Annotated in this window: 52 protein-coding genes, 1 tRNA gene and 1 pseudogene (1 of these 54 cut by a window edge); 29 read left to right on the forward strand and 25 right to left on the reverse strand. The window is 67.5% G+C overall.

What is annotated here, in order from left to right:
• Together nirB and CAL12_RS06770 are read right to left on the reverse strand one after the other, a co-directional pair.
• A protein-coding gene (gene nirB / locus CAL12_RS06765; protein WP_086063786.1) for a nitrite reductase large subunit NirB crosses the window boundary here: on the reverse strand, positions 1-1,571 show its 5' portion. 982 nt of this gene lie to the left of the window's left edge; the window shows 1,571 of its 2,553 coding nt (coding positions 1-1,571); it begins with the start codon at positions 1,569-1,571; its stop codon lies beyond the left edge, outside the window.
• A 270-nt stretch (positions 1,572-1,841) separates the two neighbouring features.
• Positions 1,842-2,396: a GNAT family N-acetyltransferase gene (locus CAL12_RS06770; protein ID WP_086063787.1), complete on the reverse strand. Its 555-nt coding sequence runs from the start codon at positions 2,394-2,396 to the stop codon at positions 1,842-1,844.
• Positions 2,397-2,662: 266 nt separating this feature from the next.
• On the opposite strand from CAL12_RS06770, the gene CAL12_RS06775 reads away from it, so the two are divergent.
• From CAL12_RS06775 to CAL12_RS06810, 8 genes are all read left to right on the forward strand, one after another.
• Positions 2,663-3,625 (forward strand): Bug family tripartite tricarboxylate transporter substrate binding protein, encoded by a 963-nt coding sequence (locus CAL12_RS06775; RefSeq protein ID WP_157792908.1) that lies wholly within the window; start codon positions 2,663-2,665, stop codon positions 3,623-3,625.
• A 17-nt stretch (positions 3,626-3,642) separates the two neighbouring features.
• Positions 3,643-4,503, forward strand: coding sequence for an alpha/beta fold hydrolase (locus CAL12_RS06780; protein WP_157792909.1), 861 nt, complete (start codon positions 3,643-3,645; stop codon positions 4,501-4,503).
• Positions 4,500-5,243: a maleate cis-trans isomerase family protein gene (locus CAL12_RS06785; RefSeq protein ID WP_086063790.1), complete on the forward strand. Its 744-nt coding sequence runs from the start codon at positions 4,500-4,502 to the stop codon at positions 5,241-5,243. Before CAL12_RS06780 ends, CAL12_RS06785 begins: the two co-directional genes overlap by 4 nt.
• An 84-nt stretch (positions 5,244-5,327) precedes the next feature.
• Positions 5,328-6,296 (forward strand): ornithine cyclodeaminase family protein, encoded by a 969-nt coding sequence (locus tag CAL12_RS06790; RefSeq protein ID WP_086063791.1) that lies wholly within the window; start codon positions 5,328-5,330, stop codon positions 6,294-6,296.
• Positions 6,297-6,419: 123 nt separating this feature from the next.
• Positions 6,420-7,472 carry an Ldh family oxidoreductase gene (locus CAL12_RS06795; protein WP_086063792.1) on the forward strand — a complete coding sequence of 351 codons (1,053 nt, stop codon included), beginning with the start codon at positions 6,420-6,422 and terminating at the stop codon, positions 7,470-7,472.
• Between the two features lie 99 nt (positions 7,473-7,571).
• Positions 7,572-8,561 (forward strand): Bug family tripartite tricarboxylate transporter substrate binding protein, encoded by a 990-nt coding sequence (locus CAL12_RS06800; RefSeq protein WP_232464725.1) that lies wholly within the window; start codon positions 7,572-7,574, stop codon positions 8,559-8,561.
• A gap of 52 nt (positions 8,562-8,613) precedes the next feature.
• Entirely contained in the window at positions 8,614-9,384 is a 771-nt protein-coding gene (locus tag CAL12_RS06805; protein ID WP_086063793.1) for an MBL fold metallo-hydrolase, read from the forward strand.
• Between the two features lie 74 nt (positions 9,385-9,458).
• Positions 9,459-10,196: an ABC transporter substrate-binding protein gene (locus tag CAL12_RS06810; RefSeq protein ID WP_086063794.1), complete on the forward strand. Its 738-nt coding sequence runs from the start codon at positions 9,459-9,461 to the stop codon at positions 10,194-10,196.
• A gap of 44 nt (positions 10,197-10,240) precedes the next feature.
• On the opposite strand, the gene CAL12_RS06815 is transcribed toward CAL12_RS06810, so the two are convergent.
• Positions 10,241-11,131 carry a LysR family transcriptional regulator gene (locus tag CAL12_RS06815; protein WP_086063795.1) on the reverse strand — a complete coding sequence of 297 codons (891 nt, stop codon included), beginning with the start codon at positions 11,129-11,131 and terminating at the stop codon, positions 10,241-10,243.
• A gap of 114 nt (positions 11,132-11,245) precedes the next feature.
• Here CAL12_RS06815 and CAL12_RS06820 point away from each other — a divergent pair, with 114 nt between their 5' ends.
• Together CAL12_RS06820 and CAL12_RS06825 are read left to right on the forward strand one after the other, a co-directional pair.
• Positions 11,246-12,241, forward strand: a complete 996-nt coding sequence (locus tag CAL12_RS06820) for a Bug family tripartite tricarboxylate transporter substrate binding protein (RefSeq protein WP_086063796.1) — start codon at positions 11,246-11,248, stop codon at positions 12,239-12,241.
• A gap of 35 nt (positions 12,242-12,276) precedes the next feature.
• Positions 12,277-13,284 (forward strand): 2-hydroxyacid dehydrogenase, encoded by a 1,008-nt coding sequence (locus tag CAL12_RS06825; RefSeq protein WP_086063797.1) that lies wholly within the window; start codon positions 12,277-12,279, stop codon positions 13,282-13,284.
• 74 nt (positions 13,285-13,358) lie between these two features.
• Here the strand turns inward: CAL12_RS06825 and CAL12_RS06830 are convergent, their stop codons facing one another.
• The 5 genes from CAL12_RS06830 to CAL12_RS06850 form a co-directional block, all read right to left on the reverse strand.
• The gene (locus CAL12_RS06830) at positions 13,359-13,820 is read right to left on the reverse strand and encodes a GNAT family N-acetyltransferase (protein WP_086063798.1); all 462 of its coding nucleotides are present in this window, start codon (positions 13,818-13,820) and stop codon (positions 13,359-13,361) included.
• Between the two features lie 54 nt (positions 13,821-13,874).
• A complete protein-coding gene (locus tag CAL12_RS06835; protein ID WP_086063799.1) occupies positions 13,875-14,705 on the reverse strand; it encodes an anti-sigma factor family protein in 831 nt (276 codons plus the stop codon).
• Positions 14,702-15,220 carry an RNA polymerase sigma factor gene (locus CAL12_RS06840; RefSeq protein WP_086063800.1) on the reverse strand — a complete coding sequence of 173 codons (519 nt, stop codon included), beginning with the start codon at positions 15,218-15,220 and terminating at the stop codon, positions 14,702-14,704. Before CAL12_RS06840 ends, CAL12_RS06835 begins: the two co-directional genes overlap by 4 nt.
• Positions 15,221-15,227: 7 nt before the next feature.
• Positions 15,228-15,605, reverse strand: a complete 378-nt coding sequence (locus CAL12_RS06845; RefSeq protein WP_086063801.1) for a COG4315 family predicted lipoprotein — start codon at positions 15,603-15,605, stop codon at positions 15,228-15,230.
• A gap of 131 nt (positions 15,606-15,736) precedes the next feature.
• Positions 15,737-16,426: a GntR family transcriptional regulator gene (locus tag CAL12_RS06850; protein ID WP_232464726.1), complete on the reverse strand. Its 690-nt coding sequence runs from the start codon at positions 16,424-16,426 to the stop codon at positions 15,737-15,739.
• 197 nt (positions 16,427-16,623) lie between these two features.
• On the opposite strand from CAL12_RS06850, the gene CAL12_RS06855 reads away from it, so the two are divergent.
• The 8 genes from CAL12_RS06855 (at position 16,624) to CAL12_RS06890 (ending at position 24,580) form a co-directional block, all read left to right on the forward strand.
• Positions 16,624-17,835, forward strand: coding sequence for an ABC transporter substrate-binding protein (locus tag CAL12_RS06855; protein ID WP_086063803.1), 1,212 nt, complete (start codon positions 16,624-16,626; stop codon positions 17,833-17,835).
• Between the two features lie 9 nt (positions 17,836-17,844).
• Positions 17,845-18,717 (forward strand): branched-chain amino acid ABC transporter permease, encoded by an 873-nt coding sequence (locus CAL12_RS06860; RefSeq protein WP_086063804.1) that lies wholly within the window; start codon positions 17,845-17,847, stop codon positions 18,715-18,717.
• Positions 18,717-19,607, forward strand: coding sequence for a branched-chain amino acid ABC transporter permease (locus CAL12_RS06865; RefSeq protein ID WP_086063805.1), 891 nt, complete (start codon positions 18,717-18,719; stop codon positions 19,605-19,607). The genes CAL12_RS06860 and CAL12_RS06865 overlap by 1 nt, the downstream gene beginning before the upstream one ends.
• A complete protein-coding gene (locus CAL12_RS06870; protein ID WP_086063806.1) occupies positions 19,604-20,410 on the forward strand; it encodes an ABC transporter ATP-binding protein in 807 nt (268 codons plus the stop codon). The genes CAL12_RS06865 and CAL12_RS06870 overlap by 4 nt, the downstream gene beginning before the upstream one ends.
• The gene (locus tag CAL12_RS06875; protein ID WP_086063807.1) at positions 20,407-21,120 is read left to right on the forward strand and encodes an ABC transporter ATP-binding protein; all 714 of its coding nucleotides are present in this window, start codon (positions 20,407-20,409) and stop codon (positions 21,118-21,120) included. The genes CAL12_RS06870 and CAL12_RS06875 overlap by 4 nt, the downstream gene beginning before the upstream one ends.
• 12 nt (positions 21,121-21,132) lie before the next feature.
• On the forward strand, positions 21,133-22,392 hold the full coding sequence (locus CAL12_RS06880) for an NAD(P)/FAD-dependent oxidoreductase (RefSeq protein WP_086063808.1): 1,260 nt from the start codon (positions 21,133-21,135) through the stop codon (positions 22,390-22,392).
• Complete coding sequence (locus tag CAL12_RS06885) at positions 22,386-23,618, forward strand: metal-dependent hydrolase family protein (RefSeq protein WP_086063809.1); 1,233 nt, start codon at positions 22,386-22,388, stop codon at positions 23,616-23,618. The genes CAL12_RS06880 and CAL12_RS06885 overlap by 7 nt, the downstream gene beginning before the upstream one ends.
• Positions 23,619-23,683: 65 nt before the next feature.
• A complete protein-coding gene (locus CAL12_RS06890) occupies positions 23,684-24,580 on the forward strand; it encodes a dihydrodipicolinate synthase family protein (protein ID WP_086067721.1) in 897 nt (298 codons plus the stop codon).
• Here CAL12_RS06890 and CAL12_RS06895 read toward each other — a convergent pair.
• Positions 24,543-25,163, reverse strand: coding sequence for a hypothetical protein (locus CAL12_RS06895; RefSeq protein ID WP_086063810.1), 621 nt, complete (start codon positions 25,161-25,163; stop codon positions 24,543-24,545). The two genes, CAL12_RS06890 and CAL12_RS06895, sit on opposite strands and share 38 nt — an antisense overlap.
• Positions 25,164-25,585: 422 nt before the next feature.
• On the opposite strand from CAL12_RS06895, the gene CAL12_RS06900 reads away from it, so the two are divergent.
• Entirely contained in the window at positions 25,586-27,070 is a 1,485-nt protein-coding gene (locus CAL12_RS06900; RefSeq protein ID WP_086067722.1) for an MDR family MFS transporter, read from the forward strand.
• A gap of 186 nt (positions 27,071-27,256) precedes the next feature.
• Complete coding sequence (locus CAL12_RS06905; protein WP_198298396.1) at positions 27,257-29,113, forward strand: DUF3857 domain-containing transglutaminase family protein; 1,857 nt, start codon at positions 27,257-27,259, stop codon at positions 29,111-29,113.
• Between the two features lie 36 nt (positions 29,114-29,149).
• Here the strand turns inward: CAL12_RS06905 and CAL12_RS06910 are convergent, their stop codons facing one another.
• Positions 29,150-30,445 (reverse strand): phospholipase A, encoded by a 1,296-nt coding sequence (locus CAL12_RS06910; RefSeq protein WP_086063812.1) that lies wholly within the window; start codon positions 30,443-30,445, stop codon positions 29,150-29,152.
• A 342-nt stretch (positions 30,446-30,787) separates the two neighbouring features.
• Between CAL12_RS06910 and CAL12_RS06915 the strand changes: the two genes are divergently transcribed.
• The 4 genes from CAL12_RS06915 to CAL12_RS06930 all read left to right on the forward strand — a co-directional run bounded on the left by CAL12_RS06915 (position 30,788) and on the right by CAL12_RS06930 (position 34,520).
• Positions 30,788-30,864, forward strand: a tRNA-Arg gene (locus tag CAL12_RS06915).
• A gap of 132 nt (positions 30,865-30,996) precedes the next feature.
• Positions 30,997-33,603: a ligase-associated DNA damage response DEXH box helicase gene (locus CAL12_RS06920; protein ID WP_086063813.1), complete on the forward strand. Its 2,607-nt coding sequence runs from the start codon at positions 30,997-30,999 to the stop codon at positions 33,601-33,603.
• Positions 33,572-34,291 carry a ligase-associated DNA damage response endonuclease PdeM gene (gene pdeM, locus CAL12_RS06925; RefSeq protein WP_086063814.1) on the forward strand — a complete coding sequence of 240 codons (720 nt, stop codon included), beginning with the start codon at positions 33,572-33,574 and terminating at the stop codon, positions 34,289-34,291. The genes CAL12_RS06920 and pdeM overlap by 32 nt, the downstream gene beginning before the upstream one ends.
• Before the next feature lie 46 nt (positions 34,292-34,337).
• Positions 34,338-34,520 (forward strand): CsbD family protein, encoded by a 183-nt coding sequence (locus CAL12_RS06930; RefSeq protein ID WP_086063815.1) that lies wholly within the window; start codon positions 34,338-34,340, stop codon positions 34,518-34,520.
• A 97-nt stretch (positions 34,521-34,617) separates the two neighbouring features.
• Here CAL12_RS06930 and glgX read toward each other — a convergent pair whose 3' ends face one another.
• A complete protein-coding gene (gene glgX, locus CAL12_RS06935; protein WP_086063816.1) occupies positions 34,618-36,807 on the reverse strand; it encodes a glycogen debranching protein GlgX in 2,190 nt (729 codons plus the stop codon).
• A 125-nt stretch (positions 36,808-36,932) separates the two neighbouring features.
• On the opposite strand from glgX, the gene CAL12_RS06940 reads away from it, so the two are divergent.
• The gene (locus CAL12_RS06940) at positions 36,933-37,373 is read left to right on the forward strand and encodes a hypothetical protein (protein WP_086063817.1); all 441 of its coding nucleotides are present in this window, start codon (positions 36,933-36,935) and stop codon (positions 37,371-37,373) included.
• Between the two features lie 31 nt (positions 37,374-37,404).
• Here the strand turns inward: CAL12_RS06940 and CAL12_RS06945 are convergent, their stop codons facing one another.
• The 3 genes from CAL12_RS06945 to CAL12_RS06955 are packed head-to-tail and all read right to left on the reverse strand — an operon-like array spanning position 37,405 to position 39,617.
• Positions 37,405-38,178: a TetR/AcrR family transcriptional regulator gene (locus CAL12_RS06945; protein ID WP_086063818.1), complete on the reverse strand. Its 774-nt coding sequence runs from the start codon at positions 38,176-38,178 to the stop codon at positions 37,405-37,407.
• 2 nt (positions 38,179-38,180) lie between these two features.
• Positions 38,181-38,621: a GlcG/HbpS family heme-binding protein gene (locus CAL12_RS06950; RefSeq protein WP_086063819.1), complete on the reverse strand. Its 441-nt coding sequence runs from the start codon at positions 38,619-38,621 to the stop codon at positions 38,181-38,183.
• A gap of 27 nt (positions 38,622-38,648) precedes the next feature.
• Positions 38,649-39,617: a Bug family tripartite tricarboxylate transporter substrate binding protein gene (locus tag CAL12_RS06955; RefSeq protein WP_157792910.1), complete on the reverse strand. Its 969-nt coding sequence runs from the start codon at positions 39,615-39,617 to the stop codon at positions 38,649-38,651.
• Positions 39,618-39,729: 112 nt separating this feature from the next.
• On the opposite strand from CAL12_RS06955, the gene CAL12_RS06960 reads away from it, so the two are divergent.
• Positions 39,730-40,983, forward strand: coding sequence for an LVIVD repeat-containing protein (locus CAL12_RS06960; protein WP_198298397.1), 1,254 nt, complete (start codon positions 39,730-39,732; stop codon positions 40,981-40,983).
• Between the two features lie 13 nt (positions 40,984-40,996).
• Complete coding sequence (locus tag CAL12_RS06965; protein ID WP_086063822.1) at positions 40,997-42,043, forward strand: CobW family GTP-binding protein; 1,047 nt, start codon at positions 40,997-40,999, stop codon at positions 42,041-42,043.
• Between the two features lie 75 nt (positions 42,044-42,118).
• Here CAL12_RS06965 and CAL12_RS06970 read toward each other — a convergent pair whose 3' ends face one another.
• The 5 genes from CAL12_RS06970 to CAL12_RS06990 form a co-directional block, all read right to left on the reverse strand.
• On the reverse strand, positions 42,119-43,036 hold the full coding sequence (locus CAL12_RS06970; protein WP_157792911.1) for an NAD(P)-dependent oxidoreductase: 918 nt from the start codon (positions 43,034-43,036) through the stop codon (positions 42,119-42,121).
• A gap of 145 nt (positions 43,037-43,181) precedes the next feature.
• Positions 43,182-44,129, reverse strand: coding sequence for an SMP-30/gluconolactonase/LRE family protein (locus CAL12_RS06975; RefSeq protein WP_086063824.1), 948 nt, complete (start codon positions 44,127-44,129; stop codon positions 43,182-43,184).
• A gap of 96 nt (positions 44,130-44,225) precedes the next feature.
• Positions 44,226-45,095 (reverse strand): amidohydrolase family protein, encoded by an 870-nt coding sequence (locus CAL12_RS06980; protein ID WP_157792912.1) that lies wholly within the window; start codon positions 45,093-45,095, stop codon positions 44,226-44,228.
• 26 nt (positions 45,096-45,121) lie between these two features.
• Positions 45,122-45,922: an SDR family NAD(P)-dependent oxidoreductase gene (locus CAL12_RS06985; RefSeq protein ID WP_086063826.1), complete on the reverse strand. Its 801-nt coding sequence runs from the start codon at positions 45,920-45,922 to the stop codon at positions 45,122-45,124.
• A 22-nt stretch (positions 45,923-45,944) separates the two neighbouring features.
• On the reverse strand, positions 45,945-46,517 hold the full coding sequence (locus CAL12_RS06990) for a carboxymuconolactone decarboxylase family protein (protein WP_086063827.1): 573 nt from the start codon (positions 46,515-46,517) through the stop codon (positions 45,945-45,947).
• A gap of 343 nt (positions 46,518-46,860) precedes the next feature.
• On the opposite strand from CAL12_RS06990, the gene CAL12_RS06995 reads away from it, so the two are divergent.
• Both CAL12_RS06995 and CAL12_RS07000 read left to right on the forward strand, forming a co-directional pair.
• Positions 46,861-47,493, forward strand: coding sequence for a hypothetical protein (locus CAL12_RS06995; RefSeq protein WP_086063828.1), 633 nt, complete (start codon positions 46,861-46,863; stop codon positions 47,491-47,493).
• A gap of 41 nt (positions 47,494-47,534) precedes the next feature.
• Positions 47,535-47,774: a hypothetical protein gene (locus CAL12_RS07000; protein WP_086063829.1), complete on the forward strand. Its 240-nt coding sequence runs from the start codon at positions 47,535-47,537 to the stop codon at positions 47,772-47,774.
• Between the two features lie 35 nt (positions 47,775-47,809).
• On the opposite strand, the gene CAL12_RS07005 is transcribed toward CAL12_RS07000, so the two are convergent.
• The 6 genes and pseudogenes from CAL12_RS07005 to CAL12_RS07030 all read right to left on the reverse strand — a co-directional run.
• The gene (locus tag CAL12_RS07005; RefSeq protein WP_086063830.1) at positions 47,810-48,349 is read right to left on the reverse strand and encodes a DUF934 domain-containing protein; all 540 of its coding nucleotides are present in this window, start codon (positions 48,347-48,349) and stop codon (positions 47,810-47,812) included.
• Positions 48,342-50,075, reverse strand: a complete 1,734-nt coding sequence (locus tag CAL12_RS07010) for a nitrite/sulfite reductase (RefSeq protein ID WP_086063831.1) — start codon at positions 50,073-50,075, stop codon at positions 48,342-48,344. The genes CAL12_RS07005 and CAL12_RS07010 overlap by 8 nt, the downstream gene beginning before the upstream one ends.
• A 348-nt stretch (positions 50,076-50,423) precedes the next feature.
• A complete protein-coding gene (locus CAL12_RS07015; RefSeq protein WP_086063832.1) occupies positions 50,424-50,873 on the reverse strand; it encodes an HU family DNA-binding protein in 450 nt (149 codons plus the stop codon).
• A 218-nt stretch (positions 50,874-51,091) separates the two neighbouring features.
• Complete coding sequence (cobA, locus tag CAL12_RS07020; RefSeq protein WP_086063833.1) at positions 51,092-51,967, reverse strand: uroporphyrinogen-III C-methyltransferase; 876 nt, start codon at positions 51,965-51,967, stop codon at positions 51,092-51,094.
• Positions 51,968-51,969: 2 nt separating this feature from the next.
• On the reverse strand, positions 51,970-54,720 hold the full coding sequence (locus CAL12_RS07025; protein ID WP_086063834.1) for a nitrate reductase: 2,751 nt from the start codon (positions 54,718-54,720) through the stop codon (positions 51,970-51,972).
• Positions 54,721-54,746: 26 nt separating this feature from the next.
• Positions 54,747-55,946: pseudogene (locus CAL12_RS07030) on the reverse strand (NAD(P)/FAD-dependent oxidoreductase); the annotation flags it as partial.
• Positions 55,947-55,967 lie beyond the last annotated feature (21 nt).

Raw genomic sequence — 55,967 nt, forward strand, 5'->3', positions numbered from 1 at the left:
ATCCGGCCGCGGCCATGCCGGGCCAGCAGTTCTTCGAACGTTTCCACGCCTTCGACGCGGACGATGCCGTACAGCTCCTGGCGCGTGTAGGCGAAGTGTTCGCACAGGCTTTTATCCACGACGACGCCGCGGCGCGAGAGTTCGTGTTCGAAGACCTGCTTGAGCAGCGCGGCACAGCCGCCGCATCCCGTGGATGCCTTGGTGCAGGACTTGATGGCCGGCAGGTCGGTGCAGCCTTCGTCGATGGCTGCGCAGACGGCGCCCTTGCTGACGTTGTGGCACGAGCAGATGGTGGCCGTGGCGGGCAGGGCATCGGGTCCGAGCGCGGGCGCGCCCGCGCCGGACGGCAGGATGAGGCTGGCCGGATCGGCGGGCGGCGCGATGCCATTCTGCGCGTATTGCAGCAGCGTATCGTAATAGCTGTTGTCGCCCACCAGCACCGCGCCCAGGATGCGCTTGCCGTCGGCGGAAACCACCAGCCGGCGATAGCTCGCGCCTGCCTCGTCGATGTACCGGTAGCTGACGGCGCCCGGCGTCCTGGCGTGGGCATCGCCTATCGAGCCGACGTCCACGCCCAGCAATTTCAGCTTGGTCGACATGTCGGCGCCTGTGAAAGCTTGTGGCGCCGCGCCGCACAGGTCGGACGCGGCGGTGCGCGCCATCTGGTAGCCCGGCGCGACCAGGCCGAAGACCGTGCCGTTCCAGATCGCGCACTCGCCGATGGCGTAGATATCCTCGTCGCTGGTGCGGCAGCGGTCATCGATCACGACGCCGCCACGTTCGCCCACCGCCAAGCCGCCGGCGCGCGCCAGGCCGTCGCGTGGCCGGATGCCGGCGGAAAACACGACCAGGTCGGTTTCCAGCGGTTCGCCTTCCGTAAACCGCATCGCGTACCGGTAGCGCAGGCCTTCCTTGATCGCCAGCGTGGAGCGCGACAGGTGCACATGGGCGCCCAGGGCCTCGATGCGCGCCTTCAGCGCGGCGCCGCCGAAGTCGTCCAGCTGCACGGGCATCAGCCGCGGTGCGAACTCCACCACGTGTACGTCCAGGCCCAGGGTCTTCAACGAATTGGCGGCCTCCAATCCCAGCAGGCCGCCACCCACGACCACGCCGCGACGGGCCCCCACGGACGCCGCGCGGATCAGGTCGAGGTCGTCCAGCGTGCGGTACACCAGGCCGGCCGTGCCCTCGGCGCCGGCCACGGGCGGCACGAAGGGAAAGGAGCCGGTCGCCAGCACCAACTTGTCGTAGGACTGGCGTCCTTCCTCGGTGACGATCTCGCGGTTGCGGCGGTCGATTTCCTGCACGCGCACACCCAGGCGCAGGTGCAGGCCGGGACGCTCGTAGAACGCCGCGTCGCTCAAGGCCATGGACTCAGCGTCGCGGCCCGCCAGGTATTCGGACAAGTGAACCCTGTCGTAGGCGCGGCGTGTTTCATCGCCGTAGACCAGGATGCGGTAGCGGTCCAGCGCGCCCTGGGCGATCGCCTGTTCCACGAAGTGATGGCCGACCATGCCATTGCCGACCACGACCAGGGTCTTCAGGGTAGGAGTGGGATGCGCTGCATTCATATGAAGTCACCGGAGGCGCGTCTGCGGGAGACGTAAACAGAAAACGGAAAGCAAAAGACAAAAAGGCGCCTGCGACCGTGAGGTCGAGGCGCCTTTGCCTGTCATGCTCGAGTTGTGTGCCGGGATCGCTCCCCGGCATGGAAGATCAAGCAATACGCATGCCAGATTCGCCGCCCGGTGCGCCGGGGCGGCGGGCGATCCGGATGCGCGCGGGTGGTGCGCAATGCGGTGCGCAATGCACGTTTTTGGAGCCTCGTCCCGAGCCTGGCGTCAGGCCAGCAGCCGCGCCATGATCACGATGTCCTCGTGGTGGCCGTCCAGATAGCGCGCCTTGCGCTTCACGCCTTCTTCGACGAATCCGCAGGACCGATAGAGCGCCCGCGCGGCTGCGTTCGCCGCATAGACTTCGAGTTCGATGCGGCGCAGCTCCATGGCCGCGGCCGCGTCCAAGGCGGCGTTCAGCAGGGCCTTGCCGATGCCGCGCCCGCGCCAGTCCGGACGTACCCCCATCCCCAGCACGCCCGTGTGCGTGAAGCCGGGCTGCGCCAGGGGCACGATGTCGCACCATCCGACGACGTCCCGATGCGCCATGGCGACATAGTGTGGATGCCGCATGGCGATGTTGTTCATGACGAAGGCGCGCGTTTGCTCCACGGGCGGCGCTTGCAGGAAGCTCAGGTGCCGCCGTTCGCGCGCGACCGTGTCCAGCGCACGCCGATAGCCATCGATGTGCGCGGGGGAGATAGGAAGGACGCTGTAGTCGGTCTCCGCCCCGGGCAGTTCCTCGGGGGACGGCGAACGGCGGAGCAGCCGGAGGCGTTTCATGGGTTCGGCGTGTGCATGGGTGCGGCGTGTGGGCAGCCCATAGTATGCGCGGTGATGTGACGCCGCGGGCGGTCTAGGGCTTACTTGCTGCTGAACAATGCCAAACGTACTAGTCCGTGCCGCGCTGGATTTGACAAATCCGGCGGGTGCAAAATATAGTCCGTTCAACGATATAGTGGTTCGATCAGCGGAACATTCTGGCTCGCATGCAAGGGAGCCTGGCCCGCCGCGCGCGCCGTACACAACAAAATCAGGAGACAACAATCATGAAACTGGCCAGCCTCATCGTGGCGGGAATGACCGCGCTCGTCGTCGGCGGAGCGGCGCAGGCCGCCTATCCGGACCACCCCATCCACGTCATCGTGCCCTTCCCGCCGGGCGGGTCGACCGACGTGGTCACGCGCATCGTCGTGGCCAAGGCGCAGGAGCTGCTGGGGCAGAACATCATCGTCGAAAACCGCGGCGGCGCCGGCAGCATCATCGGATCGGACTACGTGGCCAAGGCGGCGCCCGATGGCTACACCCTGTTGGTCGGCCAGACCGCCTTCGCGGTCAATGCCTCGCTGCGCGAGAAGCTGCCCTACGACACCGTCAAGGACTTCACGCCCATCGCGCTGATGGCGGACCATCCCGGCGTATTCCTGGCGCAGTACACCAAGCCGTACAACACCTTCCAGGAGTTCATCGCCTATGCCAAGGCCAATCCCGGCAAGGTGGTGTACTCATCGGCCGGCACCGGCAGCTGGCCGCACCTGTCCATGGCCATGCTGGCCAAGGATGCCGGCCTGCAGATGGTGCACGTGCCCTATCAGGGAACGGGCCCCGCCAAGGCGGACCTGATCGCCGGGCGCGTGGACGTCAAGATCGAGGCCTATGCCACGTCCATGGGCATGGTCAAGGACGGCAAGCTGAAGGTCCTGGCCGTCACCAGCGCGCAGCGCGACCCCATCCTGCCCGACGTGCCGACCATCGCCGAACTCGGTTACCCCGGCTATGAAACGTCGTACTGGATCGGCCTGCTGGGTCCCGCCGGGATACCGGCGGACGTCAGCGCCAAGCTGGAGAAAGTCTTCCTGCAGGCGGTGAACGATCCGGAGGTCAAGCAGAAGCTGGAAGCCCAGACCATCCATCCCCACGCCTTGCCTGCCAAGGACCTGCAAGCCTTGATCCACAAGGAAATCGACAAGTGGGCCGCGGTGATCAAGGACAGCAACATCGACAAGCAATGAAGGCGGGGACAGCACGCATGGCGCATTTCTACGAGTCAGCCCGACGCACGACCGAAAGGATGGAAGTGGCGCGCGGGGTCGATATCGCCTACGTCGTGGACGACTACACCGATGGCTGGCGCGATGCGCCGGTGGTCATGTTGCTGCACGGCGTATCGGAATCCGCCGAGGCATTCACGGGATGGGTGCCGGCGCTGGCTAGGCGTTGCCGTGTCGTACGGGTGGACCTGCGCGGCCACGGATTGTCGTCGCCGGTCGGCGAACACGACCTGCTGTCGATCGCGGCCATGGCCGACGACATCGATGCGCTGGCGCGCCACCTGGGTGGCGCGATACACGTGGTGGGGGCGAAATTGGGCGCGCAGATCGCGCTGGAGCTCGCGCAGCGCGGCGCGCCCTGGATGGCGACGCTGACCCTCGCCGGCGTCCTGATTTCGCCGGGCGGCGCCCTGGGCAAGTGGGTGGACGACTGGCTGGGCCTGGTCGACGGTGGTGGCGTCGAAGCCTGGGCGCGCGCGACCATGCCCGGCCGCATGGGCACCGCCTTGCCGCCCGCCGGCATGGCGTGGTGGACGCGGTACATGGGGCTGGCGCCGGCGGCGACGGTCAAGGCCTGCATCCGCATGTTCCCCCGCCTGGCGGAGCCGACCCGCCTGGAGGACATACGCTGCCCCACGCAGGTCATCGTCGCCGTGCAGCCGGAAAAGCCGGGCGCCTACGACCAGCGCCAGCCGGTGGCGGAAGTGCGTCGCTGGCAGACGCGGATTCCCGGGTCGGCGCTGGTCGAACTGCAGGCCGATTCGTATCACATCGCCGCCACGCATCCCGATGCCTGCGCGGAAATCGCTCTACGTTTTATCGAAAGGAATTCATCATGATGGGATGGCGCGGCCGCATCGGCTTTCTGGTTCCTCCGGGCAACCCGACCGTGGAGCCGGAGATGCAGCAATTGGTGCCGAAGGGCGTGTCCCTGCATTTCACGCGCATGGTGGCCCACGGGCTGACCGGCGCGCATGCCGGCCAGGACGACCGCAACCGCACCCAGATCGAGCACATACCGGAAAACGTCGAATTGCTCGCCATGGTCAAGCCCGGCGTGATCGTCATGGCCCATACCGCCACCAGCTATACGCTGGGCAAGCAGGGCGAGGCCGAACTGGTCGCGCGCATGGAACAGCAGTACGGCATTCCCTTCATCACGGCCTTCGGCAGCGTGCTGGCGGCGTTCAAGCATCTGGGCATCGAGCGTGTGGCCTACGCGACGCCGTACAACGAACAGACGACGCTGCAGGGCAAGGCGCACCTGGAAGCCCATGGCATGAAGGTGGTGGCGCATGGCATCCTGCCGGGCGTGGTCAACATCTATGATGAAACCCCGGAACGCGCCTATTCGCTCGGACGCCAGGTCGATCATCCGGATGCGCAGGCCCTGTTCCTGAGCGGCGTCGGCATGCCGACGGTGGACGCGATCAACCTGCTGGAGCGCGATCTGGGCAAGCCCGTGATCTCCAGCGCCACGGCGATGATGTGGAATGCGCTGCGCACCATAGGCGTGCGCGACACGGCGGCGGACGGCGGACTGCTGCTGTCGGGCGCGCGGGGCGTGGCGGTCCGGTGATACGCATGTGATACGTAGTGGCGCCGCCGGACAAGGGCGGCTATCTTTTCCATTTCGGCGCGGACGCGCCTATAGGATGCCGGCATGGTGCTCTATCTGAACGAATCCGACGTGCGTCAACTGTTGACCATGTCCAGGGCGGTGGAAGAAGTGGAACGCGCCTTCTCCGCGCATGGCCGCGGCAAGGCCTTCGACGTGCCCCGGCGCCGCACGCGCCAGCCCGGCGGCCACCTGCACATTCTGCAGGCCGCCGCGCCGGAGATCGGCTACATCGGCTACAAGGCCTACTACAACAGGCCGGGCAAGCCGCTGAATACCCTGCTGCACATGATGAACCACGAGCAGGGCAATACCGAGGCGATCATCGAATCCGATTGGCTGGGCCGCATACGTACCGGGGCGGCGACCGGCGTGGCCGCGCGCTACCTGGCGCGGCAGGATGCGCGCGTCATGGGCCTGTTCGGTTACGGCCGCCATGCCCGCACGCAGCTCGAAGCCGTGTGCACCGTGCGCGGCATCGAGGAAGTCAAGGTGTTCGGACGCAACCAGGACGCCGTGCGCGCCTTCTGCGACGAGATGTCGCAGCGCGTGGCGGCGCGTCTGCGGCCCGCGGCCTCGCGGGAGGACGCCGTCCGCGGGTCTCACGTGGTCGTCACCATGACCAAGGCATCCGAACCGCTGTTCGATGGCCGTTGGCTGGAACCCGGCACCTTCGTCGCCGCCACCGGCTCCAATGCGCTGGACCGGCGCGAGATCGATCTCGAAACCGTGCGCCGCGCGGACGTCATCGTGGTGGATTCGCGCGAGGTCGCGCAAGGCGAGTGCGGCGACCTGCTGCCGGCCTACGAGAATGGCCTGGTCTACTGGGAAGACCTGGCCGACATGGGTGGCGTGGTCACGGGCCGCTGGCCCGGGCGCACGGCCGACCACCAGATCACGCTGTTCGAATCGCATGGCATGGCGGTGCAGGACCTGTACGCCGGCGCCGTCATCCTGGCCGCCGCCCGCGAGCGCGGCATGGGCGTGCAACTTCCCATGGGGGCGGCAGGGTGATGCGTTTCACGCATCAATTACTCGAATATTTGCGCTTTACTGGATAAGCGCCGTTGCGCATCATGCTGGCCGTGCCGCCCGAACCGGGCGGCGCTTCCGCTTTTACCGGGGACGAGACCAGCCATGACCGCACAAGTACAAGACAAACACCTTTATACCGAGGCAGAACTCACCGACCTGGGTACCCGGGCCTTCATGGGGTTGGGCCTGCCCGAGGCCGACGCCGCGGACGTGGCCCGCATCCTGGTGCTGGCGGACCTCTTCGGCTTGTCCACGCATGGATTGAGCCGGATCGAATCCTATGGCGATCGCCTGCAGGTACAGGGCATCAACGCCCGCGCCCGGGTCAGCACGCAAGCGGTGGCGCCGGCGCTGCGGCTGGTCGATGGCGACAACGGCGTCGGGCCGCTGGTGGGCATGCATGCGCTGCGCGCGGCCATGGAAGCCGCCGAGTCCTGCGGCGTCGGCGTCGCCTTCGCCCGCGGCAGCAATCACTTCGGGCCGATATCGCCCTACGGCCTGATTGCCGCGCAGGCCGGCTACGCCAGCATCATCGGCAGCAATGCCACGACCACGATCGCGCCCTGGGGCGGCAGCGACGCCAGGCTGGGCAACAGTCCGCTGGGCTTCGGCGTACCCAATCCGGACGGCGATCCTTTCCTGCTGGACATGGCCATGAGCGTGGTGGCGCGCGCCAAGATCCGCAACGCGCTGAAGGCCGGCCAGTCCATTCCGGATACCTGGGCCACCGACGCCGGCGGTCGCCCCACCACGGACCCCAAGGCGGCCCTGGACGGCTTCCTGCTGCCCATCGGCGGGCACAAGGGCTATGGGCTGGCACTGCTGGTGGACATGTTCTCCGGCGTGCTCGCCAATGCCGCCTACCTCACGCACGTGAAGTCCTGGGTCGACGCGCCGGACGAGCCACAGAACCTGGGCCATTTCTTCATCCTCATCGACACGCGCAAGCTGGGTTCGACGCAATGGCTGGCCCAGCGCATGAACGACTTCGCCGCCATCCTGCACGATAGTCCGCCGGCGGATCCCGCGCGGCCGGTCATCGTCCCCGGCGAGATCGAGCTGGCCAAGATGGCGCGCCAGCGCCGCGAAGGCATCGCGCTGGATGCGGCGACAGTGGCGCTGCTGCGCCAGCACGCCGCCAAGTCGCCCGCGTAGAACATACAGCCCGCGCACACGCGGGCAGCATCGAAAAGCAATAAAGCCCGCTCGCCCGCGCACACGCGGGCGGCGTCGAAAAAGCATAAGGAGACTGCAATGTGGAAGACCATGGGCAAGCTGGTCCTGTTCGCGCTGGCCCTGCCATGCATGCATGCGCAGGCGCTGGCCGCCGGGACGGGCAACTATCCGAACAAGCCGATACGCGTGATCGTGCCCTACGTGGCGGGCGGCGCGGCCGACATCACCGCGCGCGTCATCGCGCAGAAGATGTCGGTCAGCATGGGCGTGGCTCTGGTGGTGGAGAACAAACCGGGCGCCAACGGCATGATAGGCACGGACTTCGTCGCCAAGGCACAGCCGGACGGCTATACGCTGCTGCTGGACGCCAGCGGGCCGCTGGTGGTGAATCCCTCGCTCTATGCGCGCAAGACCCCTTACGACCCCGTCAAGGACTTCGCGCCCATTTCGCAGATCGCCAGCTACCAATACGTGCTGGTCGTCCCGCAGAAATCGACGATACGCAGCCTGGACGACCTGATCGCGCAAGCGCGCGCCCATCCGGGCCAGCTCAGCTACGGCTCGGCGGGTGTCGGCGCCGGCGGCCATCTGGCGGGCGAGCTGCTGGCCCTGACGACTCACACGCAAATGACGCATGTCCCGTATAAAGGCAATGCCCAGGCCTTGACCGACGTGCTGAGCGGGCAACTGTCGTTCACCTTCGATACGGTGGTGACGTCCGCCCCGCAGATACAGAGCGGCCGCCTGCGCCCCTTTGCCGTCTCGGGCCCGCATCGCGCCGCCGTGCTGCCCGATGTCCCCACCATGGAAGAGCTGGGCTATAAAGGCTTTGCGGTGACGCAATTCCAAGGGCTGCTGGCGCCGGCCGGTACCGATTCGCGGATCATCGCGCGCCTGCACGACGAAGTGGTCAAGGCATCGCGCGACCCGGACGTGGTGCGCAAGCTGGTGACGGAGGGCGGGAATGACATGGTGGCGGGCACGCCGGAGCAGTTCGCCGCGCAGATCCGTTCGGATCTGGAGCTTTACCGCCGCCTGATCGAGGATGCCGGCATACCCAAGCAATAAGCCTGAACGGGCACGGAAGGCGGCCGCCACCTGGCCGCAACGGAGCGTAGACATGTATCAACTGGATGTCCTGATCAACGGCTATCCCGGGCGCAGCCTGTTTCACGGCACCCTGGGGTGGAGCACCACCACGTTGTTGCGTGGCGAGGGCCGCAATATCCTGGTGGACGTCGGCGCCTTCGGCGCCCGTCATTTGCTGAAGCAGCAACTGACCGAGCTGCGCATGGAGGCCGGCGACATTACCGACGTGGTGCTGACCCACGCGCATTACGATCATTCCCTCAACTTCACCTTGTTCCCCAATGCCACGGTGTGGATCGGCGACCTGGAACTGGAGTGGGCGGCCGCCCAGCCGCCAGGATTCAATCCGCTGCCGGAACTGTATGTGCGTGAACTGACGGTGTCGCCGCGCGTGCGCCGCATTGCCGACGGCGAACGGTTCCTGCCGGGCTTCACGGCCATCGTGGCGCCGGGCCATACGCCTGGCCACCTGCTGTTCACGGTATCAGGCGCCGCGCAGCCCCTGTTGTTCACCGGCGATGCCGCCAAGAATCGCGCCGAGCTGCTCAGCATGAGCGTCAACGACACGTATGATATGCAGGCCAGCCGCGCGACGCTGGAGCTGATCTGGACGACGTGGCGGCGGGAACCGGACACTTTATTGATTCCCGGCCATGACTTGTGCATGCGGCTGGACGGCACGGGCCAGCCGGTCTATGTCGGCGAGCGGCGCGCGGCCATGAAGGCCTGGTTTGGCGAAGACCTGGAGCCCACCGTCATCGATCTATGCTGCGGCGGCGAGACCGCCCGCTACAGCGCCTGAGGCCTGGCTGCGCACGCCCTTCCGGCTGGCCGCAGCCAGGTTCGCTTCAAGACCCATTATGTGAGAGATCCGCTATGCCGCTCGATCCGCAAGTCCTGCAGCAGTTCATTCCCACCGGCCGCCTGCGCGCGTCCATCAATGTCGGCAATCCCATCCTGGCGCGCCGCGACGACGGTCCCGGAGGCGCCGCCGGCGTCTCCGTGGACCTGGCGCGTGCCTTCGCCAAGCGGCTGGGCGTGGAGCTGGAACTGGTGGTCTTCGACAGCGCGGGCAAGTCGGTGGATGCCGTTACCGCGGAACAGGCCGATATCGGCTTTTTCGCCATCGACCCGGTGCGCGGCGCCGGCATCAACTTCACCGACGCCTATGTGCTGATCGAGGGCGCCTATCTGGTGCGTGAAGATTCGCCGCTGCGCGACCGCACTGAAGTCGATCGCCCCGGTACGCGGGTGACGGTAGGCAAGGGCAGCGCCTATGACCTGTACCTGACGCGCGAGCTCAAGCAGGCCGAGATCGTCCGCGCGCCGACCTCGCCGGCCGTCGTGGATTTCTTCGTCGCCGAGAAAACCGAGGTCGCGGCCGGGGTCAAGCAGCAGCTGGAAGCCGATATGCAACGCGTGCCGGGCCTGCGCCTGCTGCCGGGCAGTTTCATGGTGATCCGCCAGGCGATGGGCCTGCCCAAAGGGCGCGGCGAAGCCGCCGCCAACGAACTGCGCGCCTTCGTCGAGGAAATGAAGGCCAGTGGCTTCGTCGCCGATGCACTCGAGCGCCATCACATCGAAGGCGCCGCCGTGGCGCCCGCGGCGGCCTGACACCCCCATGCATGGCCGTTGCGCGGCCATGCGCGAATCGCTGTTCAGCGCCGCGTGGCCGGGATCTCCGCCACGCGGCTGATGAAGGCGTCCAGCGCGGGATTGTCATGCCTTTCGCGCCAGGCCAGATAGAGCTCGGCGTGCAGCCTGTTCTGCGCCAGCGGCAGGAAGGACACGCCGTCCAGGCGCAGCTCGCGCGCGGATTCCGGCACCAGGCCCGCGCCCAGTCCCGCGCGCACCAGGCCCAGCAGCGTGTGCGTCTGTCCCGCGTACTGGACGTAGTCGGGCTCCACGCCGGCCAGCGTCAGGGCGGCGGCGATCCGGTCGTAGAAATACTTGCCTTCGCTGGGCGCATAGGCGACGAAGGGCTGCCGGTGCAGCGCCCGCAGCGGAACGGCCTTGTGGGCCAGCAGCGGCGACCTGCGGGGAATGGCCACCACCATGGGTTCGCGCTGGATCAGGTGGTGCGCCAGGCCGTCCTGCCGCGGCAAATGGCGCGCGAGTATGGCGTCGAGTTCACCCGCCACCAGCAGCCTGCCCAGGTCCGTGGACACGCGTTCGCGCAGATCGATGGCCACGTCCGGCAGGATCTTGCCGGCCTTCATGACCCAATCGGGTACCAGGCGGTAGGCCGCGACCGCGGTGAATCCCAGCGTGACGTGTCCCGCCTCGCCTCCGGACGCTCGCCGCGCGGTGGATGCCGCGCGTACGGAATAGGCCAGCAGGTGGCGCGCATCGCGCAGGAAGTTGCGGCCGGCGGATGTCAACGTGACTACGCGGCTGCTGCGCTCCAGGAGCGTGACGCCCAGGCTCTGCTCCAGCAACTGTATCTGCCGGCTGAGCGGCGGCTGCGTCATGCACAGCCGCGCTGCGGCGCGGCCGAAGTGCAGTTCTTCCGCGACCGCGACGAAGCATTCGAGTTGGCGCAATTCCATCGATATAAGCCTTGTATTGATCGTTGCTATTTATAGCTCGATTGCGCTCCCCGCCGCGCTTCCTTCCTATACTGGCCCGCATAACGAAGCCGGGTCTGGACCGGAGGAGACGACATGAAGATTTCAACGCGAGCCCGTCGCGCCATGGCGACGTGCGCGGCTTTGGCCCTGGCCGTCGCGGTGGCGCTGGTGCCCGGCACGGCCGCCGCCGACGATTTTCCCTCACGGCCCATCAGCCTGATCGTGCCATTCTCGCCAGGGGGCGGCACCGACATTTCCGCGCGGCTGCTGGCGGCGGCACTGGGCCAGCAGCTGAATGCGTCCGTGGTGGTCGATAACCGCCCCGGCGCCGGCGGGCAGATCGCCGCCGACCTGGTCGCGCGCGCCACGCCCGACGGATACACGCTGCTTTTCGCCAATTCCGGCATGCTGGCCATCAACCCCTGGCTGTACAAGCTGCACAGCGATCCCGCCAAGGCTTTCGTCCCCGTGTCCATGTTTTCGGACCTGCCTTTCGTGCTGGTGGTGCCGCCGGCGCTGCCGGCCAGGTCCGTGGCCGAACTGGTGGCGCTGGCCAAGTCGCAGCCGGGCGCGCATACCTTCGCCAGTTCGGGGACCGGCGGCGCGCCGCATCTGGCGGGCGAGATCTTCCAGCAGGCGACCGGCGTGCAACTGACGCACGTCCCGTACAAGGGCGGCGGTCCTGCCATGACCGACCTGATGGCGGGGCGCGTCGATATGCTGTTCGCTTCGGTGCTGGAGACGGTGACCTACGTCAACGCCGGCAAGCTGCGCGCGCTGGCGGTGACGGGACCGGAGCGGTCGCCCGTCATGCCCGACGTGCCCACGCTGGACCAGGCCGGGGTGCACAATGCGCAGACGGGTTCGTGGACGGCGGTGTTGGCGCCGGCTGGCACGCCGCCGGCAATCATCGATAAACTGTCGCTCGCGATCCGCCAGGTGGCGGAGCTGCCGGACGTCAAGGAAAAGCTGATTTCCCAAGGCGCCGTGCCGCACGGATCGACGCCGCAGGAACTGGCCCGGCTTGCCGCCCAGGAACGCGCCCGCTACGGCGACATCATCAAACTGCGCAACCTGCGCGTCGATTAGGAGACGCGGGCTGCGTCCCACATGCGAAACGAGACATGCCTACCGCTACAGATGCCGTGAACCACGATGCCGATAGCCGCAAGGACGGCGCCGATGGCGCGCCCGCCGAAATCCTCATCGCCGGGCCCTTGCTGCCCGAGCTCATGCAGCGCATCGAGGCGAAGTATCGTGTGCATCGCTGGTGGGAGATCGCCGACACGGCGGCATTCCTGAAGGCCCATGGCGCTTCCATACGCGGCATCGCCACCAGCGGCCGCTACGGCGCCACGAGGACCATGATCGAGTCCTTGCCGGCGCTGGAAGCCATCGTCAGCTTCGGCGTGGGGATCGATCCCATCGACATGGAGGCCGCGCGTGAGCACGACGTGGTGGTGACCAATACGCCGGGCGTGCTGGACGATTGCGTGGCCGACACCGCGCTGGCCCTGATGCTGGCCGTGTCGCGGCGCATCTGCGAACTCGATCGCTTCGTGCGCGCGGGACGCTGGCGCAGCGAAACGCCGCCGATGGGCCGCAAGCTCGGCGGCCGGCGTTGCGGCATTCTGGGATTGGGCAATATCGGCCGCCAGATCGCGCGCCGTGCCGAAGCCTTCGGCATGGATATCGCGTATCACAACCGTACGCCGCGCAGGGACGTGCCTGCGCACTTCATGTACTGCGAGGATATCCATGCCCTGGCGCGGGCCAGCGACGTCATGGTGCTTGCCGTCCCGGGCGGTTCCGGCACGCAGCGCGTGGTCGATGCCGGCGTGCTCGACGCCCTGGGCCCGCAAGGCATACTGGTGAACGTCGCGCGTGGCAGCGTGGTGGACCAGGATGCGCTGGTCTGCGCGCTGCGGGAAGGGCGGTTGGGCGGGGCCGGCCTGGACGTTTTCGAGAACGAGCCGGAGGTCCCGGAGGCGCTGTGCGCGATGGACCAGGTCGTGCTGTCGCCGCATATCGGCAGCAGCACGGTGGAAACCCGCCAGGCCATGGCGGACCTGGTCATGGCCAACCTGGATGGATGGTTCGAAAGGCGGCGTCCCCTGACGCCGGTCGCCTAGGCCGGCCGCACCTGGCCGGCCGCACCTGGCCAAGGCAGCCGCGGGGGGGCGTCATCGCGTCCCGAAGCGTCCCGCTATGCCTGGATGTCCTCGTTGACCAGGACGTACCGGATGAAACCGCTGTGCTCGGTGTACTTGTCGTAGAGTCCGCGCGCCCGGTAATTGTTCTCCCGCGTCTGCCAGTACAACCGGGACCATCGGCGCGCCTTCATCTGGTCCACCAGCCAGTCGATCAACAGCTTGCCGGTACCCTGGGCGCGTACGTCGGGGTCGACGAACAGGTCTTGCAGATAGCACACCGGTGTCAGGGTCGATGTGTTTTCGTGCAGCAGATAGTTGGCAATGCCGATGACGTGTCCGGCCGGGTCTTCAGCGACGATGGCGTGCACGGGGGCGGCGGGGTCCAGTATGCGCGCCCAGGTATGGCGGGTCACGGCCTCGTCGGGCTCGCGCTCGTAGAAGCGTGTGTAGGCGTCCCACAGGACGCGCCACCGCGCTTCGTCACGCGGGTCTATGGGTCGGATGGTGAGTGGCATGAACGCTCGCCGGAAGGACGTTGCGATGCCGCCCAGGTGGCCGGCGCGGCCTGCCTAGCGCGGAAACAGCTGATCGTACACGTCGCTGGCCAGGCCCTGCAATTGGTCCGGCGGCAGGTCGCCGTTCAAGGCGTAGCCGTTCTCCACCCAGTAGAAGGCGGTGCCGCTGGCCGACCGGACCGAGCGGAAAGCGGTTTCCCGGGGCGCCACGCCAGCGGGGAAGACCGCGACGTACAGCGTGACGCGGCGTCCGCGCTCATCCTCATACATGAACTGCGCGCGCGCCGCCGCGACCTTCGCCGTGTCCTGCGCGACGCCCTCGCCGGATAGCAGCCGGCCGCCCAGCAAGCGGAAGCCGCGGTCCTGCAGTACCGGCGCGGCCAGCGGACGGCCCAGGCGCCGGCTCAGCCATTGCACGAGATGCGCTTCTTCCTGCGCGCCGACTTCGACGGGATGCCGTACTTCAGGAGAGAACACCGCGTACGCCGCCGCGGCGTCGCGTACGAACTGCGGCGTGGCGGATGCGGTGGCCGTGGCGGCGGTCCTGCCGTCGATGGGGCCCATGCCAAGCTGCCATGCGCGCATGCCGGCCGCCCCCACGACCACCAGCAGCATGGCGGCGCATGCCTGGATCCAGGGATTCCAGCGCCGGCGGCTGTGGCGCAACACCGTCTCGGCGAGCGCGGCCGGGGCCGGGCCGATATCGCTTGCGTGATGCAGGCGGCGCAGCGCGAAGCGCTGGGCGTGCCAATGCGCGACGCGCACCGCGGCGTCGGGATGGCGTCTCAGATGCTGCAACACCGCCGCGACCCGGGACGCGTCCAGCTGGCCGTCGACGAAGGCGTGCAGATCGTCATCGGAGACAGGGGCGTCGGTTTCCATCATCGCTTCACTAGATGCAAGGGGGCGGCCGCCTCTTCCGGTCCGGCCATGGCGGCGCGCACGGCTTCCCGCGCGCGGTGCAGCCGCGACATGACCGTGCCCACGGGCACCTGCAGGATGTCGGCGGCCTCGGCATAGGTGTATTCCTCCACGGTCACCAGCAGCAGCACGGTGCGCAGCGTGGGGGTCAGGCGCGCCAGCGCGCGCTCCAGGTCGAGCATTTCCGGCGCATGCGCCATGGGCTCGTGCGCCAGATCGGTATCTTCGTCCCAGGTGTCGTGATTGTCGTCATGGCGCCAATCGCGCACCCGGTTCAGGTACAGGTTGTGCATCAGGGTCATCAGCCAGGCGCGCAGGGCGGTTCCCGGCTTCCACAGCGACCATTTGGCGCAGGCGCGTTCCAGCGTGTCCTGCACCAGGTCGTCCGCGCTGGCCGCGTCGCCCGCCAGCAGGCGGGCATAGCGGCGCAGCGACGGAATGTGGGCGAGGATCTGCTCCACGCCCGAACCCGATGCCATGGCCTTATTAGGGCTTAGCCGCGTGCCAGACGCCGCCGACGCCGTCGCCGGTCTTGTCGCCGGCGGCCTTGTCCTTGGTCCAGTAGTACACCGGTTGGCCCTTGTAGGCCCATTGCTTGGAGCCGTCGTCACGGGTGACGACCGTCCACTGGCCTTCGGCCTTGGCGCTGGCCGGAGCCATCAGCGGCGGCCAGTTGGTGGCGCACTTATCGTTGCAGACGCTCTTGCCGGAATTGGCGGTGTCTTTGTCGAACGTGTACAGCGTCATGCCTTTTTCGCCGACGAGGACGCCATTGCTGGTCTTGGCCGGGGGGGCGGCGACGGCGCCGGTGGCGACCAGCAGGGCGGCGGCGCCCAGGGCGGAAAGCGTGAAGTTGCGAACCATAAGACCTCCGTGTGGTGGGTTTGCATGGGAGTGCAACACGGCAGGGGCCCGATTTATTCCATCGGGTTGTTCCATCGGGTTGTTCCAATGGGCCGGCGCGTGCCTGTCCAGCTTACTCCCGCTGGCCGCCATCACTTGGCCGGCGCCGCCTGCGTCAGCTCGGCGACGACGTCCACCACTTGCTCCAGGGCTACCTTGATATGCGCGCGCAGCGCGTCCACCGCGCCCTTGATATCGCCCTTTTCGGCGTGTTCAATCAATTCCAGGTGCTCGGCGTGCGCCTGCTGGCGCAGCGGCACGTTGACGACCTGGAAGCGCAGGTAACGGTCCCCGCGGTCGTGCAACTGGCGCAGGACGTTCATGGCCAGGTCGCGCCGGGCGGGAAGGTACAGGGCTTCGTGCAGGCGCCAGTTGACCCGGCCCCAGTCGGCCGCGTCGGCGTGGCGGGTCGCCTCCAGCGCCGCGCGCGCCGCGTCCAGCCGCCCGCCGCCACCCGCGCGGATGGCCTCGCCGAACAACCAGGGTTCGATCTGCAGGCGCAGTTCGAAGGTTTCCACCACGTCGCCGGCCGAGATGCCGCAGACATAGGCGCCGCGGTGGGCATGCACCGCGACCAGGCCTTCGGCTTCCAGGCGGCGGATGGCCTCCCGCACGGGGATCCTGCTGACCCCGAGTTCGTCCGCCAGCGCTTCCTGGCGCAGGGGCGCGCCGGGACGCAGATGTCCCGACAGGATCTGCTGGCGCAGGGCATCCAGCACCAGGTCGACCGTCGTGCGCCGCACGAGCTTGGTATCCCCAGGGGGGGAGGGCGGATGGTTCATGGCTCTCACGTAAACCCTAGGACTGATCTTGTTGACCCTGGGATAGCGCGCAGTTTAGCATGGGGTCCGTATCCAGGATATTGGATCCAATCTAACTGACGGTCTCATGCGGGTTTCTGTTGGCGGTTCGCCACGGTGGCCCTCCTGGGGCCGTGTGCGGCGCAGCCGCGCCTTCGTGCCCTTGGAGTGAGCTTTCCATGAATCGCCGTCATTTCGTCGCAGCAACCCTGGTCGCCGCCGTGGCCAGCAGCCTGGGCCTGCCGGCCTGGGCACAATCCACCGATTTCGTGGTGGGCGCGCTCAGCCCCCTGACCGGGTCCGGCGCGCCTTACGGACCGGGCATGGTCAAGGCCATTCAATTGGCCGCCAAGGAAATCAACGCGGCCGGCGGCGCGCAGGGCGCGCAATTCCGCGTCGTGGCGGAAGACACCCAGACCGCGCCGCAGGCAGCCGTGACCGGCGCCAAGAAAATGATCGAGGTCGACAAGGTGCGCGCCATTATGGGGTGCTGGAGCTCCGGCGAGTCGCTGGCCGTGATTCCGCTCACCAACGAGGCCAACATCCCCTTGATGCATGCCTCGGGCGCGCCGGCGCTCAGCGCGGACGCCAACCCCAAGCGCCTGGGCTTCCGCTTCCAGGCCACCAACGGCCGTTTCGGCCAGGCCTTCGCCAAGATCGCCGAGCGGCAGGGCTACAAGCAGCCGGCTACCATGGCGTTCAACAACGCATCGGGCATCGGCAACACCGAAGGGTTCACGCAAGCCTGGAAGGCCGCCGGCGGCAAGGTGGTCGCCAGCGTGGTGTACGAGCCCAACCGGCCGTCCTACCGCTCCGAGCTGCAGTCCGTGCTGCGCGCCAAGCCCGACGTGATCGTGACGGGCTCGTACCTGGCCGACACCACCATCCTGCTGCGCGAGTGGTACCAGACCGGCATCGACACGCATTGGATCATTCCGGGCTGGGCCGCCAATGCGGATCTGATCAAGGCCTTGGGACCCAAGGTGACCGAAGGCGTGATTTCGGTGGAATCCGTCAGCAACGAAAACGCGCCCAACTATGTCCACGTGCGCGACGCGCTGGGCAAGGAAGGCGTGGACGTGGCGGGCAATGTCTATGCCCCGATGGCCTACGACCAGGCCATCATCCTGGCGCTGGCCGTGCAGGCCCTGGGTCCAAAGGCGACCGGTCCGGAGCTGGCCAAGAAAGTGCATGAGATGGGCACGCCCGGCGGCGAGGTCGTGTACAGCTTCGCCGACGGCAAGAAGCTGCTGGAGGCAGGCAAGCGCATTACCTATGTCGGCGCCTCCAGTGCCCTGAACTTCGACCAGTACAACGACGTCACGCCGGACTTCGCTGCGTCCTTCGTCGAAAACGGCAAGCTGGTGCGCAAGTACGTGGTCAAGCTCTAAGGCCGCGGCGTGTCGTACGCGGATTACATCAATCTGGTCATCAACGGGCTGGTGGAAGGGCTGATCATCGCCCTTCCGGCCCTGGCCCTGACGCTGGTCTACGGGCTGGCCCGCTTTCCCAATGCGGCGACGGGCGACTTCGTCGCGGTGGGCGGCTACGCGGGCCTGGCGGCGCATCATCTGAGTGGTTCCCTGGTCGTCGCCGGGCTGGCGGGCGCCATCGGCGGCGCGGCGGCTTCGGTGTTGGCCTATCTGCTCGCATTCAGGCCGGTGATTCGCCGGTCGGTCATCACATTGCTGCTGACGTCCATCGGCGTGGGCTTCGTCATCCGCGCCGTGCTGGGCGTGGCGTTCGGCCACGATCCACGCGCCTTCGACATGCCCCTGGATCGCGCCTGGCGCTTCGGCGACGTGTCCATCGCGCCGGCCGACCTCAATCTGGCGGCCCTGACCCTGGTGACGCTGGCGCTGGTGTTCTTCATGCTGTATGCGACGCCGCTGGGCCGATCGCTGCGCGCCATCGCCGACGATCCCGACCTGGCGCGGGTCAGCGGCATCCGGCGCGAACGCTGCATGCTGGCCATGTGGACCATCGCCGGGCTGGTCTGCGGCATCGCGGGCACCGTGACCGGCATGCGCACCGTGGTCTATCCGGATGCCGGCTGGAACCTGTTGCTGCCGGCCTTCGCGGCCGCGGTGGTGGGTGGCCTGGGCAATCCGGTCGGGGCTGTCATGGGCGCGCTGCTGCTGGGCGTGCTGCAGGAGCTGTCCACACCGTTCGTGGGCTTCGTCTACAAGATCGCGCTGGGCTACGTGTTCATGATGATCGTGCTGCTGCTGCGTCCGCAGGGGCTGTTCAACCGGCCGGTGGGAGTGCGCTGATGTTGACCTATCTGCTGTCCATCCTGGTGATCATGGGCATCTACATGCTCCTGGCGCTGGCCCTGGACCTTCAATACGGGTTCACCGGCCTGATCAACTTCGGGCTGGCCGGCTTCTTCGGCGTGGGCGCCTACACGTCGGCGCTCCTGACCTTGAAAGCGGGATGGACGCCGCTGCTTTCCTTTCCCGCCGCCATGCTCGTCGCGGCTCTCCTGGCCTGGCCGCTGGGACGCGTGGCCTTGCGGCTGCGCGACGATTACCTGGCCATCGTGACCTTGGGCTTTTCCGAAATCGTCCGGCTGGTGCTGGTGCAGGAACAATGGCTGACCAATGGCGTGCAGGGCGTCCCCGGCGTGCCGCGCCTGGGCGCCGGCTGGGGCGACGCGCGCTTCAGCGACAGCCTGTTGCTGGGGCTGCTGGCCTTGTCCATCGTCGTGGCGGTGGCGCTGCTGCGCCGGGTGACGCACAGTCCCTACGGCCGCACCATACAGGCGGTGCGCGACGACGAAACGGCGGTGCGCGTGCTCGGCAAGGAGCCGGCCCGCTTCAAGACCCAGGTGCTGATGCTGGGCGCGGCGCTGTCCGGGCTGGCGGGCGCCTATTTCGCGCATTACATGACGTATATCGTCCCCGACCAGTTCGTCCCGCTGATCACCTTCTATGTCTGGATGGCCATCATCATGGGCGGCGTCGCGCGCCTGTCGGGCAGCGTGGCGGGCGCCGTGCTGCTGGTGCTGTTCCTGGAAGGCGTGCGCTTCACCCGCGGCATCATTCCCGGCGTATCGGATGCCGACATGGGCAGCGTGCAGCTGGGCGTGGTGGGCTTGATCCTGATCCTGTTCATGCGCTGGCGGCCGCAAGGCCTGTTCGGCGCCAGGGGAGCGCGATGACAGCCTTGGCACCGAACGAGGCCAGCCTGGCGACCGCGGGCATATCGTTGTCGTACGGCGATTTCCAGGTGCTGGACGATGTGACCCTTTCCATGAGCCTGGACGGGCTGCACGGCATGATCGGCCCCAATGGCGCCGGCAAGAGCACTTTCTTTGCCGTGCTGAGCGGTTTTCTCCCACCGTCCGCCGGCACGGTCAGCTTCGGCGGCGCGGTGCTGCGCGGCGCGGGACCGGCGGCGCGGGCGCGCCTGGGCCTGGGCCGGACCTTCCAGATCCCGCGCGAATTCACCCACCTGACGGTGCGGCAGAACCTGATGGTCGGGCCGCGCGACCAGCCCGGCGAATCCTTGCTGCCCTTGTTTTTCGCCCCTGGCCGCGTGCGCCGCGCCGAGGCCGAGATCGCCGACCGCGCGCAGCATATCCTGGACTTCCTCAAGCTGAACGCGGTGGCGGACAAGCCGGCCGGCGGCCTTTCCGGCGGCCAGAAGAAACTGCTGGAGTTGGGCCGCGCGCTGATGTCCGAGCCCCGGTTCATCCTGCTGGATGAACCCTACGCGGGCGTCAATCCGGTATTGATCGAAGAAATCTCGCAGCGTATCCGCGAGATCAACGCCGAGCGAGGCATAGGTTTCCTGATCATCGAGCACAACCTGATGGCGCTGAATCGCCTGGTGTCCGACCTGTACGTGCTGGATGGCGGGCGCCTGCTGGCGCACGGGCATCCCGAACAGGTGCTGGCGGATCCACGCGTGCGTGCCGCCTATATGGGCGCGCTGGCGCCCGTGACCACGGAGGCGCCATGACCAGCTCCGTGCTACGGCTGGCCGACCTGCGTGGCGGCTACGGCGACACCGATATCCTGAAGGGCATTTCCCTGCACGTGCTGCCCGGCGAGATCGTGACCATTGCCGGCACCAACGGCGCCGGCAAGTCGACCATCATCAAGGCCGTGATGGGCCTGCTGCCCCGCACCTCGGGACAGGTCGTCCTGCGCGACCGCGACATCGCCGCCTTGAGCGTGGAGTCGCGCCTGGACCGCGGCATCGGCTACGTCCCGCAGGTCGCCAACGTGTTCGGCTCCTTGACCGTCCACGAAAACCTGCTGGTGGTGCAGGGCGTCAAGCGTCCGCGGGCGCGGGCGGACGCGATGTACCAGCTCTTTCCCGCGCTCGTGCGCCACCGCCGCCGCGCGGCCGGCACCTTGTCCGGCGGCGAGCGGCAGCAACTGGCGTTCGCCCGGGCGTTGATGCGCGAACCGGATATGCTGCTGCTCGACGAGCCGACGGCGGCGCTTTCGCCGGCGCGCGTGGACGAGATCTTTGCCTACGTACAGGCGCTGCCGGCCGCCGGCACCACGGTGCTGATGGTGGAACAGCGCGCCCGCCAGTCGCTCGCGGTCAGCCAGCGCGGCTACATCATCGACCAGGGCGCGGTGGCCATGGAAGGCGCCGCCCGGGATCTGCTCGACGATCCGCGCGCGGCCGACCTTTTCCTGGGCAAACACGATGCGTAGAACGGAAAGAGCATGAAGGAACTTGTCGTCGTCGGCGCGGGCGTGATCGGGCTGGCCTGCGCGCGGCGCGCGCAGCAAGCGGGCTGGCGTGTCACCCTGTTGGACCGCGATTTCGAAGGAGACCGCGCCTCCCACGGTAATGCCGGCGGCATCGCCGTCAGCGAATCGACACCGATCGCGGTGTCGGGATTCAGCCTGAAGGCCGCCCGCTGGCTGCTGGACCCGCTGGGGCCGCTGGCCATCCGCCTGTCCCATGCGCCGCGGCTGCTGCCGTGGCTGCGCGTATTCAACCAGGTCGGCCGGCCAGAACACTTCCGCCGTATTTCGCGAGCGCTGGCCGCGCTGAACGACCGCGCACTGGCCGACCTGGCGCCCCTGCTGGACGACCTGGGCCTGGCGAGCCAGCTGCACCGCCGCGGCGCGCTGACGGTCTACGAGACCGATGCGGCCTATGCGGCGGATGCCGGGGAATGGGCCTGGAAGCGCGAACTGGGCGTGCGCTGGCGTCCCGTGTCCGCCGACGAACTGCGCCAGCTGGAGCCCGCGCTGGCGCCGGTATTCCGCCACGCGATCATGCTGGAGGACTGGGCCCACGTGGACGATCCGCTGAACATCGTGCGGGCCTTGCGCGAACGCATCCGGCAGGATGGCGGCCAGCTGGTGACGGCCGACGTCGCCGCCCTGGCGCTCGACGATCCGGGCCGTCCGGCCGCACTGGGCCGCGATGGCCGCCGCCATGCGGCGGACCGTGTCGTCGTCGCCGCCGGCGCGTGGTCGGGCGCCCTGGCGCGATCCGTCGGCGACCGCGTGCTGCTGGAAAGCGAACGCGGCTACAACACGACGCTGCCCGCCGCGACGGGAATGCTCGACCGCGAGGTCATCTTCGCCGAACGCAAGTTCGTCGCGACGCCGCTGGCGATCGGCCTGCGCATTGGCGGCGCGGCCGAATTCGCCGGCCTGGACGCGGCGCCCAACTATCGCCGCAGCGATGCGCTGCTGGCGCTGGCACGGCGCTATCTGCCCGGCATGGACGAGCGCGACGCGCGCCGATGGATGGGCCATCGCCCCGCCACGCCGGACTCGCTGCCGGTCATCGGCGCGTCGCCGGCGTCGGATCGCGTGTTGTACGCCTTCGGCCATGGCCATCTCGGCTTGACGCAGGCAGCCACGACCGGCGCCATCGTCGGCGACCTGCTTGCGGACGACGACCCTCGCATCGACCTGCGACCCTATTCGATTTCCCGCTTCAACAAGGCGAACCCGCTATGCTGATTCTGAAGAACGCGCGCGTCCTGGACGCGTATCACGAAGACGACGACGGCTCCTACGACGTCGTCGTGGAAGGCGACCGCATCCGCGAGGTGTCGTCGCGGCCGGTGCAGGCAGGCAGCAACGACCAGGTCATCGACGTGGCCGGCCGCACGCTGATGCCGGGCATGATCGATTGCCACGTGCACGTGGTCGCCTCGATGGCGAACCTGGGCACCAATGCGCGCATGCCGGCGGCGTTCGCCACGCTGCGCGCCGTGCCCATCCTGGCCGCCATGCTGCGCCGTGGTTTCACCACCGTGCGCGATGCCGGTGGCGCGGATTACGCCTTGCGCCGCGCGGTGGAAGACGGCCTGATCGATGGCCCGCGCCTGTTCATCGCCGGCAAGGCGCTGTCGCAGACCGGCGGCCACGGCGATTTCCGCGAACGGATAGACCTGAGCGATCCGGACCCCTGTCCCTGCCACCGCAACCTGGGCGCCATCGCCCGCGTGGTGGACGGCGTCGATGCGGTGCGCAAGGCCGTGCGCGAGGAAATGCGCGCGGGCGCGACGCACATCAAGATCATGGCTTCCGGCGGCGTGGCATCGCCCACCGACCCCATCGGCAACCTGCAGTATTCGCGCGACGAGGTCGCCGCCATCGTGGAGGAAGCCGCCTCGCACCAGACCTATGTGATGGCGCACGCCTATACCGGAAAGGCGATCGCGCGCGCGGTCAAGCTGGGCGTGCGCACCATCGAGCACGGCAACCTGGTCGACGACGACGCGGCGGCCGCCATGGCCGAGCACGGCGCTTTCGCGGTGCCCACCCTGGTGACCTACGATGCCCTGCACAAGGTCGGCGCGCAGTTCGGCGTGCCGCCGGAGGCCGTGGCCAAGATCGACGACGTGCGCCTGCAGGGCCTGCAATCGCTGGAGATCTTCAAGCGCCATGGCGTGCGCATGGGCCTGGGGTCGGACCTGCTGGGCGAGATGCACACGTTCCAGAGCGATGAGCTGCGTATCCGTTCGCAGGTATTGAGCAATTTCGAGGTGATCTGCCAGGCCACGCAGGTCGGGGCCGAGATCGTGGGGCAGAAGGACAGGCTGGGGGTGGTGGCGCCGGACGCCTATGCCGACCTGTTGATCGTCGATGGTGATCCCGTCGCGGATATTTCCCTGCTGGGCGGACAGGGCGAGCACCTGTCCATGGTCATGAAGGCTGGCAAGCCGGTGCATTTGCGCTGAAGGTTCTCATGCCGCGGCGGGCTGCCGCCGCGAGCGACTTCCATTTCTTCTATCGGATGAAAATCATGAAAGTTAATTGGGCTGGCGTCTTTCCCGCCGTCACCACCAAGATGAAGGCGGACCAATCCCTGGACCACGACGCTATTGCGGCGGGCCTGGAGCGTCTGCTGGACAGTGGTGTGGGCGGCGTGGTGATGATGGGCATGGTCGGCGAAAACGCGTCCCTGGCACCCGAGGAAAAACTCACGGTGCTGCGGATCGCCAAGGAAACCATCAAGGGCCGCGTACCTATCGTCTCCGGCCTGGCGGAAACCACCACGGCGTCCGCGGGCCGCTATGCCAAGGAAGCGGAGCGCATCGGCGTCGACGGCCTGATGGTGTTTCCGGCCTTGACCTACAAGTCGGATGCGGCCGAAACCATGGCGTTCTACCGCGGCGTCGCGCGCAGCAGCGGGCTGCCCATCATGGTCTACAACAATCCGCGCGGCTATGGGGTCGATATGACGCCCCAGCTGCTGGAGCAGCTGGCCGACGAGCCCACGCTGGCATGCATCAAGGAAGAGACCTACGACACCACGCGCGTCACCGACATCTACGCCCGCCTGGGCGACCGCTATACGGTGTTCTGCGGCGTGGACGACCTGGTGCTGGAAAGCGTCGCCCTGGGCGTCAAGGGCTGGGTGTCGGGCATGGCCAACGCCTTGCCCAGGGAATCCGTGCAACTGCTGGACCTGGCGGTCAAGGGCGACTATGAGCGCGCCCGCGTGCTGTATCGCAAGCTGATCAAGCTGTTCCACCTGGATACGCACGTCAAGCTGGTGCAGTACATCAAGCTGGCGGAAAGCGTCACGGCGGGTTACTCGGAAACGGTGCGCGAACCGCGCCTGCCTTTGACCGGCGCGGAACGCGAAAGCACGCTGGCCATCATCCAGGAAACGTTGGCCGCGCTGAAGGCGGCATGACGCGGGCGAGGTGCGGGGCGCAGCCGGAAAAGTCCCGCAGCACCTTGGTGGCCGCCGTGTAAAGCACGAAGGCCGACGGGTCGCCCAGCAGGTAGCAGATGACGTGCAGCTCCTGCCGCGCCTTTTCGCCATCCTCCGGGCGCGCCAGGTCGGCGCGCGCGACTTTTTCCTCGAAGGTCTCCTTGAATGTCCTGCTGTAGAAGTAGGCGCGTTCGTGGGCTTCCAGCGTGTCGCAGGCCAGCCGGTGCATGAGTCCCAGCCGCAACCGGCCCGCGCTGTCGGCGTCGTCACAGGCGCCCTTGCCGGCGCCCTTGCCGGCGTCGCGAAGCAGGGAGGCCGCTTTCGTCGCCAGCGCGATGAGTTGCTCGCGGATCGCGTGGTGGCCGGGACTGCCGGCCGCCACCGGCGCGTGCAGCTCCGCATACTGCGGCAGGGTGATGGCCAGATGGCTGTAATAGCCGACGATGGCTTCGTCCCAGGCCAGCGCGTCGGTGATGGTGCGGACGACTTCGACGTGGCCGCTTTCCGCGGCTTGCCGGACACCGCTGGTACCCGCGGCGGGTTTGTAAGAGGGGAGCTGCATGGCTTGCCTTCCTTGGGACCATCTGCGTTGCCGTGCCAGGCGCGGCGCGAGGGGGGTAGGTAGGCAAGCGCCAAGGCCGGTTCCGCGACTTCGGAACTTGTCGGACCAATCGACGCCCCCGCCGTGGCCGGACCCGCTGTGACTTGGCGAGGCAGGCGGCGTGGCGAGGCAGGTGGCCCGACAGGCGGGCGCTTTGACAGGGGGGGTCGCCTGGGAGGGCAGGGCAGGCTCGCGAAAGAATCAAGTCATATGTATTAATATCTATAACTTATATAAGACTTCAACGCCGTCCCCGTTTTGCCGTCGCCGTCCGACGGCTGTCTTCCGTCCCGCCTCGCAGCATCATGTCCACGCCCACCGGCACGTTCGCTTCACGTTCCACCTCCAATTCCCATCCGTCCAGCCTGACCCACCGCGAGATCATGCGCGTGATCGGCGGCATCGTGCTCTGCATCCTGCTCGCGGCGCTGGACCAGACCGTCGTCATTCCCGCCGTGCCGGCCATCGCCGCGGATCTGAACGGCTTCGACCATCTTTCCTGGATCGTCGCCGCCTATCTGATCGCCGCCACGGTCACCACGCCGATCTACGGCAAGCTGTCCGACATCTACGGGCGCCGCCAACTGTTGACGGTTTCCATCGGCCTGTTCATCGTCACGTCGGCCATGTGCGCAATGGCCCAGACCCTGGATCAGTTGATCCTGTTCCGCGCCTTGCAGGGCCTGGGCGGCGGCGGCCTGATGTCCCTGGCGCAGGCCGCCATCGCCGACGTGGTGGCCCCACGCCAGCGCGGCCGCTACCAGGGCTATCTGGCGGCGGTCTGGGGCGTGGCGTCGATTGCCGGTCCGCTGGTGGGCGGCTACGTATCCGAGCACCTGTCCTGGCGCTGGCTGTTCTGGCTGAACCTGCCCCTGGGCCTGATCGCCATGTATTCGTGCAATCGCGGCCTGCGCATGCTCAAGCCGCGCGGTGGCAAGATCCGCCTGGACATCCTGGGGTCGCTGCTGCTGGCCTCGACCATCGTGTCATGCCTGCTGGCCCTGAGCTGGGGCGGCGCCAGCTATGGCTGGCTGTCGCCGGAGATCCTCGGGCTGCTCGCGTTGAGCGTGGCGACCCTGGCCGCGCTGGTCTGGCAGGAACGCCGCGCGGCCGATCCGCTGCTGCCGCCGCGCATGTTCCGCAACCGCACCTTCACCTGCGGCGTGGCCGCGTCGTCCCTGGGTGCGCTCGCGATCTTCATGTGCATCTTCGCGCTACCCCTATATTTCCAACTGGTGCGCGGCAACAGCGCGTCGGAATCGGGCTTGTTCGTCACCCCTTTCCTGCTGTCCAACGTGCTGGGCAACATCATCAGCAGCAATCTCGCGCGCCGCACCGGGCGCATGCGGGGCATCCTGTCGGCCGGCTTCATCGGCGGCGCCATCGGGCTCGCGCTGCTCGCCTTCATGGGGCCCACGACGCCGCTGGCCGCGGTACTGGCGGCCACCTTGCTGACAGGCGTCGGGCTGGGTTCCTGCATGGTCGCGACCATCATGGTCGTGCAGAATGCGCTGGATCCGCGCGATATCGGCGCGGGCACCGGCTCGGTGCTGGTGCTGCGCTCCATGGGCAGCGCGTTCGGCAGCGCTTTGGCCGGCACGCTGTTGGGCCTGGGCTTCGCGGGTTCGCTGGCCGCCGCCGGCATCCACCAGCAGATCGACCTGGGCGCGCTGCGCCATGGCAGCGATGTGCTGTCGCAGCTGCCGGCCTCGGCCAAGCTGGTCCTGATGGATGGCGTGGCATCGACCTTCCGCGATATCTTCGCCTTCGGCGCGGGGATCGCGCTGCTGTCCCTGCTGGTGGTGCGCCGCATGCCCGACCTGGAGCTGCGCAGCGGCCTGGCCGCGCACACGCCCATCGGCGACTGAGCCGCCGGGCGGCCGAGCCACGGAGCGGTTCGGCCACCGAGCGGCGCGGCAAGCGCGTCGTGTGGCGTGCGGTGTGCGGTGTGCGGTGTGTGGCGTGTGGCGTGCGGCCTGACACTTCCCATGGGACAATCGTGCGCCATCCGCTCGTGCGGGACTGCACGGCGGTGCGACCCTGGGGAGATCGATTTGCGACCGTCGCGACAGCGGCCAGCCGTGCTGGCCTTTGCCCTGCTTGCCTGCATCCTGCCGGCCGCCGCCATCGCGGGGATCGCGCCCGGCCAGCGGCACTACGCGCGCTATGAATATACGGTGCAGGCCGACAAGCGCTACACCGAAATCCTCACCGTCGAAACGCGGCTGGCCAATGCCGGCATGGCAGCCGAGGCCGGCACCGCGTTTTTCGACTTCGATCCCGCCGACGAAAGCCTGGAAGTGCTGGAGGCCTGGATCGAGCACCCCGACGGCACGCGTATCGACGTGCCGCAGGCCAGCATCTACACGCGGCCCAGCGCCGCCGCGCGCAACGCGCCGGGTTTCGTCGCGACGCAGACCACCACCGTCGTGTTCCCGCAGGTACAGACCGGCAGCGTGGTCCACAGCAAGTGGCGCCATACCATCAAGACGCCGCGGATCTTCGGTTTCAATGCCAACGTGCTGCTGGGGCTGGAATCCCACACGGCGGTGGAAGTCCGCATCGAGGCGCCCGCCAGCCTGCCGCTGGCCTATCGGCAGCGCGGCGGCTTCACCACCGCGGAAAGCCTGGAAGGCGATACGCGCGTAATCACCGCTTCGGCGAATGTCGAGGCGGCGCCGCCGCCCGAACCGTACATGGTTTCCGCCATCGATGTCGGCCCCGGATTCGTCGCGTCGACGTTGTCGGGCTACGAGGAGATCGGCGCCATCTATGCCAGCCGCAGTGCCGGCAAGGCCGTCGTCACGCCCGAGATCGCCGCGCTGGCCCGCCAGGTCGCGGGCACCGCGCAAGGCCTGGACGCCGCTCGCGCCATGCACGATTGGGTGGCGTCGCATATCCGCTACGTGGCGGTGTACCTGGATCCGGCAGACGACCTCGTGCCGCATGACGCCGCCACGGTGCTGCGGAACGGCTATGGCGATTGCAAGGATCACGTGGTGCTGATGCAGGCCCTGCTGTCGGCCATCGGGATACGCGCGGAAGCCGTGCTGGTGAACTGGGACAACCGCATGCAGCCGCTGCCCTTGTGGTCCGGCGCGTCGTTCAATCATGCCCTGGTGTATCTGCCGGACTTCGACGTCTACGGCAATACCACCGATCCCTACGCCGCGCTCGGTGCGCTGGATATCCAGCTTTCCGACAAGCTGGTCGTCATCGCCAGCCCGCAGGGCGAGGTGCGGCGTACGCCGGCGTCGACGCCGGCGCAGAATCGCTTCCGCATGGAAGCGGACGTGTCGATCGCGGCCGACGGCACGGTCTCCGGCGCCAACGCGACGACCGCATCGCCCCGCCTGGAATCGCTGCTGCGTAGCGCCGTCGCCAGCGGCGGATCGCCGGACGCGCTGGGCGGCCGGTTGCTCGCACCCACGCCCGAAGGCGGTTTCGGGTCCCTGCATGCCAGCGACCCGCGCGACCTGTCGCGGCCGCTGACGCTGTCCGGGCGCTGGCGCAGCCCCCATGGCGTGGTGCGCGCTTCTCCGTCCACTTATATGACCGTGCCGCTGGGGATAGACATGACGCCTCACGGTGACATGCGCGCCTATCTTGCACGCGACGGCAGGCGCCATTTTCCCCTGATGATGGGCGCGCGCGACTACACGTGGATCTATCGGATACGCCTGCCGGCTGGCGCGGTGGTGGAGCATTTGCCGGCCGACGTCGACGTGGCGACGCCCGCCGGGCAAATGACCGCGCGCCACGTGCGGGAGGCGGACGGAATCACGGTGACCCGCCACCTGCGGGTCGACGCGGACATCTATCCGGCCGACGCGTACCCCGCGGTGGAAACCCTGCTGTATGCCTACATCGACGCGCTGCGTTCGGTGCTGGTCTATCGTCCGGCGCCTTGATGCCGGCGCGCGCCGGCATGTCAGGCCATCAGGCCATCAGGGAACCAGGGACAAGCCGATGCCGATCTGCGAACGTTGCCGTTGGTTGTAGGCCAGCAGCGTGTCGCCATAGCCGTTGAAGTACTGCAGGTGCAGGTAGCCGTTCATGTTCAGGAAGGTGCGCTTCAATGGCCACGCCAGGTCCAGCTGGGTGGTGCGCCGCGCGCTGTCGCCCTGGCGATACATGACCGATGCGACCAGGCCGTTGTCCTGCGCCCAGCGCAGGTGGTAATCGACCCAGCCGGTGTAATCCGTGTAGTCGCGGTTTTCGTCACCCAGGGCGAAGTAGCCCTTGATGCGCGGCGCGAAGGTCAACGTGCTTCCGCCTTCGAAGCGGTAATTCAGGGCGGGTTGCACGAAGGCGTCGTTGACCGAACGCGAGTCGTCGCCGGCCTTGCCGTTCGATGCATGCTCGACGCCGCTGGCCAGGCCCAGGCTCCAGTCGTTGCTCTTGGACTGCCACACCTTGTCCGACAGCCAGAACAGGCTGGGGTTGAAGGTGGTGTCGATGAAAGGCCGCGAGTCGCCCTGCAGGTCCCACACCGAGGTCTGCGTGTAGGCCAGGTACAAATGATCGAGGAAACCCGGCTGCTCGCCGCGATCCGGCGTGAACAGCCGGTACTTGAAGCTGAATTGGAATTTGGCCGTGGTGCGATCGCGGGTACGCAGGTCGAAATAGGTGGGCTCGTATTCCGACAGCCCGGCGCGCAGGCGATCGAAGGCCGGATTGCCGGTCGCGTTGGCGTCCGTGGCGACGGCAACCTGGGTCGGCGCGGGGCCGGCGGTCGGCGACACGCCGGTGGCTTCGACCTCCGCCGGAGGCAGGGGTTTGCCGGTGCGCGCATCCACCACCGGAACGTCGGCCGGCTTGCCGGCGATGGCGCCGATGCCGCTGGCGTCCAGCGCCATCAGGGCGGGCTCGCCTTCGATGGAAACCGCCTGCAGGCCGGTCGCGGTGGTCGGCACCACCGCTGTCCAGGACATGCGGGCGAAGTTGTTGACCGGTACATTGATGTCCAGGTCGTCGCTATCGGCCTGCGCCAGGCTGCGCACCACGGCGCCGGACGGCGAGCGCCACTGCAGCACCAGGCTGCGGGGCGGTTGCCAGCGGCCGCCCGCTTCGCTGTCGTTGAAGTACACGGCCTGGATATGCACGGTGCCGCCGGGCGCCGCCGACGCGCGATCCAGCTTGTAGCTGATGCCGGCATGCGCCGCGCCGGTGACGGTCGATGCAAACAGGGCGGCGATGACGCCCAGGTGCCGCGTAAGGAAGGAGTGGACGGTACGAGGCATGGTAGCAATGGCCAGGGATTTGCAGTCGTTGCACTCTAGCATCGCACTTGGGGTCTATTGAAACAACCTGTAATGTCATTGCGGAGCAGGGTTATGTGCCTGATGCTTGCTGCGGCGCAATAGCTGGCCTCCCACGTGCTTTCATGCTGCCTGACCCTGTGGGGGTACTCGTACGACTGGTTACCGCCGGCGGATAATGGATTACACACTGCGTCTTTCGCGCGACAGGGATCGGTCCTGTTCCACGTTCCTGCCGTCGGGACCTCCGGCCATACAGGGTAAAATCGCGGCGCCGCGAACCGGCACCCAGACCTGGCGACTTTCTCCCCGCCAGATTCTTCTCCGCCCTTAGCTCAGTTGGATAGAGCACTCGCCTTCTAAGCGAGCGGTCACACGTTCGAATCGTGTAGGGCGGGCCAATCGGCCCATCTCCTCGGCAGGTATGCCATTTGCCCTACGGCGGCCGACCCGTCGGCTTGCGTGCCGGCGGCCTGCCCCCGAGCGCCCGCCCGCACAGGGGCGGCGGCATCACGATGAGGGAGACGCCAGGCATGGAACGACACGCGGCCGCGCGCCGGACGGAAGCTCGCCTGGAGCAATGGTTCGCCGAGCGCGGATGGAAGTCCGCACCCTTCCAGCGCGAGACCTGGCATCGCTACCTGGACGGTGAGTCGGGCCTGCTGCACACGCCCACGGGCAGCGGCAAGACCCTGGCTGCATTCGGCGGGCCCTTGCTGGAAGCGCTGGCCAATACGCCTGCCGACGCGCCCGCCGATGCGTCCGCCGATGCGTCCGTCAACAGGCCTGGAACACGGCAGGCCTTGGGCGACGGTCCCAAGGTGCTGTGGGTCACGCCGCTGCGCGCGCTGGCCGCCGACACTTCGCGCGCCCTGACCGAAATCACCCAGGCCGTGCAGCTTCCGTGGACGGTGGCGCTGCGCACCGGCGACGCCAGCGCGCGCGACAAGCGCCTGGCGCGGCAAGGAAAGGCAGACGTTCTTATCATCACGCCCGAGTCGCTGGCCCTGCTGCTGTCGTACGCCGACACCGCCCCGCGCTTCAAGGCCTTGCGCTGCATCGTAGTGGACGAGTGGCACGAGCTGTTGGGAAACAAGCGGGGCGTGCTGCTGCAGCTATGCCTGGCGCGGCTGCGCCGCCTGTCGCCAGGCGTGCGCATCTGGGGCCTGTCGGCGACCCTGGGCAACCTGGACGAAGCGCGCGCCGTGCTGTTGCCGCATGCGACGCCCAGCGCGCTGGTGGCCGGCGCCCGCCCGCGACGTATACGCATCTCCACGCTGCTGCCGCCGCGCGATGGCGGCTTGCCCTGGGCTGGCTATCTTGGCCTGTCGCAGTTGCCGCGAGTGTTCAAGCGCCTATTCGACGTACGCGCCAGCCTGCTGTTCACCAACACGCGCGCGCAGGCCGAACTGTGGCACCGTGCATTGGAGTCCATCTGGCCGGAAGATCCGTCCACGCTGGCGTTGCATCATGGTTCGCTGGACGCGCGCCTGCGGGCCGGCACCGAACATGGCCTGCGCGAAGGCCGCATACGCTGCGTGGTGGCGACTTCCAGCCTGGACCTGGGCGTGGACTTCCCGGCGGTGGACCAGGTCCTGCAGGTCGGCAGTCCCAAGGGCGTCGCACGGCTGATGCAGCGCGCGGGCCGGGCCAGGCATCGGCCGGGCGAATCCGGCCAGGTGGTCTGCGTGCCGGCGCAGGCGCTGGACCTGATCGAGTATGCCGCCGCCCGCCAGGCGATCGAACGCGGTGAAATCGAGTCGCGTCCGCCGCCGCGCGGCAGCCTGGACGTGCTGGCGCAGCATGCCGTGACGCTGGCCCTGGGCGGCGGTTTCCAAGCCCACGACCTGTATCGTGAAGTCCGCGATACCCATGCCTATGCCGACCTGGATGCCGCCACCTGGCAGGCCGTGCTGGATTTCATCGTGCAGGGCGGCCGCGCCTTGGGCAGCTACCCTGAGTTCCGCCGGGTCGACATCGACGAAGACGGCACATACCGCGTGCACGATCGCCGCATCGCGCTGCGCCATCGGCTGTCCATCGGCACCATCACCGCCGACGGCGCGGTCGCCGTCAAGTATCTGCGCGGCGGCAGCCTGGGCTCGGTGGAAGAGGGCTTCCTGGCGCGGCTGCGTCCCGGCGACCGTTTCCAGTTCGCCGGCCGCACGCTGCAACTCGCGCGGCTGGAAGGAATGACCGCGTACGTGCGGCGGGCCAAGGGCGGCGACGGCCCCGTGGCGACCTGGCTGGGTGGCCGCATGCCCTTGTCCACGCAGCTCGCGCACGAAGTGGAAGCCTTGTATGGACAGGCAGACGACGAGGCCGAAGAAAAGGCCAACGGCGAGGCCAGGAGCAAGGGCGCGAATGAAGCAGGGAATAAGGCCGAACCCGCCGCGCCGGAAATGCGCGCCGCCGAACCCTTGCTGCGCATCCTGCGCCACATCGGCGCGCTGCCCGGGCGTGGCCGCCTGGTGGCCGAGCAGGTGGGTTCGCGTAAAGGCATGCATCTTTTTCTCTATCCCTTTGCCGGCCGTTTCGTGCACGAAGGCCTGGCGGCGATGATGGCGCTGCGATGGGGCAGGCTGCGGGCCAACACCTTTTCCTATACCGTCAACGACTATGGCCTGATGCTGACACTGGCCGAGCCGGCGGAACTGGACGAGTCCCTGTTGCGGCGCTTGCTGCGTGTCGAAGGCATGGAGGCCGATCTGAGCGAAGGCGTGAACCTGGGCGAGCTGGCGCGCCGGCAGTTTCGCGAAATCGCCCGCGTCGCCGGCCTGCTGACGCCGTCGTTTCCCGGCAGGGAGCTGCGTTCGCTGCGTCAGGTCCAGGCGTCCAGCGGGCTGCTGTATGACGTGTTGCGGCGCTACGATCCGGACCATCTGCTGCTGGCGCAGGCCGAGCGCGAGGTCTTCGACATCCAGCTGGAAGCCCCGCGGCTGCGGGCCACCCTGCGCGATTGCGAGGATCGCACCCTGGTGCTGCGGAATCCGGGCGCGTTCAGCCCGCTGTCTTTCCCTTTGTGGATGGAGAGCCTGCGCGGCCAGCTCAGTACCGAAACCTGGCAGGCGCGCGTCAAGCGCGCGGCCGCGCAACTGGAGAAGCGCTATGAACGCGTCGCCCGGGCAAGCATCGCCTGACGACGGCTACGCCCTGACGCTGGCGGGCGAACCGGTGGTCCTGCTGGGCGAGCGGGCCCTGCATTGGCCCGCGCGGCGGCGCCTGGTCATCGCGGACCTGCACCTGGGCAAAGGGAATGTATTCCGCCAGGCCGGCATCGCCGTGCCGAGCGGCGCCACTGGCGACGATCTGCTGCGGCTGACGCGGCTGCTCGCGCGCGTGGATGCGCGCGAACTGTGGATCGTCGGCGACGTGCTGCACGGGCCGGCCTCGCACGCCGCCTGGCGTGACGCCTGGGCGCAATGGCGCCAGGCCCATGCGGACCTGGACGTCGCGGCCGTCATCGGCAACCACGACCGCGCCCTGTCCGGCGCCGCGCTGGATATACGGCAGCTGGGCGACGCCCACGCCGACGGCCCTTTCCTGTTCCGGCATCTGCCCGATCGCGATGCCCGCGGCCGCCACGTGATCGCCGGACACGTGCATCCCAAGGCGCGCGTGCCGGGCGTACCGCGCGCGTGGCCGGCGTTCTGGCTACGTGACCGTGTGACGGTGTTGCCGGCGTTTTCCGAATTCACCGGCGGCCATGCGGTGGATGCGGGGCAAGGCCAGGCCTTGGTTGCCTGCGTGGAAGGAAATGCTCTTCCGTTGGGACTGGACGATTCCCGGGCGTTCCCTCCTGGTGCTGCTGGGCATGCCCCTTGCTGAACTGTACACATGCGCCAATTCCGGCGTTCTTTGTAGGAGTAGAGCGATGAACAAGGACCAAGTGAAGGGTGTTGCCGAACAAGTGAAGGGCAAGGTCAACGAGACGGTCGGCAAGGCGACTGGCAACAAGAGCCAGGAACTGAAGGGCGACGTCCAGCAAGGCCTGGGCAAGGCCCAAAAGGCGGCCGGCGACGTGCGCGAAGACATCAAGAAGAACGATCAGCCTTAAAGGCGAGCCCTAAGGGCAAGGCACCGCGGCCTCGCCGCCGCGGTGAGAGCAGGGCGGCCACCAGGCCGCCCTTTTTCGTTGAGCCTGGGACGTGGGCTCAGGACTTGGCCGGCTCCTCGTCGACCAGCTTTTCTTCCAGGTTTTCCAGCACGCGGCCCGTCTGCCCCTTGGTTTGCAAGGTGAACAGCAGCAGCGAACGGCCAGTGACCTGGTAGACATCGCCCGATCCGAAGCTGGGCAACTCCGTCCGCACGGGCGCGTTGGTATCGATCATGCAGGTCCACTGGTCGCTGCCCGGGATTTCCGGCACGGTGAAATCGACGACGTCGTGGTGCGCGTTGAGCACCAGCATCAAGGTGGCGTCGGAAGCGGGGCGGCGGATGCCAGTGGCGCGCGCGCGGCCGTCGATGATCAGGCCGAAGCACCGCATGCCCGGATCCGACCACTGGTCGTCAGCGATATCCACGCCGGCCGGACTGATCCAACGTACGTCGGTGACGTCAAGTTCCTCGTGGTAGTCGCCCGTCAGGAAACGGCCGCGCCGCAACACCGGAAGGGTGTGCCGCAGGGTGGTCAGCTTGCGCGTGAATTCCATCAGCGCCTGGCCTTCCTCGTCGATATTCCAGTTTACCCAGCTGATCTCGTTGTCCTGGCAATAGGCATTGTTGTTGCCGTTCTGGGTGCGCCCGAATTCGTCGCCCGCCACGATCATGGGCGTGCCCTGCGAAAACAGCAGCGTCGCCAGCATATTGCGCTTCTGCCGTTCGCGCAGCGTACGGATGTCCGGGTCGTCCGTCGGACCTTCCGCGCCGCAGTTCCAGGAACGGTTGTCCGAATGGCCGTCGCGGTTGTCTTCTCCGTTGGCGTCGTTGTGCTTGTCGTTGTAGGAAACCAGGTCGTGCAGGGTGAAGCCGTCGTGGGCGGTGATGAAGTTCACGCTGGCCCACGGGCGCCGCCCGTTGTGGTTGAACTTGTCGCCGGACGCGGTCAGGCAGGAAGCCAGATCGGCCACCATGCCTTCGTCGCCCTTCCAGTAGGCGCGCACGCAATCGCGGAAGCGGTCGTTCCACTCCGCCCATCCCGGCGGGAAATTGCCGACCTGGTAGCCGCCCGGCCCGCAATCCCAGGGTTCGGCGATCAGCTTCACACTGGACAGGATGGGGTCCTGGCGGCAAGCCTTCAGGAAACCGCTTTCATAGTCGAAGCCGCCCGGCTCGCGTGCCAGGATGGTCGCCAGGTCGAAGCGGAAGCCATCGACGTTCATCTCGGTGACCCAGTAGCGCAGGCTGTCCATCACCATCTGCAGCACGCGCGGGTGCGACAGGTTCAGCGTGTTGCCCGTGCCGGTGTCGTTGATGTAGTAGCGCTTCTGGTCGGGTAGCAACCGATAGTATGAGGCGTTGTCGATGCCGCGGAAGGACAGGGTGGCGCCCAGCTCGCTGCCCTCGGCCGTATGGTTGTAGACCACGTCCAGGATCACTTCCAGGTTCGCCTCATGGAAGCGGTCTATCATCTGCTTCAGTTCGGTGATCTCGCTGGGGCCGCGCGCGAAATAGCGCGGGTCGGGCGCGAAAAAGCCGATGGTGTTGTAACCCCAGTAGTTCGTCAGTCCCTTGTCCAGCAAGTGGCTGTCGTTGACGAACGCATGGATGGGCAGCAGTTCCACCGAGGTGACGCCGAGGGACTTGATGTGGTCGATCACGGCCTTCTGGCCCAGGCCCTCGAAGGTGCCGCGCATCGATTCGGGCACGGCGGGATGCAGCCTGGTGTAGCCGCGCACATGGGTCTCGTAGAAGATCGTTTCTTCCCACGGCACGCGGACCTTGCTCGGATGTTCCCAGCTGAAACGCTGGTCCACTACCTGGCATTTGGGCATGAAAGGCGCGCTGTCCCTTTCGTCGAAGCCCAGGTCGCCTTCTTCGCTGCCGATGGTGTAGCCGAACACCGCCGGGTCCCACTTGAGCTCGCCCACATAGGCCTTGGCGTAGGGGTCGAGCAACAGCTTGTGGTGATTGAAGCGATGGCCGTTTTCGGGATCGTAAGGGCCGTACACGCGATAGCCGTAGACCGCGCCGGGCTCCAGGCCCCGCACGTGCACGTGCCAGACCTCGTCGGTGAATTCGGGGAGTTCGATACGTTCGATTTCTTTCTGGCCCTTGGGGTCGAACAGGCAGACTTCGACCCGGGTGGCGTGTGCTGAAAACAGGGCGAAATTCACGCCTTCGCCGTCCCAGGTGGCGCCCAGGGGGAATGGCGAGCCTTCGGTGATACGTGGCTGGTGGGTCATGGTCATGCTCCGGGGGGAATTGATGGCCGCGTATGGAAGAGCAAACGGCGCGATAAGGAAGCAAGCTTCATGCCCAGCGCGGGAATGCGGATTGCCGCATGGCGGGACGGCAAATGGAGACTGCGATGAACACCTTGAAAGACACCGTGCAAGGCCTGGCGATGGAGCTGGGCGTCGAATCCCCGATGGATGCCAAACGGGTGGATGACGGCGCGCCCGCGGCGCACCAGTTCGCCCTGTCGGCCACGGCGGGCCGCATCTATATCCAGAATGCCGCCGGCAAGGTGATCGAGGTGGGCGACCTGCTGGAAGAACAGGGCCGCTACAGCTACCGGCTGGATCAGGGCGCCATCGTTGGCCGCGACCTGCCGGACCTGGCGAGCGCGCTCAAGGACCTGGCCGGCCAGCTGACTTTCCTGTACGTGGATGGCCTGTTCCGGCAATTACCGGACAGCGCGGCCGAGGCCTCTACCCATTCCATGTCGGCCGCGCCGGTCTTCGTGACCCTGGCCGACGGCACGGACGAGCTGCGCGGGCCTGGCGGGACGGAGACGGCCGGCCGTTGAACCACGCCGCGCGCCGGCGCGGCCAGGGACTTCAGACGGGCGCGGTCCGCCTGGCCCGGGGGCTCCTGGCCTCGGCGTCTTCCTGGCGCGCTTCGCGCACCAGCCTGGGATAGACGGTCTTCGCGCCCGCCAGGAAGTTTTCGACCGCGTAGCGCACCTTGTCGTCGAACGAGACTTCCATGGGCGACTGGTAGATGGTTTCGCGGATGGCGGTGTAGAACAGCCCGTCGTGCAGCGTCCAGTAGAACTCGATCTCCTGTTCCGTCACCGGCCCGTCATCCGCGACGCCGCAGTGATGCCGCAGTTCCTGGCAGCAAGGCGCGAGCAGGTCCTTCTTGATCAACTGCAGATAGCGGCGGTTCAGGCCGCTGCTTTCCAGGCCGGCGAACATATAGATGCGTATCCATTCGGGCTGGTAGGTCGCCCGCGCATATTCGCGGTAGAAGCGCACCAGTCTTTCCTGCAGCGGCAGCGTGCGATCGCGCAGCAGGGCCACCCATTGCGGCTGCCAGCGTCCCATGAACACGTGCAGATAGACCTGGTCGATCAGGTCCTGCTTGGATTTGAAGTACCGGTACAGCAGCGGCTGCGTGATACCCAGGCGCTGGGAGAGTTCGCGCGTGTGACCGGCGAAGCCCTTTTCGGAAAAATATCGGATGGCGCCGTGCAGGATCTGCTGCTGGCGTTCGGCCGCGCGTAGGCGCGGTTTCTTTTCCACCGGCGCGGGCTTGCCGGCGCGGGGGGAGGCTGTCTTCGCTGGCGTGGCGGATCGCGCCGCGCGTGTGGATTTGGTCGTGGCAACCATGCTTACAGCGGATCCCCCGTGTCAGGCGTCAGGCCCGCGGACTGCACCGCGGGAATCAGGCAGAGCTCGTCATTGTCGGAGGTATCCCCCGAAATGCCGATGGAGCCGACCACATGGCCCGCTGCGTCGCGGATCAGCGCGCCGCCGGCCACGGGGGCCAGACGGCCTTCGGAGATCGCGTTCAGCGCGGCGAAGAAAACCGGCGCGCCCTGGGAGCGCCGGGCCAGTTCGCGGCCGCCCAGGCCCATGCCCAGCACGCCCCAGGCCTTGGCCATGGCCAGCTGCGGCCGCATGATTCCCGAGTTGTCGGCACGCTTCAGCACCACCAGATGCCCGCCGGCATCCATGATGGCCACCGTCAAGGGCGCGTAGCCTCGTTCGCGGCCTTGCCTGAGCGCTTCGTCCGCGATGCGGTCGGCCTGTTCCAGCAGCACATTGCTCATTCTGCGATCTCCGATTGCCGGCATGCGTCAATCCACGCGTATGCCCTTGTCCTTGATGATTTTCGCGTACTTGTCGGTCTCGGCGCGGTTGAAGCGTACCAGTTCCGCGGGGCTGGTATGCATGGCGTCCACGCCCAGGTCATAGTAGAGCTTGACCAGCCTGTGATCCGTCATGGCCTTGCCGATGGCGCGCTGATATTCCGCGACGATCGCCGGCGGCGTGTTCGCCGGCAGGTAAACGCCCCAGGAGTTCAGCGCCACCATGCCGGGCAGGCCGCTTTCGGCCACCGTCGGCACGTCGGGCAACTGCGCCGAACGCTGCGCGCTGGTGATCGCCAGCGGCCGCAGCTTGCCGGCCTTGATGTACTGCATGACCGCCTGCGTGTCGGCGAAGATCATGTCGATCTGGCCTCCCATCAGGTCGTTGACCGCCGCCACCCCGCCCTTGTAGGGCACGTGCTGCATCTTGATGCCGGCCGCTTCGTCCAGCATTTCGCCGCTGAGGTGCGCCAGGGTGCCGGAGCCGCCCGAGCCGAAGTTCAGTCCGCCCGGCTTCGCCTTGGCGGCCTGGATGACATCGTGCAGCGTCCTGAACGGCGACTTCGGATGGACCACCAGCACCACCGGGCCGGTGGCCACCAGCGATACGGGTGTGAAGTCGCGCGCCATGTCGTAGGGCAGCTTGCTCAATAAGGGATTGACCAGCGTGGGGCCCATGTTTCCCATCATGAAGGTATAGCCGTCGGCGGGTTGCCGGGCCGCGTACTCCGTACCCAGCGAGCCGGCCGCGCCCGGCTTGTTGTCGACGATCACCGGCTGTTTCCAGACATCCGCCAACTGCTGGCCCAGGATGCGCGCCATCAGGTCGGATGCGCCTCCCGGCGGAAAAGTGACAACGAGATGGACTGGGCGATCGGGGAAGGCAGCCGCGGCGACGCTCGCCCAAAGGGCGAACAGCACTGCCGCGACCACGCGGGTCGTGATTCGGCGGTACATTCGTTGTCTCCTGGTGGTATGCGCGCGGCCCCGTTCTGTGCGGGGCCTTTGCGGATATACTATCGATCGATAAATTAGAAAGCAATCGCTAAATCTCGCAGCGGAAATATTCATGGCAAATTTCAGCAGTCCCAGCCAGGCCGGCCGTGCCGACCAGACCCTGGCCCACAACATGAAACTGTTGGCTCAGCACGAGCTGGAAGGCTTTGGCGGGCTGGGCGAAGGGATCGCCATGCAGCGGACCGACGACGGGCGCCGCATCCTGTGGATGGCGCACGAATCGGCGCCCAAGAATTTCACCGCGGTGGACGTGACCGATCCGCGGCAGCCGAAAATGGTGGTGCAGACCGACCTGCCGCACATGAAGGTGCGCTCCAATTCGCTGGACGTGTGCGGCAACCTGATGGCGGTGGCCTATCAGGTCCAATCGCCCGGCATGAAGCCCGCGGGCTTCGACCTGTTCGACATCAGCGTTCCCGAACAGCCCAGGCTGGTTTCGCATTTCGATTGCTCGGGCCCGTATTCGCGCGGCGTGCATGCGCTGTGGTTCGTCGACGGCAAGACCGTGCACATGGCCTCGGGCGCGCCGGACTTCCAGCCGCACGATCCCAAGGACGACCAGATCTACCGCATCGTCGACGTCAGCGATCCCGCCAAGCCGGTCGAAGCCGGCCGCTGGTGGTACCCGGGCACGCGCGTGGGCGACACCGAACCGCAACCGCAGCGCCTGCCTGAAAAATTCGATACGGGTTTCCGCGCGCACAACACCAACGTGTTCCCGCAACGTCCCGACCGTGCCTACGTCGGTTATATCGATGGCGGCGCCTTCGTGCTGGACATCTCCGACAAGTCCGATATCAAGGTCGTTTCGAGCTGGAACCACTCGCCCCCCAACAACGGTTTCACGCATACCGTGCTGCCCTTGTTCGAGCGCGACCTCTGGATCGTCAGCGACGAATGCGTGCAGGACGACGGCGCCGACTGGCCCAAGCTGGTGTGGGTGGTGAACGCCAAATCGGAACGCCACCCGCTGCCCATCGGCACCTTCCCGATGCCGCCGGTGGAGGCCTTCGCCAAGCGCGGCGGCCGCTTCGGCGCGCACAACCTGCATGAGAACCTGCCGCTGCCCGTTTCCTTCCAGTCGGAAACCCTGATCGTCGGCACCTTCTTCAATGGCGGCGTGCGGGTCTACGACACCACGGATCCCTATCACGTGGAAGAGGTCGCCTACTTCGTGCCGGGTGCGCCCAAGCTGTCGCCGGCCGGCGCGATCCAGCTCAACGACGTCTATGTGGACGACCGGCGCATCGTGTACACCATCGACCGTTTCGCCGGTGGCCTGTACATCCTGGAGCTGACGATCTGACGGGCGGTTCCGCATGGCTTATCAACGCGATCCGCTGGCGGGCAAGCTGCCCGTCACGCTCATCACTGGGTTCCTGGGCAGCGGCAAGACCACGCTGATCCGGCGCCTGCTGACCCACCCGGACATGAACCGCGTGGCGGTGGTGATCAATGAGGTCGGCGAGATCGGCATCGACAACGACCTGGTCGTGATGTCCTCGGAAAACGTCAGCCTGCTGGCGAACGGCTGCCTGTGCTGCACCGTGCGTACCGATCTCCAGGAAACGCTGCGCGAGCTGTTCGGCCAGCGTCGCGCCGGGCAGATCGCCGATTTCGACCGCGTGGTGATCGAAACGACGGGGCTGGCGGATCCGGCGCCGGTCATCCAGACATTGGCCAGCGACACGATGCTGGGCGCGCAGTATCGCCTGGACGGCGTGGTGACGCTGGTGGACGCGGTCAACGGGCCGGACCAACTGCGCACGCAGCCGGAAGCCGTCAAGCAGGCGGCGGTCGCCGACCTGCTGGTGATCACCAAGGAAGACCTGGCGCAACCCGCCGGCGTGCAGGCCTTGACCGCCGCCCTGCGCGACATCAACGGCAATGCGGCCATCCGCCACACGAGCATGGGCCAGATCGAGCCGGCCGAATTGACGGGGCTGGGCTTGACCAGCGCGCGTTCGCGCGAAGGTGCGTTGCGCTTCCTGGGCACGGCGTTCGACGAAGCGGGCGCCACGGGCGGGCAGGGTGGCTACTTGGGCGACCGCGTGCCGTCCCGGCATGCCGGCATCGAGACCCTGGCCCTGCGTTTCGACGCGCCTTTCACCTGGGATGTATTCGCCGCGGCGATGGACATGCTGATCGGCATGCGCGGCGTGGACCTGTTACGGGTAAAGGGCATCGTCAACGTGGAGGGCCAGCCGGTGGTGGTGCAGGCGGTGCAGCACATCATGCATCCGCCCGTCACGCTGGACGCCTGGCCGACGGACGACCATGGATCCAGGCTGGTCTTCATCACGCGGAACATCAAGGCGGCCGCGATACGCGGGCTGTTCGAGGCGGTCGGGGCGATACGGTCCTGAGGGCCCGGAGGGCGACCGGGCGCCGCGTCGATGGCGCGCCAGGCGACGTGCGGCACCGGGCGGCGTCACGCATCGCTAGCGCTTGAGCGCGGACATCTTCTCCAGCACGTCGTAGACCGCCGCCGTATCCGACTCGCCATGCCCCATGCCCATGGCGGCGTTGTACACGGGGATGCAGGCGCTGAAGAGCGGGGCGGGCACGTTGGCGTCCGCCAGCGCCGCCGCGATCAGCTTCATGTCCTTTTGCCAGATCGAGACTTTCATGGTGGCTTCGTCCCACGTGCCGGCCGCCATCGCCGGTCCGCGCACCTGCAGCATGCGCGAGCCGCCCGCGCCGTCGGCCAGCACCTGGACCGCCAGGTCCATGTCGATGCCCATGCGCTGCCCCATCAGCAGGGCCTCGGCCGTGGAAATGTTGTGGATGGCGACCAGCAGGTTCGCCATCAGCTTCATGCGCATGCCGTTGCCGAAGGCGCCGATGTTGTAGGTCACGCGCGCGAAGCCGTCGAATACCTCCTTCATCGCCTCGACCGCCGCCGCGTCGCCGCTGGCATACACGACCAGGTCGCGCGTGACCGCCTGCGCCCCGGTGCCCGAGAGCGGAGTATCCAGCAAGGTGATGCCGCGGGCGGACAGCAGATCCGCCGCCTGCTGCTTGGCGGGTATGGGCAGGGTGCTGGTCTCGGCCACGATCAATCCGTCCCGTCCGGCCGCGGCGATCTGCCGCGATACTTCGCACAGCGCGGCTTCGCTGGGCAGGCAGAGTATCAGGCACCTGGCCTCGCGGATGGCGTGCTCGGGCGTCGACACGGCCAGGCCGCCGGCGGATTCGAGCGCCGCGCGCGCCGCGGGCAGGGGGTCGTAGCCGATCACCTGGAATCCCGCCTTGACCAGGTTCGCGGCTATCGCCGACCCCATGATGCCGATGCCCAGCACGCCCACGGTGGCGGGGCGGCCCGACGATGGAGAGAGCGATGCGGAAGATGCGTTCACGGCGTGTCCTTGTGCGTGGCCGGGCGCCGGATCGACGACCTGCCAGTTGATCTATCGATAACTTGCCAAGTATAGCGCCGGTGGCGGCAATGCATATGCCGGCCGATCCACGCGTCGCGCCTCCCAGGCGCGGATACCCGTGGCCTCAGCCGCCCGGAACGCCTTGCGTATTCACGTAGAGCGAATAGATGGAGGTGCAGGACGCCATGAAGAGGCGATTCCGGTGTTTTCCGCCAAAGCACAGGTTGGCGCAGCGCTCCGGCAGTTCGATGTGGCCGATGGCCTCGCCTTCCGGCGTGAACACGCGCACGCCGTCCAGTTCCGGCGTGCCCATGCCCCAGCCGCACCACAGGTTGCCGTGGATATCGACCCGGAAGCCGTCCGGCGTGCCCGGCCCGGCGTCCACCAGGACGCGGCTGTTCGACAGCAATGCCTGGCCGGCCCCGCCGGCTGCGACGTCGAAGACGCGGATGGTGCGGGGCCGGGCGCGCGATTCGATCACGTACAGCCGGGTTTCGTCGGGAGAAAACGCCAGGCCGTTGGGACCGTTCACGTCGTCCGCCACCACGTCCAGCCGGCCGCTGTCCGGATCCAGCCGGTAGACGTTGGCGGGCAGTTCCTGTTCCGCTTTTTCGCCCTGGTAGTAGCCCACGATGCCGAAGGGCGGGTCGGTGAACCAGATGGATCCATCCGACTTGACCACGACGTCGTTCGGCGAATTCAGGCGCTTGCCGGCGTACGAGTCGGCCAGGACCGTGATCCTGCCATCGTATTCCGTGCGCGTGACGCGGCGGCCGCCGTGTTCGCAGGTGATCAGCCGGCCCTGGCGATCGCGGGTGTTGCCATTGGCGTTATTGGAAGGTCCGCGAAACACGCCGACCTGGCCGGTGGCTTCGTCCCAGCGCATGATGCGGTCGTTGGGAATATCGCTCCACAGCAGGTAGCGGCCGTCGCCGAACCACACCGGGCCTTCGGCCCAGCGGCTGCCGGTGGCGATACGCTCCACCGCCGCCAGCGGCAGGTGCAGCGCGTGGAATGCCGGTGTCAGGCTGCGTACGGCGGGATCGGGATAGCGTTGCGTGGGTTCCCACATGATGATGAGGCTCCAGGCGGCGGGACAGGGTCCCGCATGGGGGTGGGGGCGGTCGGGCGCGGTCGCGCCGCATCCGCCGGGTCGCCACGACGGTCGTCAGGCGTACAGGCGTGCCGGATTGTCGGTCAGCAGCGCGCGCGCGGTGGCGGCGTCGCCGCAGGCGCGGCGTGCCAGGTCCAGCAGGGCGGCATCGTCCGGATGCGCGTACTTGATGTTCACGTGGGGAAAGTCGGTGCCCCACAGCACGCGGTCCGGCGCGGCCGCGATCAGCGCGCGCATCTGCGCGATGGCCTGCTCCGGCTGCCCTTGGGTGACCCGGTCCGCGCCGGAAACCTTCACCCACACTTGCGGCGATTCCAGCCAGCGCAGCAGCGCCTGCCCGGCCTCGCTGCGCAGGCCGTCGCCGGCGGGCAGTCGCGCCATGTGGTCGACGACCACGGGCACGCCGCAACCGTCCAGCGCGTCCAGTACGGCGATGGTGTCTTCCGGGCCGGCGTGGACCAGTGCGTGCCAGCCATAGCCCGCCACGCGCGCGATGGCCGCGCGCATGCGTCCGGCGTCGAAGCTCGCCGCGCCGCCGCCCAGATGCGCCAGCACGTTGAATCGGATGCCGCGCACGCCCGCGTCATGCATGGCGCGCAACGTGGCGTCCGGGACATCCGGATCGATGATGACGATGCCCCGGTAGGCCCCCTGGCTGGCGGCCAGCGCGCCCAGCAGCGCCGAATGATCGCCGCCGTAGTTCGCTCCGTGGACGATGACGCCGCGCGTCACGCCCATGCGGGCATGCAGGGCGCGCGTCGCCTCGAAGGGCGCTTCCTCCGGGCGGTAGGAAGGATTCGGCGGCAGGGGATACCGCTCCCATGGACCGAAGACATGGAAATGGGTATCCCAGATATCGTCGCCGCCGGCGGCGTGGGTCGCCGCGCCTGCCTGCGTATCGGGTGTGCTGCTTGGTTCTGCCATGGCCAGTCGCTTTTCGTCCGTAAGGGTCAATCGCAGCGCACGCTCATGCCGCCGTCGACCACGATTTCGGTGCCGGTGACGAAGCGGGCTTCATCGGAGGCCAGGAACAGCGCCGCATTGGCGGTATCGCGTCCATCGCCCATGAAGTTCAGGGGTATACGCGACTGGCGTTGCTGTAGCAGGGCATCGACGTTGCCGCCGGCGCGCTGCCCGGCCAGGCGCACTTCCACCATGGGCGTATGCATCTGCCCTGGAATGACGGTGTTCACACGGATGTTCTTCTTGGCGTACTCCACCGCGACGACCTTGGAAAACTGGATCACGCCGGCCTTGGCGGACGCGTAGCCGACCTGGGCCGACCCCGTCCAGCGTATGCCGGAAGTGGACGCCGTGTTGACGATCGCGCCGCCGCCCTGCGCTTCCATGATGGGCAGGACGTGCTTGCAGGTCAGGAAGACGCTCTTCAGGTTGAAGGCGATCTGCGCGTCCCAGGTTTCTTCCGACAGCGTGACGGGCCCGCCCTTGGCCGAGCCGCCGACGTTGTTCACCAGGATGTCGACCCGGCCGTAGTGCTTGCGGCAGGCGTCCACCATCGCCGCGACTTCGTCGTCCTTGGTGACGTCGCAGGTCCAGGCGGTGACTTCGCCGCCATCGGCGCGGATCAGGTCCAGCGTTTCGGTCATCGCATCCGCGTTCTTGTCCACCGCGAAGATGCGCGCGCCTTCCTGCGCGAAGCGTACCGCGACCGCGCGGCCGTTACCCCAGCCCGGACCGACGCATCCCGCGCCGACCACGATCGCCACCTTGTCTTGCAGTCTTCCCGTCATGCCGAGTCTCCCTGTGTTCAGCTTATTTGTCGGTAGGGTGCTTGTGCAGGCCCATTTCGATGGGCTCGCCTTCCGGCGGCATGATCTCGAACACATTCAAGGTCATCGATACCAGCGAGTAATACCCCGCGATGCCGACCAGGTCGATGATGCCGGCTTCGCCCAGCACCATGGTGGCCTTTTCATAGAGGGCGTCGGGAATGTGGCGCTTTTCATGCAGCGCGGTCAGGAATTCGTGCACCAGTATTTCGTCATCGTGGACGTAGGGAATGGGCTTGTCGTCGCGCAGCGCGTCGATCATGGGCTCGGCCAGGCCGGCCTTGAGGCCCATCTGCTTGTGCGCCCACCATTCGAACTCGGAGCGCCAGTGCCGGGCCAGGATCAGGATGGCCCATTCGGAAAGGCGGGGCGACAGGCTGGTCTCGTAGCGGCAGTAGCGGCCCAGCGCCTGCGCGGGCTCGGCCAGCGCGGGACGGTGCAGCCACACGGCCAGCGGGCCGCGCACGCGGCCGCGCGGGCCACTGGCGATCAGATCGTGTATGCGCTGTTGCTCGGCATTCATCTGGCCGGGTTGCAGCGGTTGTATACGTGCCATGCGGGTCTCCGTTCGTTGTCTTGCCGTCGCCGCGCGACGTTATCGGGCTGGAATTCTGGGCGGCGGCGCCTGTCGGGTCCAATATATTTTTCGGAAGGCATTGATTCCAAAATGGAATCACCCGTCGCCCGGCCACATCCGCCTGCCAGCATACATCGCCGTGGATCAGCAAGAGTCGACCGCGCGCGTCGGATGTCCAACAGGCGTACACCGTAGAGCCAGCGACCGCATGCTCTGCAGGGCGCCACCTTACGACGGCATGACGCTTGCGACTTCCGCCAGGTGCCCATCGCTACGGGGATGGCGCGTGGCTGTACATCACAGGGTATCCAGGGAGACTGTCATGGCACTTATCGTAGCCGCACGGTTCACCACCTTCGAGCAGGCCCAGGGCGCTGCAAGAGCACTGTTCGCCCAGGGCTTTGCCGAAGACGACGTGCATATTTTTTACGTGAATATGGCGGGTTCGCATGCCCGCTATCCCATAGGCGGGGACCGCGATGTCGATCCCGATATGGAAGGCACTTCCTATGGCCTGCTGCTGGGCGGCGCCGGGGTGGCGTTGATCGGCGCGGTCGTGGGGGGCCTGATCGGCGGCGCATTCCAGCTCGCGCCGCTGGGGGTGCTGGCGGTGGCGGCGGTGGGCGCGTACATCGGCTCGCTGATGGGTGCGATGTGGGTGTCCGGGCGCCGCAAGCCCGGTGTTTCACGCAATCGCGGCGCACCCGCCGACCATCCGGAAAACCGGCATGCGGGCGTGCTGCTCGCATTGCATACGGATATCTCGCGCGAAGCCGAGGCTTGCAAGCTCTTGCGGGACGCCGGTGGCGTGGACGTGGAGCGCGCGCAGGGCCGCTGGCAGGAAGGGCGGTGGGTGGACTTCGATCCCCTGAAGCCGCCGGAGCGCGAACCGGAACACATGCTGCGCGGCGCGGCCCCTGCCGTACCTCCGGGCGGTCAGGTCAATCCGCGTTGATGCCCGGCAGGGCAGCGACTGGACATGGGAGAGGACTAGCCATGGCGAAATACCGAGACTTCGAGATCGAAATGACTGTCGTGCCGGATGCGGCGGGACAATACGAGGCCGCGTTCGAACTGCGGCGGGCGGGCGACGGCGAGCGCGCCGGCAAGGCAGGCGACGCGGACCGCGGCCGCTACCAGTTTCCGCCGGTGGGCAGCTACATGACGCCCGATGATGCGCGCGAGCAGACGGCAGCCTGGGCGCATAAATGGATAGACGCCAATTTCGGCAAATAGCGCCGGTGCCCGGCCGGCGCTGACGCCGCACGCACTCAGGCGGGTTCGACCGGTTCGGGCGGTTTCGCGTAACCGTGCTGGTAGTGATGGCTGAAGGTCTTCAGCGCGTGCAGGGCCTTGACGGGATCATGCCCTGGCTTGACCAGGAAGCTGTCGAAGCCGCAGCGCGCCTGGTAGTGGATGGTATCGATCAGCACGTCGCCCACCGCACGGAGTTCGCCTTGCCAGCCATGGTGGGTGCGCAGGATCTGGGCGATGGAATAACCACGGCCGTCCGTATACAGCGGGAAGTTCACCGCGATATAGGCGATGCCCGCTGGATCCAGGGTGCGCGCGCCGTTTTCCAGCAGGTCCGCCGGTTCGGCGTCCGGTTCCAGCAGGATGGCGACCGGGTGACGCCGTGCGCGCAGCGTGTCGCGCGCCTTCAACCAGGTCGAAAGCGGCACGATCCAATCCGGTTCGTCGGGCGGCGTGGCGTTTGCGTCGTCCGTCTCGCCGGGCTCGTACCGGCGCGAGGTATCCGCCTGCAGGCGGCCATGGCGGATCAGGTTGTCGGGGGAGGTCTGGTCAGGCATGGGTGGCCTCTCCGGTGGCCTGGCTCTTGGCGGCGCCGTAGACATCGGCCTTGAAGGGGTCGATGCCCACGCGGCCGACCACGTCGACGAAGCGTTCTTCTTCGCTGTCGCGCAGGCGCAGGTAGGTGTGGATCAGGGTTTCGACCACGCCGGGCACTTCGTCGCGAGCGAACGAGGGGCCGATAATGCGACCGATGGCGGCGCCGCCGGCGCGCAGCGGATCGACGTCGTTCAGGTTGTCGCCGGCGCCGTTCTGGCGCCCGCCTATCGTCACCTGGTACCACTCCTCGCCGGCCTTGTCGACGCCGAGGATGCCGATGTGCCCCACGTGGTGGTGCCCGCAGGCGTTGATGCAGCCCGAGATGTTCAGGTCGAGTTCACCGATCTCGAACAGGTAGTCCAGGTCGTCGAAGCGGCGCTGGATGGCGTCCGCCACGGGGATGGACACGGCGTTGGCCAGGGCGCAGAAGTCGCCCCCCGGACAGGCGATGATGTTGGTCAGCAGCCCGATGTTGGGGGTGGCCAGCTTCAGCGGCTTGAGCGCGTTCCACAGCTCGTACAGGCGGCTGCGGCGCACGTCGGCCAGGATCAGGTTCTGTTCGTGCGAAACGCGCATTTCACCGAACGAATAGTCGTCGGCCAGCGCCGCGATGGCGTCCATCTGGTCGGCGGTCACGTCGCCGGGAGGCGTGCCGGTGGGCTTCAGGGACAGCGTCACGGAGGCATAGCCGGCGACCCGGTGCGGGCGCACGTTCTTGCGCAGCCAGCGACCGAAGGCCGGGTCCGCTGCCGCCAGCGTGTCGGTGGGATCGTGGTCCTGCGCGGCGGCGGCGTCGTAGGCCGGCCAGGTGAAGCGGTCGGCGATCCGGTCCAGGTCGGCCTGCGCCAGCTTGTTGGGACCGTCCTTCAGATAGGCCCATTCCTGTTCGACCTGCTGAGCGAAGACTTCGGGCGTCAGGTCCTTGACCAGGATCTTGATGCGCGCCTTGTACTTGTTGTCGCGCCGGCCATGCAGGTTGTAGACGCGCAGGACGGCCTGCAGATAGGTCAGCAGGTCGTACCAGGCGACGAAGGGGCTGATCTGTTTGCCGACGATGGGAGTACGGCCCATGCCGCCGCCCACCCAGACGCGGAAGCCGACCACGCCGTCCTGTTGCAGCGCCTGCAGCCCGATGTCGTGCACGCCCACGGCCGCGCGGTCTTCGTGCGCGCCGCTGACGGCGATCTTGAACTTGCGCGGCAGGAAGGCGAATTCCGGGTGCAGCATCGACCACTGGCGGATGATCTCGCACCATACCAGCGGGTTGGTCACTTCATCCGGCGCGACGCCGGCGAAATGATCGGTGGTGGTGTTGCGGATGCAGTTGCCGCTGGTCTGGATGGCATGCATCTGCACCGTGGCCAGTTCGGCCAGGATGTCGGGCACGTCTTCCAGCTTGGGCCAGTTGAATTGCATGTTCTGACGCGTGCTGAAGTGCCCATAGCCGCGGTCGTACGTGCGGGCGATGTGGCCCAGCATGCGCAACTGGCGGGACGTCAGCATGCCATAGGGGATCGCGACGCGCAGCATGGGCGCGTGCCGCTGTATATATAGGCCGTTCTGCAGTCGCAGCGTGCGGAAGTCGTCTTCCGACAGCTGGCCGGCCAGAAAGCGTTGCGTCTGGTCGCGGAACTGCGCGACGCGCTCTTCGACCAGTTGCTGGTCTATGGGGTCATACACGTACATGTCTATGCGCCTCGATACGCACGCCACCAGTGGGTGCGGCGGCCCTGTGCACAGGCCGGAAACCGCCATCGTAGCCCGGAAGCGGGGTACCTGTCCCCGCTATTGACCTGGGGTTATTTGCTTAGAAAGCCAGCTTATTAAGGCAGGGTGTGCCTTGGGCCGTTGACGCGGCTCAGGCAGGTGCCGTGCCCGACTCTCGAAATGTCCGGCCAAAGAAAAACCCGCCTTGCGGCGGGTTTTAAGGTGCGACGCACCGCTTCGAAAGCACGCTGCCTTTAATGCATGCTTTTAAAGCTGGCTTCCGAAGTGACCGCGGCCTGGGCCGCCGACTTCAGAACTGGCGCGATATTACTGCGCGGCGTCCTTCAGCTTCTTCAGCGGGCGGACCTTCACCTTGACCGAAGCGGGCTTGGCGGCGAACCAGCGCTCTTCACCGGAGAAGGGATCCTTGCCGAAGCGCTTGGGCTTGGCGGGGACCTTTTGCACGGTGACCTTGAACAGGCCGGGCATCGTGAATTCGCCGGAGCCCTTCTTGTTCACGGAAGCCAGGACAGCGCCTTCCAGGCTGGCCAGCACGGCCTTGACCGATTTGGCTTCGACGCCGCTCTGTTCGACCACGTGGGCCACCAGTTGGCTTTTGTTCAGCGCGCTCTTCAGCGCGGCTACGGGCGCGGCGGCCTTTTTGGCCGGAGCGGACTTGGTCACAGCGGCCTTCTTGGCCACGGCTTTTTTGGCCGGGGCTTTCTTGGCAGCAGTCGTGGAGGCTTTCTTTGCAGGAGCTTTAGCTTTAGTGGCCATGGTCGAAAGAATGGTTGGGTTGAAATAGCAAGGCTCAAGCCGTACGCCTGGCGACGGCTGAACGCGATGATACGTTATGCGTAGCCGTTATGTACACGATTTGGCGTGTATTGCGCGCGAAAAAGCCTTGTAGAGGCGCTACAACAACGGTTATGCGCCTTGGGAGCCCTGAAAAAAAGGGGTTTTGCGGCAGTCGCGCGTGCCGGACCGTTGAAATCTCAGGCCGCCAAGGTCAGCGAGGCATGGCGTGGGACCGATTCGATCAGCGCTACGGCCTGGCCGATGACGATAACGGCGGGGCTGGCCATGCCGGCGTCGGCGATGTCGGCGGCCATGCGATCCAGCCGCGTGACGATATGGCGTTGCTCCGGACATGAAACGCGTTGCGCCACGGCGACCGGCATATCCGCCGCGAAGCCGGCTTCGCGCAGCTCCCGCGCCAACGTGCCGGCATCGCGCATGCCCATGTAGCAGACCAGTGTCAGGCCGCTGGCGGCCAGCGCGCGCCAGTCCGGACGGCTGTCATCCATGGTGTGCGCGGTCACCAGCGCGACGCCGCGGCTTACGCCGCGGTGGGTCAATGGCAAGCCCAGCGCGGCGCCCACCGCGAGTCCGGCGGTGATGCCGCCGACCGCTTCGGCCGCGAGGCCGCGCGCCGCCAGCCAATGCATTTCCTCGCCGCCGCGGCCGAAGATAAAGGGATCGCCGCCCTTGACGCGCGCCACCATCCTGCCCTGGCGGGCATGGCGTGCCATCAGGCGCAGGATGAAATCCTGCGGCGTCGAACGACAGCCGCCGCGCTTGCCGACGTTGACGATGCGCGCGCCCGGCGCGGCGAGCGCGCGGATGTCCGGGCCGACCAGATCGTCGACCAGCCAGACTTCGGCCTGCCGCAGGATGCGCGCGGCCTTGACGGTCAGCAGATCGGGGTCGCCGGGCCCTGCGCCGACCAGCCAGACCTTGCCGCTGGGTTTGCCGTCGGGCTTGGCGATGGATGCGGCATCGGGCCTGGAGGTGGCTTTGGAATCGGGTTTGAAATCGGGTTTGAAATCGGATTCGCCAGTCAGGCGCGGCGTGCCGCCAAGGTCGTTCATCGTCAGGTTTCCAGTTGGACCTGTGCCCGCGCAACCATGCGGGCGACTTCCGGGCCGCAGGAGCCGCAGCCGGTCCCGCAGCGCAAGGTGCGGCGCAGACCGTCGGCGTCGAGTCCGGCGGCGATGCCGGCGTGGATGGCGCGGTCCGTTACGCCGTGGCAGACACAGACCGTGCGCGCCCGCGCCACCGGGGCCGTGCGCCCCATCAGCAACTGCGCCGCGCTGGCGGGCGCCGCGCCGCCATCCGCCCATGCCGATACGGCGTCGAGTATGCGCGTGTCGCCGGCCACCAGGAAAGCCACCGGCCTGCCGTCGGACAGGGCAATACGCCGCACGATGCCGCGATGCGGGTCGTCATAGAAGGCGTGGGGCTGTTCCAGCGCCAGGGCCGCGCACAGGGCCTCCAGGACGTCGGTATCCGGTGCGTGCGCCGCGGCCAGCACGATGCGGACGCCGCCACCGCCCATGGCGGTCGGCAGTATCGCGGCATAGTGAAAGCGCCGCAGCCATGGCGCCAGGTCCCGGCGCAGCGCCGGCACATCGCCGCGTATCCATCCCGCCGCCTGCCAGTCAAGGTTCGCGGGCCGCACGACGATGGCGCTATGTTTCAGTTCGGGCTGCCTGGACACGGGGTCGCGCGCGGGATTGGTCAACGCGTTCACGCCGTCGCCGGCAATGAAGGCGCTGCCCCAATGCATGGGCAGGAAGGCCTGGCCGGGCCGCAGGGCATCGTCGGCGCGTACGGGCATGTGCAGCTGTCCGCGCCGCGAGGCGATATGCGCCAGGCCGCCTTCCGCGAGTCCGGCCTCGGCCATGTCGGCCGGATGCATGGACAGCCAGGGTTCCTCCACATGCCGGGTCAGGGCTGGCGACAGCGCGGTGCGCGCCATCGTGTGCCAGTGGTCGCGCAAGCGGCCGGTCGTCAGCCGCAGCGGGAAGTCCGGCGACACGGGTTCGGCGACGGGCAGATAGGGCAGGTCGAGGAAGCGGGCGCGACCGTTGGGCGTGGCGAAAAGGCCGTCGACGTAGAGCCGTGCGCGCGGACGTGCATCGGCGCCGCGCCGATCGGGCCGGTAGGGCCATTGTTGCGGGCCGTCGCGTTCCAGCACCGCGTAGTCCAGGGCGCTGTAATCCAGGTCGCGGCCCGCGGTGGTGCGCGCATGTTCCGCGAAAACCTCGCTTTCCCCGGCAAACGAGAAGAGCCGCGCCTTGTCGGGAGCAATGCGGCGGGCCAGGCGCGTGGCGACGTCCGCGGCAAGGCGCCAATCGGGCCGGGCGTCGCCGGGTGGGGCGATCGCGGCGCGCACGCGGCTGATGCGCCGCTCGGAGTTGGTCGTCGTGCCTTCTTTCTCCGGCCAGGTGGCGGCGGGCAACACCAGATCGGCATAGGCCAGCGTTTCGGTGCCGGCATAGGCGTCCTGCACGATGACGAACTCGGCCTTCTCCAGCGCCGCGCGCACGCGTGCCTGGTCCGGCATCGACTGCGCGGGGTTGGTCGCGACGATCCACAATGCCTTGACGCGGCCTTCCAGCACGGCGTCGAACATCTCCACGGCCGGCAGGCCGGGCGTCTCGGGCAGGCTGTCCACGCCCCACAGCGCCGCGACTTCCGCGCGGTCGGCGGCATTGCCCGGGTCGCGATGGCCGGGCAGCAGCGTCGCCATGCCGCCGGCCTCGCGGCCGCCCATGGCGTTGGGCTGGCCGGTCAGCGAGAACGGACCGGCGCCGGGTTTGCCGATCTGGCCGGTGGCCAGATGCAGATGGATCAAGGCGGCATTCTTGGCCGTACCGCTGCTGGACTGGTTCAGGCCCATGGTGTACAGCGACAGCGTCGCGGGCGACCGGGCGAACCAGCGGGCCGCCTGCACGATGTCGGCGGCCGGCACGCCGCAGATTTCCTGTGCCGCTTCCGGCGTGAAGTCGGCGATCCGGCGCTCCAGGGCCGCATAACCTTCGGTGTGCCGCTCGATATAGCCGCGGTCGATCAACGATTCGGCGGCCATGACGCGCAGCATGGCATGGAACAGGGCGACATCGGTGCCTGGCAGGATGGGCAGGTGCAGATCGGCCAGGGCGGTGGTGTCGGTGCGGCGCGGATCGGCCACGATCACCCGCATCCGCGGACGCGCGTGGCGCGCCGCTTCCAGGCGGCGAAACAGAACCGGATGCGCGTACGCCACGTTGGCGCCGGCGATGAATACGGTGTCGGCCAGCTCCAGATCGTCGTAGCAGGCGGGCGGGGCATCGGCACCCAGCGTCTGCTTGTAGCCGGCCACCGCGCTGGACATGCATAGCCGCGAATTCGTGTCCACATTGTTGGTGCCGGCCAATGCTCGCGCCAGCTTGTTGAAGACGCTGTAGTCCTCGGTCAGCAACTGGCCCGACAGGTAGAAGCCGATCGCATCCGGCCCATCGCGGCGGATGATGTCGGCCAGCCGCCCGGCCGCGATATCCAATGCCTGGTCCAGTGGAACGTCCACCCTGGCCGCCGTCTTGCCCGGCCGCCACTGGGCCTTGAGGATGCGCGCGGCGTCGCCGCGGACCGTGTCCGCCAACTGCAGGCCCTTGCTGCACAGGCGGCCGCGATTGGACGGATGGGTTTCATCGCCAAGGATGGCGATCACGCGGCCGCCATGGGCGGCAACCCGCACCCCGCAGCCGGTCCCGCAATAGCAGCAGACCGACGAAACGGTGCGCGCGCCGTTCGCGGCGGCCCGGCTGGCGGCGGCATCGTGAAGATTGTGAGCGTCCATCTTCAGGGTGCCTCCGCCGCCCCAATTTCGCCATGCATCAAGCGGTCGCGCAGTCCCGCCAGCGGGGTTGCCTCGCGGATCAGGCGCAGGTACCAGCCGCCGTCGGCGGTGTCGCCGTACAAACAGGCGCCCACCAGCTTGTCGTCCTTGACGACCAGTTTCTTGTAGACGCCGTCCTGTGCGTCCGAGAGGGTGATGGCTTGCGTGCCGGCGCCGCCGATGAAGTCCCCGGCGGAGAATACGTCGATGCCGGTCACCTTCAGTTTGGTCGAGGTAATGCTGCCCGCGTAGCGGCCGGTACCGTGCAGGGCCAGGTGGTTGGCCGCGACACGGGCCTGTTCGAACAGCGGCGCGACCAGCCCATACGCGACACCGCGATGGCTGACGCATTCGCCCACGGCGTAGATACGCGGGTCGTAGGTCTGCATGGTGTCGCTGACGACGATGCCGCGGTCGACGTGGAGCCCGGCCTGCTCGGCCAGCGCCGTGTGCGGCCGGATGCCCACCGCCATGATGACGAGGTCGGTGGCGATCTCCTGGCCATCGGCGAAGCGCAGGCCACGCACGCGGCCGTCCGCGTCGCCCAGGATCGCCGCGGTCTGGCGCGCCATGAGGAAGCGCAGGCCGCGCGCCTCCAGGCTGCCGCGCAGCAGCCGGGCCGCGTGCGTATCCAACTGGCGGTCCAGCAGCGTCGCGCCCAGGTGCACGACGGAAACTTCCATTCCGCGCGTGGCGAGCCCGTTGGCGGCTTCCAGGCCCAGCAGGCCTCCCCCGATGACCACCGCGCGACGGTGCCGTGCGGCCGCTTCGATCATGTGGTTGACGTCCTGGATGTCGCGAAACGTCAGCACGCCCCGCAGCTCCCTGCCCGGCACGGGCAGCACGACCGGCGTGGAGCCGGTGGCCAGCAGCAGCTTGTCGTAGGGCGCGACGGTGCCGTCCTCGGCATGCACCTGCCGGCGCGCGCGATCGATACGGGTCACCGCGCGATTCAGCAGCAACCGTATGCCGTGTCGCGCATACCATTGCTCATCGTTCAGGACGATATCGCGCAAGGTCCGTTCGCCGGTCAGCACAGGCGACAGCATGATGCGGTTGTAGTTCGGATGCGGCTCGGCGCCGAATACGGTGACGTCGTACAGCCCCGCGTCCAGCGCGAGCAATTCCTCCAGGGCGCGGATGCCGGCCATGCCGTTGCCCACCACTACCAGCTTCTGCCTGCTCATGCCCGTCTCCCGTGGTCGCCG

It is taken from the genome of Bordetella genomosp. 8 (assembly GCF_002119685.1).
Taxonomy (GTDB): Bacteria; Pseudomonadota; Gammaproteobacteria; order Burkholderiales; family Burkholderiaceae_B; genus Bordetella_C.

Bases quoted from the DNA above. Each gene is read 5' to 3' on its own strand.
- CAL12_RS06770 (WP_086063787.1), bottom strand. From the start codon at position 2,396: ATGAAACGCCTCCGGCTGCTCCGCCGTTCGCCGTCCCCCGAGGAACTG.
- CAL12_RS06775 (WP_157792908.1), top strand. From the start codon at position 2,663: ATGAAACTGGCCAGCCTCATCGTGGCGGGAATGACCGCGCTCGTCGTC.
- CAL12_RS06780 (WP_157792909.1), top strand. From the start codon at position 3,643: ATGGCGCATTTCTACGAGTCAGCCCGACGCACGACCGAAAGGATGGAA.
- CAL12_RS06785 (WP_086063790.1), top strand. From the start codon at position 4,500: ATGATGGGATGGCGCGGCCGCATCGGCTTTCTGGTTCCTCCGGGCAAC.
- CAL12_RS06790 (WP_086063791.1), top strand. From the start codon at position 5,328: ATGGTGCTCTATCTGAACGAATCCGACGTGCGTCAACTGTTGACCATG.
- CAL12_RS06795 (WP_086063792.1), top strand. From the start codon at position 6,420: ATGACCGCACAAGTACAAGACAAACACCTTTATACCGAGGCAGAACTC.
- CAL12_RS06800 (WP_232464725.1), top strand. From the start codon at position 7,572: ATGTGGAAGACCATGGGCAAGCTGGTCCTGTTCGCGCTGGCCCTGCCA.
- CAL12_RS06805 (WP_086063793.1), top strand. From the start codon at position 8,614: ATGTATCAACTGGATGTCCTGATCAACGGCTATCCCGGGCGCAGCCTG.
- CAL12_RS06810 (WP_086063794.1), top strand. From the start codon at position 9,459: ATGCCGCTCGATCCGCAAGTCCTGCAGCAGTTCATTCCCACCGGCCGC.
- CAL12_RS06815 (WP_086063795.1), bottom strand. From the start codon at position 11,131: ATGGAATTGCGCCAACTCGAATGCTTCGTCGCGGTCGCGGAAGAACTG.
- CAL12_RS06820 (WP_086063796.1), top strand. From the start codon at position 11,246: ATGAAGATTTCAACGCGAGCCCGTCGCGCCATGGCGACGTGCGCGGCT.
- CAL12_RS06825 (WP_086063797.1), top strand. From the start codon at position 12,277: ATGCCTACCGCTACAGATGCCGTGAACCACGATGCCGATAGCCGCAAG.
- CAL12_RS06830 (WP_086063798.1), bottom strand. From the start codon at position 13,820: ATGCCACTCACCATCCGACCCATAGACCCGCGTGACGAAGCGCGGTGG.
- CAL12_RS06835 (WP_086063799.1), bottom strand. From the start codon at position 14,705: ATGATGGAAACCGACGCCCCTGTCTCCGATGACGATCTGCACGCCTTC.
- CAL12_RS06840 (WP_086063800.1), bottom strand. From the start codon at position 15,220: ATGGCATCGGGTTCGGGCGTGGAGCAGATCCTCGCCCACATTCCGTCG.
- CAL12_RS06845 (WP_086063801.1), bottom strand. From the start codon at position 15,605: ATGGTTCGCAACTTCACGCTTTCCGCCCTGGGCGCCGCCGCCCTGCTG.
- CAL12_RS06850 (WP_232464726.1), bottom strand. From the start codon at position 16,426: ATGAACCATCCGCCCTCCCCCCCTGGGGATACCAAGCTCGTGCGGCGC.
- CAL12_RS06855 (WP_086063803.1), top strand. From the start codon at position 16,624: ATGAATCGCCGTCATTTCGTCGCAGCAACCCTGGTCGCCGCCGTGGCC.
- CAL12_RS06865 (WP_086063805.1), top strand. From the start codon at position 18,717: ATGTTGACCTATCTGCTGTCCATCCTGGTGATCATGGGCATCTACATG.
- CAL12_RS06870 (WP_086063806.1), top strand. From the start codon at position 19,604: ATGACAGCCTTGGCACCGAACGAGGCCAGCCTGGCGACCGCGGGCATA.
- CAL12_RS06875 (WP_086063807.1), top strand. From the start codon at position 20,407: ATGACCAGCTCCGTGCTACGGCTGGCCGACCTGCGTGGCGGCTACGGC.
- CAL12_RS06880 (WP_086063808.1), top strand. From the start codon at position 21,133: ATGAAGGAACTTGTCGTCGTCGGCGCGGGCGTGATCGGGCTGGCCTGC.
- CAL12_RS06885 (WP_086063809.1), top strand. From the start codon at position 22,386: ATGCTGATTCTGAAGAACGCGCGCGTCCTGGACGCGTATCACGAAGAC.
- CAL12_RS06890 (WP_086067721.1), top strand. From the start codon at position 23,684: ATGAAAGTTAATTGGGCTGGCGTCTTTCCCGCCGTCACCACCAAGATG.
- CAL12_RS06895 (WP_086063810.1), bottom strand. From the start codon at position 25,163: ATGCAGCTCCCCTCTTACAAACCCGCCGCGGGTACCAGCGGTGTCCGG.
- CAL12_RS06900 (WP_086067722.1), top strand. From the start codon at position 25,586: ATGCGCGTGATCGGCGGCATCGTGCTCTGCATCCTGCTCGCGGCGCTG.
- CAL12_RS06910 (WP_086063812.1), bottom strand. From the start codon at position 30,445: ATGCCTCGTACCGTCCACTCCTTCCTTACGCGGCACCTGGGCGTCATC.
- CAL12_RS06920 (WP_086063813.1), top strand. From the start codon at position 30,997: ATGGAACGACACGCGGCCGCGCGCCGGACGGAAGCTCGCCTGGAGCAA.
- pdeM (WP_086063814.1), top strand. From the start codon at position 33,572: ATGAACGCGTCGCCCGGGCAAGCATCGCCTGACGACGGCTACGCCCTG.
- CAL12_RS06930 (WP_086063815.1), top strand. From the start codon at position 34,338: ATGAACAAGGACCAAGTGAAGGGTGTTGCCGAACAAGTGAAGGGCAAG.
- glgX (WP_086063816.1), bottom strand. From the start codon at position 36,807: ATGACCCACCAGCCACGTATCACCGAAGGCTCGCCATTCCCCCTGGGC.
- CAL12_RS06940 (WP_086063817.1), top strand. From the start codon at position 36,933: ATGAACACCTTGAAAGACACCGTGCAAGGCCTGGCGATGGAGCTGGGC.
- CAL12_RS06945 (WP_086063818.1), bottom strand. From the start codon at position 38,178: ATGGTTGCCACGACCAAATCCACACGCGCGGCGCGATCCGCCACGCCA.
- CAL12_RS06950 (WP_086063819.1), bottom strand. From the start codon at position 38,621: ATGAGCAATGTGCTGCTGGAACAGGCCGACCGCATCGCGGACGAAGCG.
- CAL12_RS06955 (WP_157792910.1), bottom strand. From the start codon at position 39,617: ATGTACCGCCGAATCACGACCCGCGTGGTCGCGGCAGTGCTGTTCGCC.
- CAL12_RS06960 (WP_198298397.1), top strand. From the start codon at position 39,730: ATGGCAAATTTCAGCAGTCCCAGCCAGGCCGGCCGTGCCGACCAGACC.
- CAL12_RS06965 (WP_086063822.1), top strand. From the start codon at position 40,997: ATGGCTTATCAACGCGATCCGCTGGCGGGCAAGCTGCCCGTCACGCTC.
- CAL12_RS06975 (WP_086063824.1), bottom strand. From the start codon at position 44,129: ATGTGGGAACCCACGCAACGCTATCCCGATCCCGCCGTACGCAGCCTG.
- CAL12_RS06980 (WP_157792912.1), bottom strand. From the start codon at position 45,095: ATGGCAGAACCAAGCAGCACACCCGATACGCAGGCAGGCGCGGCGACC.
- CAL12_RS06985 (WP_086063826.1), bottom strand. From the start codon at position 45,922: ATGACGGGAAGACTGCAAGACAAGGTGGCGATCGTGGTCGGCGCGGGA.
- CAL12_RS06990 (WP_086063827.1), bottom strand. From the start codon at position 46,517: ATGGCACGTATACAACCGCTGCAACCCGGCCAGATGAATGCCGAGCAA.
- CAL12_RS06995 (WP_086063828.1), top strand. From the start codon at position 46,861: ATGGCACTTATCGTAGCCGCACGGTTCACCACCTTCGAGCAGGCCCAG.
- CAL12_RS07000 (WP_086063829.1), top strand. From the start codon at position 47,535: ATGGCGAAATACCGAGACTTCGAGATCGAAATGACTGTCGTGCCGGAT.
- CAL12_RS07005 (WP_086063830.1), bottom strand. From the start codon at position 48,349: ATGCCTGACCAGACCTCCCCCGACAACCTGATCCGCCATGGCCGCCTG.
- CAL12_RS07010 (WP_086063831.1), bottom strand. From the start codon at position 50,075: ATGTACGTGTATGACCCCATAGACCAGCAACTGGTCGAAGAGCGCGTC.
- CAL12_RS07015 (WP_086063832.1), bottom strand. From the start codon at position 50,873: ATGGCCACTAAAGCTAAAGCTCCTGCAAAGAAAGCCTCCACGACTGCT.
- cobA (WP_086063833.1), bottom strand. From the start codon at position 51,967: ATGAACGACCTTGGCGGCACGCCGCGCCTGACTGGCGAATCCGATTTC.
- CAL12_RS07025 (WP_086063834.1), bottom strand. From the start codon at position 54,720: ATGGACGCTCACAATCTTCACGATGCCGCCGCCAGCCGGGCCGCCGCG.